This window comes from Kitasatospora setae KM-6054 (assembly GCF_000269985.1).
Taxonomy (GTDB): domain Bacteria; phylum Actinomycetota; class Actinomycetes; order Streptomycetales; family Streptomycetaceae; genus Kitasatospora; species Kitasatospora setae.
The window spans coordinates 6,597,568-6,654,462 of record NC_016109.1 but is presented as its reverse complement, the minus strand read 5'-3'; the positions used below and the strand labels follow the sequence as shown (position 1 = coordinate 6,654,462).

49 protein-coding genes (3 of these 49 running past the window's edge) are annotated in these 56,895 nt (G+C 74.1%); 19 read left to right on the top strand and 30 right to left on the bottom strand.

The window, feature by feature from the left end; genetic code table 11:
• Positions 1-665, bottom strand: partial view of a lytic polysaccharide monooxygenase auxiliary activity family 9 protein gene (locus KSE_RS29375; RefSeq protein WP_014139001.1) — the 5' portion only. 436 nt of this gene lie to the left of the window's left edge; the window shows 665 of its 1,101 coding nt (coding positions 1-665); the start codon lies at positions 663-665; the stop codon falls past the left edge of the window.
• 279 nt (positions 666-944) lie between these two features.
• Between KSE_RS29375 and dnaE the strand changes: the two genes are divergently transcribed.
• Positions 945-4,496 carry a DNA polymerase III subunit alpha gene (gene dnaE / locus KSE_RS29370; RefSeq protein WP_014139000.1) on the top strand — a complete coding sequence of 1,184 codons (3,552 nt, stop codon included), beginning with the start codon at positions 945-947 and terminating at the stop codon, positions 4,494-4,496.
• A 259-nt stretch (positions 4,497-4,755) separates the two neighbouring features.
• On the opposite strand, the gene KSE_RS29360 is transcribed toward dnaE, so the two are convergent.
• On the bottom strand, positions 4,756-5,097 hold the full coding sequence (locus KSE_RS29360; protein ID WP_051055417.1) for a hypothetical protein: 342 nt from the start codon (positions 5,095-5,097) through the stop codon (positions 4,756-4,758).
• Between the two features lie 329 nt (positions 5,098-5,426).
• On the opposite strand from KSE_RS29360, the gene KSE_RS29355 reads away from it, so the two are divergent.
• The 7 genes from KSE_RS29355 (at position 5,427) to KSE_RS29325 (ending at position 10,067) form a co-directional block, all read left to right on the top strand.
• Positions 5,427-5,669, top strand: a complete 243-nt coding sequence (locus KSE_RS29355) for a hypothetical protein (protein WP_014138997.1) — start codon at positions 5,427-5,429, stop codon at positions 5,667-5,669.
• Positions 5,641-6,162 carry a DUF6879 family protein gene (locus KSE_RS29350; RefSeq protein ID WP_014138996.1) on the top strand — a complete coding sequence of 174 codons (522 nt, stop codon included), beginning with the start codon at positions 5,641-5,643 and terminating at the stop codon, positions 6,160-6,162. Before KSE_RS29355 ends, KSE_RS29350 begins: the two co-directional genes overlap by 29 nt.
• Positions 6,163-6,198: 36 nt before the next feature.
• Positions 6,199-7,053 (top strand): helix-turn-helix domain-containing protein, encoded by an 855-nt coding sequence (locus KSE_RS29345; RefSeq protein ID WP_014138995.1) that lies wholly within the window; start codon positions 6,199-6,201, stop codon positions 7,051-7,053.
• A gap of 85 nt (positions 7,054-7,138) precedes the next feature.
• Entirely contained in the window at positions 7,139-8,323 is a 1,185-nt protein-coding gene (gene amcB, locus KSE_RS45955) for a cyclophane-forming radical SAM peptide maturase AmcB (protein ID WP_063747519.1), read from the top strand.
• Positions 8,320-8,550, top strand: coding sequence for a multiple cyclophane-containing RiPP AmcA (gene amcA / locus KSE_RS29335; protein WP_014138993.1), 231 nt, complete (start codon positions 8,320-8,322; stop codon positions 8,548-8,550). Before amcB ends, amcA begins: the two co-directional genes overlap by 4 nt.
• Positions 8,551-8,637: 87 nt before the next feature.
• A complete protein-coding gene (locus KSE_RS38855; RefSeq protein ID WP_014138992.1) occupies positions 8,638-9,315 on the top strand; it encodes a pentapeptide repeat-containing protein in 678 nt (225 codons plus the stop codon).
• Positions 9,316-9,329: 14 nt separating this feature from the next.
• Complete coding sequence (locus tag KSE_RS29325; protein ID WP_014138991.1) at positions 9,330-10,067, top strand: hypothetical protein; 738 nt, start codon at positions 9,330-9,332, stop codon at positions 10,065-10,067.
• Between the two features lie 87 nt (positions 10,068-10,154).
• On the opposite strand, the gene KSE_RS29320 is transcribed toward KSE_RS29325, so the two are convergent.
• From KSE_RS29320 to KSE_RS29275, 10 genes are all read right to left on the bottom strand, one after another.
• Complete coding sequence (locus KSE_RS29320; RefSeq protein WP_014138990.1) at positions 10,155-13,850, bottom strand: multifunctional oxoglutarate decarboxylase/oxoglutarate dehydrogenase thiamine pyrophosphate-binding subunit/dihydrolipoyllysine-residue succinyltransferase subunit; 3,696 nt, start codon at positions 13,848-13,850, stop codon at positions 10,155-10,157.
• A gap of 669 nt (positions 13,851-14,519) precedes the next feature.
• Complete coding sequence (locus KSE_RS41515) at positions 14,520-14,840, bottom strand: hypothetical protein (protein ID WP_014138989.1); 321 nt, start codon at positions 14,838-14,840, stop codon at positions 14,520-14,522.
• Positions 14,815-15,387 carry a serine O-acetyltransferase EpsC gene (gene epsC / locus KSE_RS29310; RefSeq protein ID WP_014138988.1) on the bottom strand — a complete coding sequence of 191 codons (573 nt, stop codon included), beginning with the start codon at positions 15,385-15,387 and terminating at the stop codon, positions 14,815-14,817. The genes KSE_RS41515 and epsC overlap by 26 nt, the downstream gene beginning before the upstream one ends.
• On the bottom strand, positions 15,384-16,328 hold the full coding sequence (locus KSE_RS29305) for an isopenicillin N synthase family dioxygenase (protein WP_014138987.1): 945 nt from the start codon (positions 16,326-16,328) through the stop codon (positions 15,384-15,386). The genes epsC and KSE_RS29305 overlap by 4 nt, the downstream gene beginning before the upstream one ends.
• Entirely contained in the window at positions 16,328-17,062 is a 735-nt protein-coding gene (locus KSE_RS38850; RefSeq protein ID WP_014138986.1) for a class I SAM-dependent methyltransferase, read from the bottom strand. Before KSE_RS38850 ends, KSE_RS29305 begins: the two co-directional genes overlap by 1 nt.
• Positions 17,046-18,140 (bottom strand): pyridoxal-phosphate dependent enzyme, encoded by a 1,095-nt coding sequence (locus KSE_RS29295; RefSeq protein ID WP_014138985.1) that lies wholly within the window; start codon positions 18,138-18,140, stop codon positions 17,046-17,048. The genes KSE_RS38850 and KSE_RS29295 overlap by 17 nt, the downstream gene beginning before the upstream one ends.
• Entirely contained in the window at positions 18,137-19,087 is a 951-nt protein-coding gene (locus KSE_RS29290) for a formylglycine-generating enzyme family protein (protein ID WP_014138984.1), read from the bottom strand. Before KSE_RS29290 ends, KSE_RS29295 begins: the two co-directional genes overlap by 4 nt.
• Positions 19,084-19,722: a GTP cyclohydrolase II gene (locus KSE_RS29285; protein WP_014138983.1), complete on the bottom strand. Its 639-nt coding sequence runs from the start codon at positions 19,720-19,722 to the stop codon at positions 19,084-19,086. The genes KSE_RS29290 and KSE_RS29285 overlap by 4 nt, the downstream gene beginning before the upstream one ends.
• Positions 19,719-21,635, bottom strand: coding sequence for a WD40 repeat domain-containing protein (locus KSE_RS29280; RefSeq protein ID WP_014138982.1), 1,917 nt, complete (start codon positions 21,633-21,635; stop codon positions 19,719-19,721). The genes KSE_RS29285 and KSE_RS29280 overlap by 4 nt, the downstream gene beginning before the upstream one ends.
• Positions 21,636-21,895: 260 nt before the next feature.
• On the bottom strand, positions 21,896-23,275 hold the full coding sequence (locus tag KSE_RS29275; RefSeq protein ID WP_202523348.1) for an IS701 family transposase: 1,380 nt from the start codon (positions 23,273-23,275) through the stop codon (positions 21,896-21,898).
• A 247-nt stretch (positions 23,276-23,522) separates the two neighbouring features.
• On the opposite strand from KSE_RS29275, the gene KSE_RS29270 reads away from it, so the two are divergent.
• Entirely contained in the window at positions 23,523-26,474 is a 2,952-nt protein-coding gene (locus KSE_RS29270) for an AfsR/SARP family transcriptional regulator (protein ID WP_014138980.1), read from the top strand.
• Between the two features lie 79 nt (positions 26,475-26,553).
• Here the strand turns inward: KSE_RS29270 and KSE_RS29265 are convergent, their stop codons facing one another.
• The 9 genes from KSE_RS29265 to KSE_RS29225 form a co-directional block, all read right to left on the bottom strand.
• Positions 26,554-26,790 carry a hypothetical protein gene (locus tag KSE_RS29265; protein ID WP_033258229.1) on the bottom strand — a complete coding sequence of 79 codons (237 nt, stop codon included), beginning with the start codon at positions 26,788-26,790 and terminating at the stop codon, positions 26,554-26,556.
• Positions 26,791-26,979: 189 nt separating this feature from the next.
• Positions 26,980-28,608, bottom strand: coding sequence for an FAD-dependent monooxygenase (locus KSE_RS29260; RefSeq protein ID WP_014138978.1), 1,629 nt, complete (start codon positions 28,606-28,608; stop codon positions 26,980-26,982).
• Positions 28,609-28,620: 12 nt separating this feature from the next.
• Positions 28,621-29,430 carry an arylamine N-acetyltransferase family protein gene (locus KSE_RS29255; protein WP_014138977.1) on the bottom strand — a complete coding sequence of 270 codons (810 nt, stop codon included), beginning with the start codon at positions 29,428-29,430 and terminating at the stop codon, positions 28,621-28,623.
• A 103-nt stretch (positions 29,431-29,533) separates the two neighbouring features.
• Positions 29,534-30,553, bottom strand: coding sequence for a 3-oxoacyl-ACP synthase III family protein (locus KSE_RS29250; protein WP_106437748.1), 1,020 nt, complete (start codon positions 30,551-30,553; stop codon positions 29,534-29,536).
• Positions 30,554-30,613: 60 nt separating this feature from the next.
• Entirely contained in the window at positions 30,614-32,593 is a 1,980-nt protein-coding gene (locus KSE_RS29245; RefSeq protein WP_051055996.1) for an anthranilate synthase family protein, read from the bottom strand.
• A 50-nt stretch (positions 32,594-32,643) separates the two neighbouring features.
• Complete coding sequence (locus KSE_RS29240) at positions 32,644-33,267, bottom strand: isochorismatase family protein (RefSeq protein WP_014138974.1); 624 nt, start codon at positions 33,265-33,267, stop codon at positions 32,644-32,646.
• 57 nt (positions 33,268-33,324) lie between these two features.
• On the bottom strand, positions 33,325-34,095 hold the full coding sequence (locus tag KSE_RS29235) for a 2,3-dihydro-2,3-dihydroxybenzoate dehydrogenase (RefSeq protein WP_014138973.1): 771 nt from the start codon (positions 34,093-34,095) through the stop codon (positions 33,325-33,327).
• Between the two features lie 53 nt (positions 34,096-34,148).
• The gene (locus tag KSE_RS29230; RefSeq protein ID WP_014138972.1) at positions 34,149-35,321 is read right to left on the bottom strand and encodes a 3-deoxy-7-phosphoheptulonate synthase; all 1,173 of its coding nucleotides are present in this window, start codon (positions 35,319-35,321) and stop codon (positions 34,149-34,151) included.
• Between the two features lie 132 nt (positions 35,322-35,453).
• Entirely contained in the window at positions 35,454-35,900 is a 447-nt protein-coding gene (locus KSE_RS29225; RefSeq protein ID WP_014138971.1) for a GNAT family N-acetyltransferase, read from the bottom strand.
• Between the two features lie 145 nt (positions 35,901-36,045).
• Here KSE_RS29225 and KSE_RS29220 point away from each other — a divergent pair, with 145 nt between their 5' ends.
• From KSE_RS29220 to KSE_RS29180, 9 genes are all read left to right on the top strand, one after another.
• On the top strand, positions 36,046-37,029 hold the full coding sequence (locus KSE_RS29220) for an NADPH:quinone reductase (RefSeq protein WP_014138970.1): 984 nt from the start codon (positions 36,046-36,048) through the stop codon (positions 37,027-37,029).
• A 143-nt stretch (positions 37,030-37,172) separates the two neighbouring features.
• The gene (locus tag KSE_RS29215; RefSeq protein ID WP_014138969.1) at positions 37,173-37,775 is read left to right on the top strand and encodes an SRPBCC family protein; all 603 of its coding nucleotides are present in this window, start codon (positions 37,173-37,175) and stop codon (positions 37,773-37,775) included.
• 85 nt (positions 37,776-37,860) lie between these two features.
• Complete coding sequence (locus tag KSE_RS29210; protein WP_014138968.1) at positions 37,861-39,501, top strand: class I adenylate-forming enzyme family protein; 1,641 nt, start codon at positions 37,861-37,863, stop codon at positions 39,499-39,501.
• 36 nt (positions 39,502-39,537) lie between these two features.
• Positions 39,538-41,520 carry an FAD/NAD(P)-binding protein gene (locus KSE_RS29205; RefSeq protein WP_014138967.1) on the top strand — a complete coding sequence of 661 codons (1,983 nt, stop codon included), beginning with the start codon at positions 39,538-39,540 and terminating at the stop codon, positions 41,518-41,520.
• Between the two features lie 155 nt (positions 41,521-41,675).
• The gene (locus KSE_RS29200) at positions 41,676-43,091 is read left to right on the top strand and encodes a nitrate/nitrite transporter (protein WP_014138966.1); all 1,416 of its coding nucleotides are present in this window, start codon (positions 41,676-41,678) and stop codon (positions 43,089-43,091) included.
• A complete protein-coding gene (locus KSE_RS29195; protein ID WP_014138965.1) occupies positions 43,084-45,288 on the top strand; it encodes a molybdopterin oxidoreductase family protein in 2,205 nt (734 codons plus the stop codon). The genes KSE_RS29200 and KSE_RS29195 overlap by 8 nt, the downstream gene beginning before the upstream one ends.
• The gene (locus KSE_RS29190) at positions 45,285-45,536 is read left to right on the top strand and encodes a hypothetical protein (protein WP_033258227.1); all 252 of its coding nucleotides are present in this window, start codon (positions 45,285-45,287) and stop codon (positions 45,534-45,536) included. The genes KSE_RS29195 and KSE_RS29190 overlap by 4 nt, the downstream gene beginning before the upstream one ends.
• Positions 45,533-46,969, top strand: a complete 1,437-nt coding sequence (locus KSE_RS29185) for an FAD-dependent oxidoreductase (protein WP_014138964.1) — start codon at positions 45,533-45,535, stop codon at positions 46,967-46,969. The genes KSE_RS29190 and KSE_RS29185 overlap by 4 nt, the downstream gene beginning before the upstream one ends.
• Before the next feature lie 38 nt (positions 46,970-47,007).
• Complete coding sequence (locus KSE_RS29180) at positions 47,008-48,231, top strand: NAD(P)/FAD-dependent oxidoreductase (protein WP_014138963.1); 1,224 nt, start codon at positions 47,008-47,010, stop codon at positions 48,229-48,231.
• Here the strand turns inward: KSE_RS29180 and KSE_RS29175 are convergent.
• From KSE_RS29175 to KSE_RS29165, 3 genes are all read right to left on the bottom strand, one after another.
• Positions 48,218-48,424 carry a hypothetical protein gene (locus KSE_RS29175; RefSeq protein ID WP_014138962.1) on the bottom strand — a complete coding sequence of 69 codons (207 nt, stop codon included), beginning with the start codon at positions 48,422-48,424 and terminating at the stop codon, positions 48,218-48,220. The two genes, KSE_RS29180 and KSE_RS29175, sit on opposite strands and share 14 nt — an antisense overlap.
• A 145-nt stretch (positions 48,425-48,569) precedes the next feature.
• Positions 48,570-49,265 (bottom strand): class I SAM-dependent methyltransferase, encoded by a 696-nt coding sequence (locus KSE_RS29170; protein WP_033258226.1) that lies wholly within the window; start codon positions 49,263-49,265, stop codon positions 48,570-48,572.
• Positions 49,266-49,362: 97 nt separating this feature from the next.
• The gene (locus tag KSE_RS29165) at positions 49,363-49,818 is read right to left on the bottom strand and encodes a glycine-rich domain-containing protein (protein WP_014138960.1); all 456 of its coding nucleotides are present in this window, start codon (positions 49,816-49,818) and stop codon (positions 49,363-49,365) included.
• Positions 49,819-49,957: 139 nt separating this feature from the next.
• Here KSE_RS29165 and KSE_RS29160 point away from each other — a divergent pair, with 139 nt between their 5' ends.
• Complete coding sequence (locus KSE_RS29160) at positions 49,958-51,292, top strand: helix-turn-helix transcriptional regulator (protein WP_081539683.1); 1,335 nt, start codon at positions 49,958-49,960, stop codon at positions 51,290-51,292.
• Between the two features lie 79 nt (positions 51,293-51,371).
• On the opposite strand, the gene KSE_RS29155 is transcribed toward KSE_RS29160, so the two are convergent.
• Entirely contained in the window at positions 51,372-52,844 is a 1,473-nt protein-coding gene (locus tag KSE_RS29155; protein ID WP_014138958.1) for an MFS transporter, read from the bottom strand.
• Positions 52,845-52,995: 151 nt separating this feature from the next.
• On the bottom strand, positions 52,996-54,585 hold the full coding sequence (locus KSE_RS29150; protein ID WP_014138957.1) for a class I adenylate-forming enzyme family protein: 1,590 nt from the start codon (positions 54,583-54,585) through the stop codon (positions 52,996-52,998).
• Between the two features lie 210 nt (positions 54,586-54,795).
• Positions 54,796-55,443 carry an NAD(P)H-dependent oxidoreductase gene (locus tag KSE_RS29145; RefSeq protein WP_014138956.1) on the bottom strand — a complete coding sequence of 216 codons (648 nt, stop codon included), beginning with the start codon at positions 55,441-55,443 and terminating at the stop codon, positions 54,796-54,798.
• 86 nt (positions 55,444-55,529) lie between these two features.
• Positions 55,530-56,003 carry a YybH family protein gene (locus tag KSE_RS29140; protein ID WP_014138955.1) on the bottom strand — a complete coding sequence of 158 codons (474 nt, stop codon included), beginning with the start codon at positions 56,001-56,003 and terminating at the stop codon, positions 55,530-55,532.
• 58 nt (positions 56,004-56,061) lie between these two features.
• Positions 56,062-56,895 carry the 3' portion of an arylamine N-acetyltransferase family protein gene (locus KSE_RS29135; RefSeq protein ID WP_014138954.1) on the bottom strand. Its footprint extends 3 nt past the window's final position, so the window shows 834 of its 837 coding nt (coding positions 4-837); its start codon lies off the right edge, out of view; its stop codon occupies positions 56,062-56,064.
• Position 56,895 carries a 1-nt sliver of a flavodoxin family protein gene (locus KSE_RS29130; RefSeq protein WP_014138953.1) on the bottom strand. 614 nt of this gene lie beyond the right edge of the window, so just 1 of its 615 coding nucleotides falls inside the window; its start codon lies off the right edge, out of view; only part of the stop codon is in view: it crosses the right edge, with 1 base visible at position 56,895. Before KSE_RS29130 ends, KSE_RS29135 begins: the two co-directional genes overlap by 4 nt.

The following is a 56,895-nucleotide window of genomic DNA, read 5'->3' as shown; positions in this document are numbered from 1 at the left end:
TCCGAGCAGGAGAAGAAGTTCTCCTGGCTGTCCGAACGGACCCACTGGATGAACACCAGGGCGTTCCCGCTGCGCCCGGACGGCAGGGTGAGGTTCCAGTAGTAGTGGCCGCCGTCCGCGCCGGGGCTGCCGACCTGGGGCGGGTTGGCGACGGTGGTGAGCAGGCCGAGGTCGGCCCAGGCGAGCGGGGTGGTCGGGGACCAGCCCTGCCGGGTGAGGTAGATCCGGAACTCGCCGGGGTGGGCGGCCCAGTTCGAGTAGTCGACCTCGATGGCCGCGCCGGCGGTGAGGTGGGTCCTGGGCCAGTCGTCGCGGGGCGCGTTGTAGGCGGAGAAGTCGTACGGCGACTTGTTCCCGGCGCTGCACAGGGTGCCGTCGGGGACGTAGCCCTGGCCGCGGCCGCCCGCGTTGGAGTCGAGGACGGCGAACCAGTTGTAGAGCGGCGTGGTGCCGCTCTGGGCGAGGGCGGCCCGGCAGGCCGGGTTGGTGGGGTCGAGCGCGCCGGTACTGGTGCGCCCGTCCTGGTAGCACAGGTAGGTGCGCGAGCCGGGGACCACGGCCACGCCGTGCGCCTGGGCGGGCGGCTGGCCGACCAGCAGCGCGCAGAGGGTGGCGACCGCGGTCGCGAGGGCGGCGAGGAGGGTGGGGGTCGTGCGTCGGGTCATGGGGTTTCACCACCTCGGTGGAGGGGGCCCGCCGGGGCCGTCCCGGCCGGGCGGGCCGTCTGACTGGGGAAAGCCATGCGCATGCCATACGCGGGGTCCCGGGCGCGCTCCGGAGACTCAAGGTAACCGGCTGGTCGGGGGGTGTAAACGGACCGCGTCCGCGACCGTGAAAGGTACACGCGCGCCGGGTGGCGATCCGCCGATCGGGCGCGGCGCGGGGGTCCGGCCGCATTAGGGTGGGGAGTCCCTTCCGCCCGTCCACCCGAGGAGCACAGCGCCGTGGCCGACAGCTTCGCCCACCTGCACGTCCACACCGAGTACTCGATGCTGGACGGCGCCGCGAAGAACGGGAAGCTCTTCGCAGAGGCGGAGAGACTGGGGATGCCCGCGATCGCGATGAGCGACCACGGCAACATGTTCGGCGCGTACGAGTTCTTCCACGCGGCCGCGAAGAGCGCGGTGAAGCCGATCATCGGCATCGAGGCGTACGTGGCGCCGTCCTCGCGGTTCCTGAAGAAGCAGGTGTTCTGGGCGCCGGGCGGCCAGCGCCCGACCGGCTCGGACGGCGAGGGCGGCAAGGACGTCTCCGGCGGCGGCCGGTACACCCACATGACGATGTGGGCGCAGAACGCGACCGGGCTGCGCAACCTGTTCAAGCTCTCCTCGCTGGCTTCGATGGAGGGCTACTACATGAAGCCCCGGATGGACCGGGAGCTGATCGCCGCCAACGCCACCGGCATCATCGCCACCACCGGCTGCCCGTCCGGCGAGGTGCAGACCCGGCTGCGGCTGGGCCAGTACGAGGAGGCGGTCAAGGCGGCGGGCGCCTACCAGGACATCTTCGGCAAGGAGAACTACTTCCTGGAGCTGATGGACCACGGCCTGTCCATCGAGCGGGACGTCCGCGCCGACCTGCTGCGGCTCGCCAAGGAGCTGGGCATCCCGCTGCTGGCCACCAACGACTCGCACTACGTCACGGCCGACCAGGCCGACGCGCACGACAGCCTGCTCTGCGTCGGCGTGGGCAAGAACAAGGACGACCCGAACCGGTTCAAGTTCAACGGCTCCGGCTACTACGTGAAGACCTCCGAGGAGATGCGCGAGCTGTTCCGCGACCTCCCGGAGGCGTGCGACAACACCCTCGCCATCGCCGAGCGGATCGAGTCGTACGAGGAGGTCTTCACCTACGTCGACCGGATGCCGCAGTTCGACGTGCCCGAGGGCGAGACCCAGGCGTCCTTCCTGCGCAAGAAGATCGCCGCCGGCCTGCAGCACCGCTACGGCGACAACCCGAGCCAGGAGGTGCTGGACCGGGTCGAGCTGGAGATGGGCGTGATCACCCCGATGGGGTTCGACGCCTACTTCCTCGTGGTCGCCGACATCTGCCAGTACGGCCGCGACAACGGCATCCCGGTCGGCCCGGGCCGAGGCTCGGCGGCCGGCTCGATGGTCTCCTACCTGACCGGCATCACCCAGCTCGACCCGCTGGAGCACGACCTGCTGTTCGAGCGGTTCCTCAACCCCGAGCGCATCAACCCGCCGGACGTCGACATCGACTTCGACGACCGCCAGCGCGACCAGATGGTGCGCTACGTCACCGACAAGTACGGCTCCGCGTACACCGCGCAGGTCAACACCTTCGGCACCATCAAGGCGAAGGCCGCCGTCAAGGACGCCAACCGGATCCTCGGCTACCCGTTCTCGATGGGCGACCGGATCACCAAGGCGATGCCGCCGGACGTGATGGGCAAGGGCGTCCCGCTCGCCGACCTGTTCAACGAGAAGCACCCCCGGTACAACGAGGGCACCGAGATCCGCTCGCTGTACGAGAACGAGCCGGACGTCAAGAAGATCATCGACACCGGCCTCGGCATCGAGGGCCTGATCCGCGGCACCGGCGTGCACGCGGCCGCGGTGATCCTCTCCTCCACGCCGCTGCTCGAACTGATCCCGCTGCACATGCGGGACAAGGACGGCACCATCATCACCGGCTTCGACTACCCGTCGTGCGAAGCCATGGGCCTGATCAAGATGGACTTCCTGGGTCTGCGGAACCTGGGCATCATCGACCACTGCATCAAGATCGTGAAGGCCAACCGGGGCGTCGACGTCGACATCGACAACATCCCGATCGACGACCCCACCACCTACCAGCTGCTCGCCCGCGGCGACACCCTCGGCGTCTTCCAGCTCGACGGCGGCCCGATGCGCGCCCTGCTGCGCCTGATGAAGCCCACCGAGTTCGCCGACATCTCCGCCGTCTCCGCGCTGTACCGGCCCGGCCCGATGGGCATGAACTCGCACACCAACTACGCGCTGCGCAAGAACGGCCAGCAGGAGATCATCCCGATCCACCCCGAGCTGGAGGAGCCCCTCAAGGAGGTCCTCGGCCCCACCTACGGCCTGATCGTCTACCAGGAGCAGGTGCAGCGCGCCGCCCAGGTGCTGGCCGGCTACTCGCTCGGCCAGGCCGACCTGCTGCGCCGCGCGATGGGCAAGAAGAAGAAGGAGGTGCTGGAGAAGGAGTTCGTGCCGTTCCACGCGGGCTGCAAGGAGCGCGGCTACTCGGACGAGGCGATCCAGGCGGTCTGGGACGTGCTGGTCCCGTTCGCCGGCTACGCCTTCAACAAGTCGCACTCCGCCGCGTACGGCCTGGTCTCCTACCAGACCGCCTACCTGAAGGCGAACTACCCCGCCGAGTACATGGCCGCCCTGCTCACCTCGGTCGCCGACGACAAGGACAAGATGGCGATCTACCTGGCCGAGTGCCGGGCGATGGGCATCCGGATCCTCTCCCCCGACGTCAACGAGTCCGTCGTCGACTTCACCGCCGTCGGCAGCGACGTCCGCTTCGGCCTGAAGGCGGTGCGCAACGTCGGCGTCCCGGTGATCGAGTCACTGGTCGCCACCCGGGAGGCCAAGGGCAAGTACACCTCCTTCGCCGACTTCCTCGACAAGGTCGAACTGGTCGTCTGCAACAAGCGCACCGTCGACTCCCTGGTCAAGGCCGGCGCCTTCGACTCCCTCGGCCACACCCGGCTCTCCCTCAGCACCGTCCACGAGAGCGCCATCGACGCCGTCACCGGCGTCAAGAAGCAGCAGGCCATCGGCCAGGACGACCTGTTCGCGATGCTCGGCGGCGACGACACCCCCGCCATCGGCCTCGACTTCCAACTCACCGACCGCGAATGGCCGCGCAAGCAACTCCTCGGCCTGGAACGCGAGATGCTCGGCCTCTACGTCTCCAGCCACCCGCTGGACGGCGCCGAGCACATCCTCACCAAGAACCGCGACGTCTCCCTCGTCGACCTCCTCAACTCCGGCCGCACCGAAGGCGAGGTCCGACTCTCCGGCCTGATCACCGGCGTCGACCGCCGGATCAACAAGGCCGGCAACGCCTGGGCGATCATCACCCTCGCCGACCGCGACGGCTCCATCGAGGTGCTCTTCTTCCCCGCCGCCTACCAGCTGATGTCCGCCCAGATGGTCGAGGACAACGTCATCGCCGTCCGCGGCCGCCTCAACGAACGCGACGGCTCCCTCAGCATCTTCGGCCAGGAGATCACCACCCTCGACATGTCCTCCGCCGAACTCGGCACCAAACCCCCCGTCCAGATCACCGCCCCCGTCGGCCGCCTCACCCCCGACGTCGTCGCCGAACTCAAAGCCACCCTCCAAGCCCACCCCGGCGACGTCCCGATCCGCCTCCTCACCACCGGCTGGGACAAGAACACCCTCTACGAACTCGGCTTCACCGTGAACCCCGACAACGGCCTCGCCTCCGACATCAAGACCTTCCTCGGCCCGCACTGCTGGCAGGGCACCGTCTGACCCCCGCCCGGCGTGGGCGGTGGCGTGATCACGGGCAGGTGATCGACGGGATTCCTCACCGTGCTCGGACCGGGGTTCACTGGCCGGATCCACCTGAGCGCGGACGGGTGCTGTCGCCCGCTGTCCGTGATCGTCACGCCGAGGCAGCGGGCCGACTGCACCCGGTTCGTGCCGGTGCTGAAGAACTCCCGTGCTGTCGCGAACCGTTACGGCAGGCGAGGTTACGTCTTCCTCGGCACCGTCACCGCGGCCGCCCTGGTCATCCGGCTTCGGACCTGACCGCGTGCCACGGGGGTTCGGGCACTGTGGCGCCCGGGGCCAGCACCAAGCCCGCTGCCGCGAGGAAGTCTTCAAGGCCGATGATGCCGCCGTCGGTGCCGTCGTCCCACTCGATCAGGAGTCCCGAGCGGCCCTCGTTCCAAGACTCCGGGCCGTCGTCGAAGTCAGGGCCGGGATGCCACTCGACGCTGCCCTCACCATGCCGGTATCGGAGATACAGGTACTGGCCGTCCGCCGTCCAGGCATCCCACTGTGACGGGTATGCGGAACACGTCTGCACAACCCGTGCCAGCTTCCGCCCCTCGTCCGTGTCCGTACTCATCCGACGATGGTCGCGCACTCTCAGGCACCCGGCAATCGACTTCAGGCCGTCGTCAAAGGCACCTCAAGCAGCAGCCAGACGCACGCCGTCGATGATCGGCGGCCGGGCGCTGTCGGGCCCGTCTACCGCGAGAAGGGAAGCCCCCGGCTCTGCCGGGAGTTTCGAGGAACGCCGATACGACCGGCTGCTGATCATCCGCCCAGCCGCGCCGCGCAGTCGTGGCGGGAGCCGGCAGAGTTGGCCCGAATCGCCCTGCTGTACGCGATCGGTCGCGGGCAGCATGGGAGGCCATCGCGAGATCTCGCAACCGACGATCGCAAGGGGAGCAGATGCGGCTAACGTTCATGGGGAAGGACCCGAACAGCCCGGATGGCGACTCGCCGACGATCTGGGTGGACGAGGAGACGAAGGACCTGGTGATCCAGGGGTGGAAGGCCGACGCGGAGACGGAGGCCGAGTGCCGGGTGACCGGCCCGATCCCCGAGCACGAGGCCGTCGTCCGCGTGCCGGCGCGGCTCGCGCAGGCGATCAGGGAGGCACTGGATGTCGCCGAGCGCGACGACGAGGATTGACGAACTGCTGCGGGGCACCGTCCGCTCCGCGCTCCATCTGGAGATGCGCGACGGGTACATGCAGGACGACCCCGCGCTGCGCGCCTGGCGGGACGGGCACCGGCTGGACCCTGCCGACCGGGCGTCGTGGTGGCGGCCCTGGCTGGACGTCATCGCCGAGACCGTCGGACGCGGCGTGGAGATCCGCCGGGCCCGGATCGTGTCCGAGCCGGTCAGCGAGTACATCCGCTATGAGTACGACGTGACGTTCCCCAACGTGGCGGCCGGGGAGCAGGTGCGGTGGCTGCCGCGGCGCAACGCCGGCGACATCCCCCTGCCGGGCAACGACTTCTGGCTGTTCGACGGTCGACTGGTGCGCTGGGGGCACTTCTCCGGCGACGGTGACTCCCTCGGCGGGGAGCTCACCGAGGACCCGGCGGCCGTCCGGCTCTGCGCCGACGCCTTCGAGCAGGTGTGGGACCGGGCGATCCCGCACGACAAGTACACGATCTGACCAACAGGAGCACGAGCGCACCGGACCGACAGCCCCATGCCGCCCTACACCCCGTCCTCCAGCGTCGTCGCCGCCCGCAGGGCCCTCGCCGAGCGGCTGCGCGATCTTCGCCGGGATGCCGGGATCACCGGTGACGAGCTGTCGGCCCGGTGCGGCTGGAACCCGGCCAAGACCTCCCGCCTCCAAGCGGGAAAGGCCGCGCCGTCGGAGGCGGACATTCGGGCCTGGTGCCGGGCGTGCGGGGCCGAGGAGCAGGTCCCGGAGCTGATCGCCGCCTCCCGCGCGGTGGAGTCGATGTACGTCGAGTGGCGCCGCCTGGAGGCCGGTGGGCTGCGCCAGGCCCAGGACTCCGTCCTCGACCTCTACCGCAGAACCCGCCGCTTCCGCGTCTACGCCTCCCGGACGATCCCCGGCATGGTGCAGACCCGCGCCTACACCGAGGCCGTGCTGCGCGCCGTCCAACGCTCCCGCGGCACCGTCGACGACGTGGACGCAGCGGTGGAGGCCCGGATGGCCCGCCAGAGGATGGTCTTCTCCGGCGGCGCGACGTTCGCGCTGCTGGTCGAGGAGTCGGTGCTGCGCGGCGCGGTGTGCGACGCGGAGACGATGGACGGACAGCTCGGCCACCTCATCGCGGTGAGCACCCTGCCGCAGGTCAGCCTCGGCGTGATCCCCCTGGCGACCGGCCGCACCCGCTCCCCGGCGGAGGACTTCTACCTGTTCGACGACGTCCAGACCTCCGTCGAACTGGTCAGCGGGCACCTGCGGTTGACGCAGCGCCACGAGCTGGAGATGTACGCGGGCGTCTTCACGGAGCTGTCCCGCATGGCCCGCTTCGGCGCCGAGGCGCGGGCGCTGATCGCCTCCGCCATCGACCGCCGCCGCCGTTAGGTGCGCAAGAACTCGCAAGATCGTGGTCCCCGGGAGGCGGCGCCTCCTAGCGTCGAGGCATCGCCACTTCACGGAGAGGCACCAGATGCGACCAGCACCGACGACACCGGTGGCCTGCCCGCCCACGTCCGACCCCAGGGCCCGCTACCTGCGGTGGATCAGCGACCGGCCCCGGCAGGTCGTCCTCCAGCCGACGACCTTCTGCAACCTGGACTGCTCCTACTGCTACCTGCCGGGGCGGGCGGTGAAGAACGCGATGCCCGTCGAGGTCGCCGCAGCCGTCGCCCGCTCGGTCACCGAACTGACCGACGCGAGCGGCCCGCCGGTGCGGATCATCTGGCACGCGGGCGAACCCCTCACCCTCGGCCGGGTGCGCTTCGCCGAGCTGCTGGCCCCGTTCGAATCACTGCGCGCCGAAGGCCGCGTCCAGCACGCCGTCCAGACCAACGCCACCTTGATCGACGACCGGTGGTGCGACCTGCTCGCCGTCCACGGCGTGCGCGTCGGGGTCAGCGTCGACGGTCCGCGCGTCCTCAACGCGCGCCGCGTCGACCGGGCCGGGCGGGCGGCGTTCGACCGGATCCTGCGCGGCATCGGCGCGTTGCGCGAGTACGGCCTGCCGTTCTCGGTGATCTCCGTGGTCAGCCGGGAGAGCCTGCACGCGCCCGAGGCGCTGCTCGACCACCTCACCGCCCTGGGCTGCCGGTCCATCGGGCTGAACATCGAGGAGTACGAGGGCGTCAACACCGGCCGGGCCGTACCCGACCTCGGCGACGCCGTCGACTTCTGGGCCCGGGTGCTCACCTGGAGCCACCACCGTCCCGACGCACCGCCCGTCCGCGAACTCGACCGGCTCGGCTCCTACCTGCGGATGACCCGCGACGGTACCCGCCCGCAGTGGGAGGACGCCCGGCACGACCCGATCCCCACCGTCACCGCGAACGGCGACGTCGTCCTGCTGAGCCCCGAACTCGCCGACACCCGAACCTCCGCCTACGACGACTTCCGCGCTGGCAACATCCTGCGGCAGCCGCTCGCCGCGATCCTCGCCGACGCCCACCGACTGCGCTACGTCACCGAGTTCCTCACTGGCCTGGACAACTGCCGTACCAGCTGCGACTTCTTCGACTTCTGCCGCGGCTCCCAGGCCGGCAACCGCTACTTCGAGCACGGCACCTTCACCGCCACCGAGACCGCGTACTGCCGCTCCACCGAACAGGCCCTCGTGATCGCCGCCGCCGACACCACCCGGAAGGACACCACCGCGTGAACGCCCTCGCCACCCTCACCGCGGCAGTCGGCTCCCCGGAACTCGACCACCTCCTCCAGCGCGCCGTACCCGCTGTGACCACCGAAGGCTGGGACAACCAGCCGACCTGGAGCAACAACCCCGGCACCCCCTGGAACAACACCCCGAGCTGGGACAACACCCCCGTCAACCCGTGGAGCGACTGGCACAACGGCCCGGCCTGGGCGGACTTCCCGAACAACCGGTAGCCGCCCGCGCCCCTGCCAGGATCAGCAGCACCTGCCGGGCCCGCACCGCCGCGGGCCCGGCACCGACCCGAATCCCGGAGCAGCACCGTGAAGAACCGCACCTACGGCACCGCCCGTGTCGCTCTGCCCGGCCTCGACGCGACCGACCGGCACCTGCGACCGGTCGGCCACCTCGGCGGCGACAGCGTCCGCGACTTCCTCTACGCCGACACCGACCTGCGCGACCTCGACCTCATCGACACCGCGCTCCTCGCCGGCCGGATCCGCAACCTCTCCGCCCAGCGCACCACCCTCGAAGGCGTCCGCCTGTCCTCCGTCGAGATCACCGCCAGCACCATCGCCTCGCTGGCCTGGTCCGGCAGCCGCGCCACCCAGGTCCACTGGTCCGGTAGCCGCCTCATGGGCGCCACCCTCAGCAACGTCACCCTGGGTGACGTCCTCTTCGAGGGCTGCCGCCTCGACTACGCCACCTTCGACAACGTCCGGGCGGCCGGCACCCTCGTCTTCGACCGCTGCATCCTCACCGAGGCCGTCTTCACCGGCTGCGACCTGACCGACGCCCTCTTCCGCGACTGCACGCTCGACAAGACCACCTTCAACCGCGGCAAGTACCGCGGCACCGACCTGCGCGGCAACGAGCTGAGCACCATCAGCGGCACAGCCCACCTCACCGGCGTCCTGCTCGACCCCGCCCAACCCGACCAGCTCACCCGCGCGCTGCTCACCGAACTCGACGCCACCGTCCTACCGCTCGACCAGACCTGATCAGGAGAGCCGTCGTGCCCATCGCCGTCCCGCCCTCCGGCCTGGCCGGGCTGACCGCCCGCGCCGAGCAGGGAACCCTGCGCATCGAGAACCACGACCCGGCCTACGAGCCCGGCGCCGTGGCCCCTGGCAGCCAGTGGGCGCCCCTCGCCCAGGCCGACGCCCACCGCCTGGCCGCCACCCCCGGCACCCCCGCCAACCTCCTCACCCAACTCGTCTCCCTGCCCGCCGCGTTCGACCTCGACCGGGCCCTTGCCGCCCCCGTCGGCGCCACCCTGCTGCCCGCAGTCGCCGACGGCCCGGTGCACTTCCTCGGGGCCGTCACCAGCCCGCCCGGCCAGGCCACCACCACGCTCAACCACCACACCGGCCGCCGACTCGGCATCCACCTCGACAACTTCGACCGCCTCCCGTACCCGCGCCGGCACCTCGCCCGCCGCCGGCTGTGCGTCAACCTCGGCCCCGGCCCCCGCTACCTGATCCTCGGCCACCACGACGCCCGGCACATCACCCGGGCCGTCCACCCCGACGACCACACCACCCGCGCCCCGCACACCGATGACCTGCGCCGATACGTCGCCACTGGCGGCGATCCGGCCTGCGTCCGGCTGCGCCTGGAGCCCGGCGACGCCTACCTCGCACCCACCGAACTCCTCCCGCACGACGGCTCCACAGCCGACCTCGACCGGCCCTCCACGGCGGCGTTCTGGCTGGGCTCCTTCCCGCCCGAAGCCTTCTCCTGCTTCCGCTGAGGCTCTCCGAGCGCCGGCCGGACGGGCGCGGCCCCCGGCTCCGCAGGGGGAGTCGGGGGCCGCGTCGGGGTGGTGGCCGGTCGGGGGTCAGAGGGTGAAGACCTCTTCGATGAGTGCCTGCTGTTCGGCGGTGTGGCGCTTGGCGGAGCCGACGGCGGGGGCGGAGGAGGCGGGGCGGGCGACGCGGCGCAGGCGGGCGTTGCCGCCGGTGGGGCCGATGACGACCTGGAGGTGGTCGACGAGGTTCATCGCGATGAAGGGCCAGGCGCCTTGGTTGGCGGGTTCTTCCTGGGCCCAGACGAACTGGACGTCGTCGCCGTAGCGGGCGAGTTCTTCCTGGAGTTCGGCGACCGGGAGGGGGTAGAGGCGCTCGACGCGGACGATGGCGGTGTCGGTGACGCCGCGGTCGGTGCGGGCGGCTTCCAGGTCGTAGTAGAACTTGCCGGAGGTGATGACGACCTTGCGGACCTTGGCGGGGTCGACGGTGCGGTCGCCGATGACGGGGCGGAAGGCGCCGGTGAGGAACTCGGAGGCGGCGGAGGCGGCGGCCTTGAGGCGGAGCATCGACTTCGGGGTGAAGACGATCAGCGGCTTGTGGTGCGGGTTGTGGGCCTGCCAGCGCAGCAGGTGGAAGTAGTTGGAGGGCAGGGTGGGCATGGCGACGGTCATGTTGTCCTGCGCGCACAGGGCCAGGAAGCGCTCGGGGCGGGCGGAGGAGTGGTCGGGGCCCTGGCCCTCCATGCCGTGCGGCAGGAGCAGGGTGACGCCGGAGTGCTGGCCCCACTTCTGCTCGGCGGAGGCGATGTACTCGTCGACCATGGTCTGGGCGCCGTTGACGAAGTCGCCGAACTGGGCCTCCCACATGACCAGGGCGTTGGGGCGGGTCAGCGAGTAGCCGTACTCGAAGCCCATCGCCGCGTACTCCGACAGGAGGGAGTCGTAGACGGTGAAGCGGGCCTGGTCCTCGGTGAGGTACATCAGCGGGGTGTAGTCCTCGCCGGTGTTGCGGTCGATGAGGACGGCGTGGCGCTGGCCGAAGGTGCCGCGGCGGGAGTCCTGGCCGGCCAGGCGCACGGGGTGGCCCTCCATGAGGAGGGAGCCGATGGCCAGGGCCTCGCCGGTGGCCCAGTCGATGGTGTCGTCCTCGATGGAGGCGGCGCGTCGCTGCAGCTGCGGGAGCAGGCGGGGGTGGACGGTGAGCCAGTCGGGGAGGTTGACCTGGGAGGCGGCGATCCGCTTGACGGTCTCGGCGGAGATGCCGGTCTGCAGGGAGACGGGGAAGTCGGCGACCGGCCGGCCCGGCTCGGCGGGAGCGGGGGCGGCGACGGCCTCGCGGACCTCGGCGAAGACCTTCTCCAGCTGGCCCTGGAAGTCCTGCAGGGCCTGTTCGGCCTCTTCCATGGTGATGTCGCCGCGGCCGATCAGCGCCTCGGTGTAGAGCTTGCGCACCGAGCGCTTCTTGTCGATCAGGTCGTACATCAACGGCTGGGTGAAGGACGGGTTGTCGGCCTCGTTGTGCCCGCGGCGGCGGTAGCAGATCAGGTCGATGACGACGTCCTTGTGGAACTGCTGGCGGAACTCGAAGGCCAGCCGGGCCACGCGCACGACGGCCTCGGGGTCGTCGCCGTTGACGTGGAAGATCGGCGCCTCGATCATCCGCGCCACGTCCGTGCAGTACATCGACGAACGCGAGGAGGCGGGGGCGGCGGTGAAGCCGACCTGGTTGTTGACGACCACGTGCACGGTGCCGCCGGTGCGGTAGCCGCGCAGCTGCGACATGTTCAGCGTCTCGGCGACCACGCCCTGCCCGGCGAACGCCGCGTCCCCGTGGATCTGGATCGGCAGGACCGGGAACGTGGTGCCCCCGAAGTCCAGGATGTCCTGCTTGGCCCGCGCGATGCCCTCCACCACGGGGTCCACCGTCTCCAGGTGCGACGGGTTCGCCGCCAGCGACACCTTGATCGTCTCGCCGTCCAGGCCGGTGAACGTGCCCTCCGAGCCCAGGTGGTACTTCACGTCACCCGAACCGTGCATCGACTTCGGGTCCAGGTTCCCCTCGAACTCCCCGAAGATCTTCCCGAACGGCTTGCCCACGATGTTCGCCAGCACGTTCAGCCGCCCGCGGTGCGCCATCCCGATCACGGCCTCGTCCAGGCGGTGCTCGGCCGCCGCGTCGATCGTCGCGTCCAACAGCGGGATCAACGACTCGCCGCCCTCCAGCGAGAACCGCTTCTGCCCGACGTACTTCGTCTGCAGGAACGTCTCGAACGCCTCCGCCGAGTTCAACCGGCGCAGGATCCGCAACTGCTCCTCGCGCTCCGGCTTCGTGTACGGCTTCTCCAACCGCTCCTGCAGCCAGCGGCGCTGCGCGGGGTCCTGGATGTGCATGTACTCGATGCCCACCGTGCGGCAGTAGGTGTTGCGCAGCAGGCCCAGGATGTCGCGGAGCTTCATCATCTTCTGGCCGCCGAAACCGCCGACCGCGAACTCCCGCTCCAGGTCCCACAGCGTCAGGCCGTGGGTGGTGACGTCCAGGTCGGGGTGCTTGCGCTGCATGTACTCCAGCGGGTCGGTGTCGGCCATCAGGTGGCCGCGGACCCGGTAGGAGTGGATCAGCTCGATCACCCGCGCGGTCTTGTTGACCTCGTCGTCGTGCGTGGTGGCCACGTCCGTGGCCCAGCGCACCGGCTCGTAGGGGATCCGCAGGGACTCGAACACCTCGTCGTAGAAGTTGTTCGCGCCCAGCAGCAGCTGGTGGATCGAACGCAGGAACTCACCCGACGCCGCGCCCTGGATGACGCGGTGGTCGTAGGTCGAGGTCAGCGTCATGATCTTGGAGATGCCCAGGCGGGCCAGGGTCTCCGGGGAGGAGCCCTGGAACTCGGCGGGGTACTCCATCGCGCCGACGCCGACGATGGTGCCCTGGTTCTGCATCAGGCGCGGCACCGAGTGGACGGTGCCGATGCCGCCGGGGTTGGTCAGCGAGACCGTCACGCCGGTGAAGTCGTCCATCGTCAGCTTGTTGGCGCGGGCCCGGCGCACGATGTCCTCGTACGCCTGCCAGAACCCGAAGAAGTCGAGGGTGTCGGCCTTCTTGATCGCCGCGACGACCAGCTGCCGGTCGCCGTTGGGCTTGACCAGGTCGATGGCCAGGCCCAGGTTCACGTGCTCGGGCTTGACCAGGTAGGACTTGCCGTCCTCCACCTTGTAGGAGTGGTTCATGCCCGGGTTGGCCTTCACGGCCTGGACCAGCGCGTAGCCGATCAGGTGGGTGAAGGACACCTTGCCGCCACGGGCGCGCTGCAGGTGGTTGTTGATCACGATCCGGTTGTCGATCAACAGCTTCGCCGGGACCGCGCGCACCGACGTCGCCGTCGGGACCTCCAACGACGCGTCCATGTTCGACGCCACCGCCTTCGCCGGACCACGCAGCTGCACCAGTTCGTCACCGGCCGGGCTCGGCGCGGCGGCCTTCGGAGCGGCGGCCTTCGGCGCGGCGGCGGCCTTCGCGGGGGCGGCGGGCGCCGGGGCGGCGGGCGCGGGGGCGACAGGCGCGGGGGCGGACGCGGCGGGCTCAGCCACGACGGCGGCCGGGGCGGCGGCAGCGGGAGCAGCCGGAGCGGGCTCGGTGACCGGGGCCGGGGCACTGGTCGGGCCGTCGCTGAAGAAGTCGCGCCAGGCCCGGTCGACCGAGGACGGGTCCTGGAGGTACTGCTGGCGGAGTTCCTCGACGAGCCATTCGTTAGTTCCGAAACCCGAACCCTGGCCTATTGCTTCGGACATGTCTTCAACTTCTCCCGGTGACGGCGGTCTTGACGGTCAGGTTATCCCGCGCAAACGGCGGTCGGCCGGGCACCTCGTCGGGGGCGCGGGCGGCGACAACCCGGTCCCGGCCGCAGCGGGGACCGGCGCGCAGCGGCGGGGAGGCGGGGGGCGGGTAGGGGGCGGCCGAGTCGGTACCCGACTCATCTGCCGCCATCTCCGGTCTTCCCCTCGATGCTGTCGCGACTGTCCGGCCCGCCGGTCGGCGGACGGGGTCGATTGTAGCTCTGATCTGCGGATTCGGAAGGGCCGGGGGTCGGCCCGGGGCGGCCTGCGGGGGTGCGCAACGGCCGCGCGGGGCAGGGGGGTTGGCGAGTCGTCCGGCGGGGCGGCGGCGTCCGGTCCGTTGCCCGGCCCGTTGCCCGTGCCGCTGGGCGGGCCGGTCGGCGGCGGCGCGCGGCCGGCCGGCGCCGTCCCGGCGGGTTCGGCGGGTTCGGCCGGCTCGGCCGGGTGGCATCGCACCACCGCCGGTCCCGGTTGTCCCCGCCCCCACCCGGGTGGGGGGACGACCGGGACCGGCGGTGGCGTGAATGGGTACCTGCCGGTGTGCGTCACGGAATTCGGCGCCCTTGTTTTCCGGCCTCCTCGCGGGTGTCGCGGATAATCCTTTTCCGGTGGGCCCGGGCGGGGTCAGCCGTTGGTCTCGGCCACGGCCGCCAGGACGGCCCGGGCGCCCGCGACGCCCTCGGGGTCGGGGCGGCCGGACTCCCGGGCGGCCTCCAGGCCGGTGGCGAGGTCGGCGAGCAGGGTGGCGAGGCGGGCGTCGTTGGTGCGGGTGAGCGGTTCGTGGCCCTGCCAGAGGGCTTCGCGGACGGCGGCCGGGTTGAGGGTGTCGTCGCCGGCCAGGCGGCGGGCGACGCTGCTCTCCAGCGCGCCGGGGGTCCAGTCGCCGCGGCCGAGTTCGGAGTTCAGCAGCAGGGCGCGGTCAGCAAGCAGGGTTCGAACGGACATGGGTGCTCCTGGTGATGGTGGGAGGGGTGGGTGCCGTGTCGCGCACGGCGGGGAGGTCCTGGGAGACCAGGGCGTGGGCCCGGATCCGCCGGTCGTCGCCGACGGTGACCGGGCCGAGTACGGAGGCGCCGGTGCCGATCAGCACCCGGTCGCCGAGCACGGGGTGCCGACGGGCGCCGCCGCGGCCGTCGCGGAGCCAGCCCCGGGAGCCGAGGGTGACCCCGTGGTAGAGGGTGACGTCGTCGCCGACGACGGCGGTCTCGCCGATCACGACGCCGAAGCCGTGGTCGATGAAGGCGCGCCGGCCGATCCGGGCGCCGGGGTGGATCTCCATGCCGGAGACGATCCGGCCGATCCAGGTGAGCAGGGCGGGGCGCAGCCGCCGTCCGCGCCGGTAGTGGTGGTGGGCGATCCGGTGGAGGGCGAGCCCCTGCCACGGCGCGTGCAGCAGGGCGTGGGCCCGGCCGGTGCACGAGGGGTCGCGCTCCAGGACCGTGTCGAGGTCCTCGCGGACCTGCCGGAGCAGCCGGAGCAGGGGCGCGGTCACGGCCGGGCCGCCGGTGCGCGCTGGGTGTCCAGCCGGTTGATCCGGTACATGGTGCGCTGGAACAGGTCGCCGGCGGTGAGCGTCGGGTAGCGCTGGGGGCGGCCCTCGGCGCCGGCGACGGCCAGCGGGGTGAGCACCGTCCAGGGGGTGGGGTGGCAGAACTGGACGATGGAGAGCCGGCCGCCGCGCTGTCCGGGGGCGGCGACGACCCGGTGCACGGCGGCCCGGGCGAGGCCGCCGGTGAGCCGGTCGAGCACCATGCCGACGTTGACCACGGCGTGTCCCTCGGGGACGTCGACGGCCAGCCACTCGCCGTCGACCAGGACCTCCAGGCCGGCGGCGGTGGCCCGGGGCAGCGCGGTGATCAGGTCGAAGTCCTGGTGCTCGACGGCCCAGACGTGCTGCCCGGTGGGGGCGAGGTCCATCGGCGGGTACCAGGTGGCGCGGTTGACGACCGGGCCGTCCTCCAGCATCTCGGTGAAGTAGTCGGGGTGGACGCCGAGCGGTTCGGCCAGTACCCGGACCACGTCGAGCTGGAACTCCCGCATCCTGGTGTGCAGTTCGGTGAGCGCCTTGCCGATGCCGGGCACCAGGTGGTCGGGGAAGTACGGTTCGCGGTAGCGGGCGGGGTAGCGCTCGCGCAGCGGGTGGGCGGCGGGCAGTGCGGCGCCCCAGTGGAAGAGCTCCTTCCAGTCGGGGGCGGCGCCCTTCTCGGCGGTCTCGACCAGCGGCGGCAGGTAGCCGGACTGGCCGTTGCTGCCGGGCACCTGGCAGGCGGCCTTCTGCTCGGCGGGCAGCCGGAAGAAGTCGCCGAGCAGGCCGTACGCCTCGTCCAGCAGGCCGTCCGGGACGGTGTTGCGGACCAGGAAGAAGCCGTCCCGGAGGGCGGCCCGCAGGTGGGCGTGGTCGCCGGGGGCGCGCAGGTCGATCTCGCGGAGCATCAGCGGGCCTCCCCGTCCAGCGGGGCCGCGAAGGACAGCGCCAGGTACTTGAGGTGCAGGCCCTGGTAGGCGAAGTCGCGGTCGATCTCCAGCCGGCCGGTCGGGGTGAGGCCCTGGGCGGCGAACAGCGCGGTCACCGAGTCCTCGGGCAGCCACCAGTTGTGCCGGCCGTCGGCGAGCAGGTGCTCGCTGACCTCGCCGTCGGGGCTGAGGAAGACGCTGACCACCAGGGAGCCGCCGGGGCGCAGCAGGGCGCGGGTGTGGGCGGCCCAGCCGGGCCAGTCCTCGCGGCGCTGGTGGTGCAGGCAGCCGTTGTCGACCAGCAGGTCGACGGCCGGGCCGCGGTAGTCGAGGAAGTCGCCCTGGTGGAAGCGGGCGGTTCCGGCGGCGGGCGGGACGGTGTCCCAGACGTCGAGCAGGTCGAGGCCGGTGGCGTCGGCGCCGAGCCGTTCGGCGAGGACGGCGGTCTGCCGGCCGCGGCCGCAGCCGACGTCGAGGACGCGGGGCGGGCGGTCGGGGTCGAGGCCGGTGGTGGGGGCGGCGGCGAGGGCGAAGTGGGTGACCCGCTCGTTGGTGACGTGGTGGGTCCAGGAGTCCCGGGAGTCGGCGTACCACTCCCGGAACGACGCTTCGACGGTCCGCCGGTAGGCGGCGTACTCGGCGTCGACGGCGTCGGCGGCGTACTCGGCGGGGTCCGCCGCGAGCTGCGCGGCGCGGTCAGAGAGCTGAGGCATGCTCCCACTCCTCGGGTGTCCCGCGGCCGGCGACGACCGCGACTGCGTTGCGGCCCTGCGGGCCCTGGTCGATGGCCGCCGAGGCGCGCAGCCAGGCGCCGGCGCCGCTGCCGGAGACGGCGATGCCGTGTTCGGCGCGGAGCGTGCGCATGGCGTAGAGCGCCTGCGGATAGGCGACGGTGGTGAACTCGATGCCGGTCGCGGCGGCGGCGAGCAGCGGCTGGCGCAGGCCGAGGCCGAGGCCGCCGGTGCCGGGCATCCGGCGGGCGGTGCCGGGTTCGCGCGGGTCGCCGTAGGGGGCTTCGGAGGGGAAGACGGCGAGGGCGCGCAGGGCGGGGTTGGCGGCGGCGAGGGCCTGGGCGGTGCCGAGCAGGCTGCCGCCGGAGCCGACCGCGGCGGCCAGCACGTCGGCCCGGACGCCGTGCGCGGCGAGCTGGGCGGTGATCTCCCGGCCGGTCCGCTCGCGGTGCACGGCGGCCGCCTCGGCGGCGCAGTGCTGGAGCAGCAGGTGGCGGCCGTCGCGTTCGGCGACCCGGACGGCCTCGTCCATGGCGCCGAGGAAGCCGGTGCCGGGGCGGCCGCGGCTGACCTCGGCGCCGTGCCGGGCGAGGGCGGTGGTGAGCCGGTCGGGCGAGCCGTGCGGGACGACCAGGTGCAGGTCGACGCCGAGTTCGCCGCAGAACTCGGCGAGGGCGAGGGCGAGGCTGCCGCCGGAGTACTCGACGAGCCGGACGTCGGGGCGGCCGGCCCGGGCGACGGCGGCGCAGAGCAGGGCGTACGCGGTGCGGGACTTGACGGTGCCGGAGGTGTTGGCGGCTTCGGTCTTCAGCCAGACCCGGCCGCGGCCCTCCTGGCTGGGGACGGGGACCAGCGGGGTGCCGCCGAGGCCGCGGCCGAGGGTGGCGAGGCCGGGCAGCAGCCGGTGCGCCTCGGCTTCCAGCGGGGCGAACGGGGCGTCGAGGTCGGCCGGGCCGGGGGCCCGGGCGGCGAGGGCGCGGGTGATGTCGGGGAAGGAGGCGGCGGCGTCGGGGTAGCGGGCGGTGGCGGGGGCGCGGGTGGTGTCGGGGAGCGCGGTCATGACGGCCGCTCGGAGGTGGCGAGCCGGAAGCCGACCGGGTAGAGCGGGCCGGGGAAGGCGCCGTGCCGGCGCCGGGTGCGGGTCAGGTCGCCGAAGCGGGAGAACGAGCCGCCGCGGGCGATCCGGTAGCCGCCCATCGACTGGACGAGGTGGTCGTCGACGTACGGGCCGCCGGGGTAGGGGGCGTAGTCGTCGGCGACGAACTCCTCGACGTTGCCGCCCATGTCGTGGGCGCCGAACGGGGAGCGGCCGGCCGGGAAGGCGCCGACGGGGGTGGTGGTGTGCACGCCGGTCTCCCGGGTGTTGGCGGCGTCCGGGTCGAAGCCGCCGGGCCACGGGAAGGGTCGGCCGTCGGGGCCCTTGGCGGCGTGCTCCCACTCGGCCTCGGTGGGCAGCCGCCAGGGGTGGCCGGTGCGGTCGGTGAGCCAGCGGGCGTAGGCGTCGGCGTCCTCGGGGCGGATCCCGGCCACCGGGTGGTTGGCGCGGTCCCACGGGTAGGCGCCCAGGTACCAGGTGGTGGGGCGGCCGGGGCGGCCGGTGTCGGCGAGGAACGCGCGGTACTCGCCGTTGGTGACGGGGTAGGCGGCGATCCAGTAGTCGGCGAGCTCGACGGTGTGCTCGGGCGTCTCCTTGGCGATCCAGGAGTCCTCGACGCCGACGTGCTCCCAGGCCCGGGTGACGTGGCCGACCTCGTCGGCGGGCAGGCCGATGGTGACGGTGGCGCCGGGGACGAAGCGGGCGGCGGGGGCGGGGCCGATCCGCGGGTCGCCGACCAGGGCGAGGACGGCGCCGGCGGCGAGCCGGTCGGCGAGCGGCAGCCGGGGGTCCTCGACGGCGGCGGCCAGCCGCTCGGGGGTGGGGTCGGCGGGCAGCGCGCCGGTCCTGGCGGGGGCCAGGTCGGCGTGCTCGGTGAAGTGCGGGGAGTCGGCGATCTCGTCGAGCCTCATACGGCGGCCTCCTGGAGCAGGGCGAGGGTGTGTCCGCCGAGTTCGGCCTTGGCGGCCAGGTAGCGGGCGTTCTCGGCGGTGAGGTGGGTGCCGGTCGGGACGACCTCGGCGACCTCGATGCCGTGGGCGCGCAGTTCGCGCACCTTGTCGGGGTTGTTGGTGAGCAGCCGGATCCGGGTCAGGCCGAGCGCCCGGAGCATCGCGGCGGCGGCCGTGTAGTCGCGCTCGTCGTCGCCGCGGCCGATCATCCGGTTGGCGGTGAAGGTGTCGACGTGCTCCTGCAGGACGTACGTGTCGAGCTTGTTGTAGAGGCCGATGCCGCGGCCCTCCTGGCGGAGGTAGAGGACGGCGCCGCCCTCGGCGGCGATCAGCCGCATCGCCTCGTCGAGCTGCGGGCCGCAGTCGCAGCGCTCCGAACCGAGGACGTCGCCGGTGAGGCACTCGCTGTGCAGCCGGACCAGCGGGGCGCGGTCGCCGGGGGCGGCCGGGACCAGGCAGGCGAGGTGCTCCTCGCCGTCGGGCAGGTCGTGGAAGGTGACCAGTTCGGCGCGGCGGCCGGCGGCCCGGGTGAGGGTGATCGGGACCCGGGCGCGGACGCTGGTGGGCACCGGGAGGGTGTGGATGGTGGCGTTCACGCGGCGGCCTCCACCGGCTCGGCGGTCAGGGCGGTCAGGGCGGTCTCGGTGCGGTCGGTGCGGTCGGCGGTCTCGGCGGTCGCGGCGAGTTCGCCGACGTGCAGGGTGCGTTCGATCCGGGCGGTGCCGTCGGCGTCCTGGCCGACCAGGACGATCCGGCCGTCCCAGCCGGCCACCGCGACCCGGCCGGCGTCGAGCGGGAGCATGCAGGACAGGCCCTGGGCGAACTCGGCGAGCACCCGGCCGGAGGCGAGGGTGCCGACCGAGTCGTCCCAGTCGACCTGCCAGGCGTAGAGGCCGAAGTCGTAGGAGCCGGCCAGCACGGTGGGGCGGTCCGCGTCGCCGAGCAGGCCGACGCACTTGACCGACTCGTCCGGGCCGAGCAGGGTCTGCACCTGCTCGCCGACCCAGGCGCCGTCCGGGGTCCGGGAGATCCGGCCGACCTTGACGGTGTGGTCGCGGGAGGCGCTGGCGGCGACCGCGCCGTGCAGTCCGGCGACGGCGTTGACCAGGTTGCCGTGCACCCAGAGCAGGTCGCGCTCGTGCGGCGGGCCGGCCGCGACGGTGCGGTCGGTGGCGGCGGAGAGGAAGCCGCCGCCGGGCAGCGGGGCGAGCGACTTGACCGAGCCGCCGTGCGCCTCGATCCGCTCGCGCAGGTCGAGGGTGTCCGGGTCGAGGAGCAGCAGTTCGCCGTTGTAGGTGCCGGCCACCAGGGCGCCGCCGTCCACCGCCAGCGAGGGCAGCGGGGCGCCGAGCTGGCCGCTGACGGTGCGGGTGGTGCCGTCGTGGCGGATCACGTGCCCGGAGTAGGTGCCGGCGTAGACGGTGTCGCCGTCGGTGGCCAGCGAGAGGATCGGTCCGTCGGTGAGGTCGAGCGCGCGCACCTCGGGGCGGTCGCCGGCGGTGTCGGTGCGGACGGCGAAGACGGTGCCGCTGTCGCAGCCGACCAGCAGTTCGCCGGCGCGGGCGGCCAGCGCGTTGGGGCCGTGGGTGGCCCGGTCGGGGCCGGAGAGTTCGCGGCCGTCGTCCAGCGCGTACAGGTGCGGGGCGTTGCGGAAGCTGCCGGCGGCGACCAGGCCGTGCGCGGCGGCGACCGAGCGCGGCCAGACCCGGCGGTCGTCGACCCGGTGCAGCCGGGTGCCGTCGCGGTCGAACCAGTGCAGCGAGCCGTCGTAGGCGCCGACCACGAAGACGCTGTCGTCCTCGGACCAGTCGACGGCGCGGGCGGCCGAGCTGGAGACCTCCACGGTGCGGACGTGGTCGAGCTCGCGGGTCAGCAGGTCGACCGCGCCGTCGTCGCGGGCCACCGCGAGCAGGTCGCCGGCCCGGGACCAGCCGCAGCCCTCGATCGAGGAGTCGTAGTGGCGGCGGCGCGGCTCGCCCGGGCGGTCCGGGTCGCCGACCGCGACCAGGCCGTCCTCGCCGACGGTGGCGACCAGGCCCTCGACGCTGATCGAGACCATCATGCAGTGCGCCTCGTGCGAGCCGACCTCGGCCAGGAAGCCGCCGTCCGGGACGGACCACATGGTGGCCCGGCCGTCCTCGGAGACGCAGATCAGCCGCTCGCCGTCGGGCAGCCACGCCACCGAGTTGATGTCGTCGGTGTGCCGGGCCAGCACCTGCAGCAGGACGGCCGGGCCGCGCTCGGGCACCCGCCAGACGGCGACGGTCTTGTCGGCCGAGGCGGTCGCCAGCAGGGTCGGCTCGGCCGGGTTCCAGGCGGAGGCGTTGACCAGTCGGCGGTGCCTCAGCGTGGCCAGCTCGGTGGGGCGGGCCGGGTCGGCGGTGTTCCAGACGATGACGGTGCCGTCGTAGGAGCAGGTGGCGAGGCGCTGCCCGTCGGGGCTGAACGCCACGTGGGTGATCGGCGCCGAGTGGCCGGTCCCGCTGCGCGGGATGTCGATGGTGCGCACGCTGTGTGGTTCCTTATCTGGAGGGTGTATTTCGGATCGCCCGCGGAATTCGTCCGGGGCGCTGGCGAGGGGATTTCGGCCGGCCCGCCGACCGTGTTCGGCCTGCTGGTCCGGCGGGTCGGCGGCTTTCCCCGGCCCGTTTCGGGTCCGGGGGATTTCGGTGCGCGGACGAATTTCGGCGGCGTGGTCACCGCTGCCGGGAACGTGCCGGGAACGGGGGCCGGGCCGGGTGGGGTCGACCCGGGTCGGGTCGGGTCGGGTCAGGCCGCGCCGCCGCGGGCCAGCGCGGCCGACATCGCGGCGGCGTGCGCGGCCGAGGCGAGCGTGAGGTGGCGGTGCCAGCCCTGGTAGGAGCGGCCGACGAAGTCCCGCAGGCCGACCTGCTCGCCGGTCTCGGCGGAGTCCCGCACCACCCGCCGGCTGAGCTTGGCCAGGCCGACCACGTTCTCCAGCGAGCGGTCGGTCAGGTCGGTGAGCCAGAGCTCGGTCGGCGGCCGGTCCGGGTGCTCCCACTCGCCGAACAGCAGCCACTGCTGGGCGGCGCCCCAGGCGGAGGAGGCGGTGGCGGCGGCGGTGGCGGCGGGCCGCTCCCGCCGGCCGGCCTGCGGGAGGGTGACCCGGATGCCGGCGACCAGCGCGGCCCGGTCGACCGAGCCGCCGGGGAAGTGGTCGGTCCACTCGACCGGGCGGCGCAGCCCGCGCACCGCCTGCAGCATCCGGGCGGCCTGCACCGGCCCGGCGCCGTAGCCGGGCATCGCCGGGTCGGCGACCAGCAGCGGGTCACCGGGCTGGAGCCGGGCCACCACCGGGAGGTTGGCGCCGCGCAGGGTGCTGAGCACCGAGCCGGCCACGCAGTCCCGGGAGGGCAGCACGACCGGTCTGGGCCGGACGTTCCAGCGGAGCGTCTCCAGCACGGCGGAGGCGCCGCACTGGGCCATCGACTCCTGGTCGACGGTGTCGGGGATGTCGGCCTGGTGGCGGCGGTGCTCGTCCTCCAGCCAGGCGTCGGACAGGAACAGCCGCCAGTTGACCGGGGCGCTCATCTCCTCGCCGGCGAACCAGACCCCGAAGGAGTGCTGGCCGCGCACGGAGTGGCCGAGGTCGGAGACGAACCGCCGGTCGACGCCGACCGAGTGGTCGCCGGACTTGGCGATCGGCATCGACTGCAGCACCCAGGCCCGCGGCTGCTGGGTGCGCTCCAGGTGGGCGGCCAGCGCGCGGCGCATCGGCACCCAGTCCCAGGTGGAGGAGGAGACGAAGTGGTGCAGGGACTGCTCGGTGCCGGCCCCGCCGACCGCGCTGGCCAGGTTGCGGATCGACTTGCGCCCCTCGGCCCGCAGCAGGCCCTGGATGTACTGCTCGCCGCGGGCGCGCTGGTCGCTGCGGCGCAGCGAGGCGAACAGGGTCGAGGTCAGTTCGCCGAAGACGCCGTCGACGTCCGCCTGGTCGGCGGCGTCCGTCCGGCCGGCACCCGTACGCCTGGCGGCGGCCGCCCGGGCCGCCGGGGAGTCCGTCGCGGGGTCCGCCGAGGAGTCCGGGCCGGCCGGGCGGCGGTCGTGGGGGACCGCCCGTCGTGCTGCCGCGAGTCCGGTCCCGTCACCGGAGGGCCTTGCCACCACCCCGAGGGGAGAAGTCGTCATCAGTGCTCCATGTGTCCTGGGTCCTGATTGCAGACTGGGACGGGGCGTTCCCGTGTCCTTCCTTTTCCGTTACCGACCGGTTGGGCGATCGAATAGGATCGCGGGACCGAACTGGCCTCACGCGGGGGAAGTGCGACCTTTGGGCAGTAACGCCGCACATGTGGACGGTTCCGGACAGATCCGCTTCGGAATCCTCGGCCCGCTGGAAATCCGGGTCGACGGTGCACGGATCCGTCCGGGGGGGGCGGTGCACGAACGGGTCATCGCGACGATGCTGCTCCAGCCGGGCAAGGTGCTCCCGGTGTCGCGGCTGGTGGAGGCGGTCTGGGCCGAGGACCCGCCGGCCACCGCCTCGCACCAGGTCCGCAAGGCGGTCGCCGACCTGCGGCGGCGGATCCCGGGCGGCAGCGCCCTGATCGTCACCGAGGGCCCCGGCTACGCGGTGGTGCTGGCCGACGGGCAGTCGGACCTCAACGACTTCAACGAGCTGCTGCGGCGCTCCCGCGAGCACACCGCCGAGGGCCGCCCGGCCGAGGCGGCCGAGGCGCTGCGCGCCGCGCTGGCGCTGTGGCGCGGCCCGGTGCTGTCCGGCGCGGGCGGCGCGGTGGTCGAGGCGGCCGCGACGGTGCTGGAGGAGACCCGGCTGGCCGCCGCCGAGCAGCTGTTCGACCTGCGGCTGGCGCTGGGCGAGTCGGTCGAGCTGGTGGTGGAGCTGCGCGGCCTGATGGCCGAGCACCCGCTGCGGGAGACCCTGCGGGCCCAGCTGATGCTGGCGCTGTACCGCTCGGGCCGGCAGGCCGAGGCGCTGCAGGAGTACGCCAGGGCGCGCGAGCTGCTGGTCGAGGAGCTGGGCATCGACCCGGGCGCGCAGCTCACCCGGATGTACGAGGACATCCTGCGGGCCAACCCGGAGCTGGGCGGCCCGGAGAGCGCGATACCCGCCGCGCTCCCGGCGCAGCCCGCCGCCCCGCCGCCGCCCGCGCCGGTGCCGTGCACGCTGCCGCACGGCCTGCCCGACTTCACCGGCCGCGAGCGGGAGCTGCGCAAGGTGCTGGAGGCCGCCGGCCGGGAGAGCCGGGGCCCGCGGATCATCGCGATCGACGGCATGGGCGGCGCGGGCAAGACCGCGCTCGCGGTGCACGCCGCGCACCAGCTCTCCGGGGAGTACCCGGACGGGCAGATCTTCCTCGACCTGCGGGGCTTCTCCCCCGACCAGGAGCCGCTGCGGCCGTGGGCGGCGCTGGACGTCCTGCTGCGCCTGCTCGGCGTGCCCGCCGAGGAGATCCCGACCGACGGCCCGGGCCGGATCGCGCTCTGGCGGGCCCGGCTGACCGGCCGGGTGCTGCTGCTGTTCGACAACGCGGGCGACGCCGGCCAGGTGCTGCCGCTGCTGCCGCCCTCCCCCGACTGCCTGGTGCTGGTCACCAGCCGGGCCCGGCTGGTCGACCTGGACGGCGCCCGCTGGGTCTCGCTCGGCCTGCTGCCGCCCGAGGAGAGCGACGCGATGATCCGCGAGGTGCTCGGCACCGAGCGGGTGGAGCGCGAGCCGGAGGCCGCCGAGGAGCTCGCCGCCCTCTGCGGCCACCTGCCGCTGGCCCTGCGGCTGGCGCTGGCCCGGCTGCGCAAGCGGCCGAGCTGGTCGATCTGGTACCTGGTGGAGCGGCTGCAGGACGAGACCCACCTGCTGGACGAGCTGTCGGCGGGCGAGCGCAGCGTCGCCGCCAACCTCAACCTGTCCTACCGGGCGCTGGACGAGGAGCAGCGCACCGCGTTCCGGCTGCTGGCCCAGCACCCGGGCCCGGAGATCGACCTGCACGCCTCGGCGGCGCTGCTGGCCACCGCCCCGCGCAACGCCGAGGACCTGCTGGAGGACCTGCTCGACAAGCACCTGCTCCAGCAGCACGACTCGACCCGGTACGCCTTCCACGACCTGGTGCGGGCGTTCGCCCTGTCGGTGGGCGACGGGGTGACGGGGCCGCAGGAGCTGGCGGCGGTCCGGCGGATGGTCGGCTACTACGTGGCGGCCACCGACCGGGCCTGCGAGGTGCTGTTCCCGCACCGCGGCGCGCTGCTGCTGGCCGCGCCCGAGCCGGGCCCGGCGGCGGAGCCGGCGCTGCCCCGGCTGACCGACCCGGAGCGGAGCCTGGAGTGGTTCGACCGGGAGATCGGCTGCGTGCTGGTGCTGCTGGAGCGGCACGCGGACCGCTGCCCGCCGGTGCACGTCTTCCGGCTGGCCCGGAACGCCTCGTTCCTGCTGAACCTGCGCACCCGGACGGGCGAGTTCGTCGAGGTGTCGACGGCGGCGGTGGCGGCGGCCCGGCAGATCGGCGACTCGCACCTGGTGGCCCGCGGGCTGGCCAACCTCGGGGTGGCGCACTGGAAGCTGGGCCGGTTCGAGGCGGGCCTGCCGGCGGCGGAGGAGGCGCTGAGCCTGGCCCAGCAGGGCGAGGACCCGCGCGACGTGCCGTTCGTGCTGGGCCTGCTGGCGGTGCTGCACTACGCGCTGGGCAACCTGGCGAAGGCCCTCGACTACGGGAACCGGGCGATCGCGCTGCACCAGAGCCTGGGCTCCAAGCGGCCGCAGGCCGAGGACTGGGCGACGGTGTGCAGCGTGCTGACCGCGCTCGGCCTGCACCAGGAGGCGGTCGAGGCGGCGCGCAACGCGATCGAGCTGAGCCAGGAGCTCGGCTACAGCGACAACGAGGTGGTCGCCTGGACCTGCCTGGCGCTGGCGCTGCTCGGACTGGGCGACGTGGCGGGCGCCCGGGAGGCGGTGGACCGGGCGCTGGCGCTGAACGACGCGTCGAAGAAGCCGGAGAACCACGGCCTGGCGCTGGCCGTGTCGGCCGACCTCTACCACCGCCTCGGCCTGGCCGAGCGCTCCCGCGAGCACGAGCGGCAGGCGCTGGAGCAGCTCGGCGTGCGCTCGACCCGGCAGCGCGCGGCGACCGCGCACAACCTGCTGGGCCTGGCCCGGCTGCGCGGCGGCGAGCCGCAGCGGGCGCTGGAGCTGCACGGCGCGGCGTACGAGCACGCGGACGGGATCGGCCACCGGGTGGAGACCGCCCACGCGCTGGACGGGCTGGCCGCCGCCTACCGGGAGCTCGGCCGGACCGCGGAGGCCGAGGCGTACGCGGCGCGGGCGGGCGAGCTGTTCGCGGCGATGGGCCTGCCCGAGGCGGGCCGCCGCCGGCCCTGAGTGAGGCCGGGGCGGCGGGAACGGCGGCGCGCCCCGTCCGGGAGTCCCGGGCGGGGCGCGCCGCGTGGTGCGGGGAGGTTCACGGGGTGGCGGTGGGGCTGGGGGTGGGGTTGGCCGGCGGGGCGTAGGGGTCCTTGTTGTCGCCGAGGACGACCGGGGTGGTGTAGGGGTCCTTGTTGTCGGCCAGCACGACCACCGGCGCCAGGTAGGGGCCCTTGTTGTCAGCGACGCTGCTGCCCGTCTGGCCGGCGACGCCGAGCACCGCGGTGGTCGCGATCGTGAGGGTACCCACCAGAGCAGCGATCTTGCCGATCATGTTCCCCAACCCCTTTGTCCCGGTTCTCGGTTTCCGTCGCTTTCGACATCACTGATGTTCGAAGACGCCGGTACCGCGCCGTTCCCCTTCGGTTCCCCGCCGCGGGGCCCGCGCGGGAACGGGCCGGTGCGGGGGTCCGCGGCGGGGGCGGGCACGGCCCCCGGGCGGCTGGTCCGCGCGCGCTGGACCTCATCCGAAGGCGTGCCGCAGTTCGGCCTCCAGGCGGTCGAGGTCGCGTGCGTGGCCGTGCGCGGCGATGTGGCCGTCGGGCCGGACCAGGTAGTAGCCGCCGGCCCGGCAGCCGGTCTGGTCGGCGGCCTCGGCGCGGCGCAGCAGGACGGTGCGCAGCAGCGGGTGGCGCCCGGTGATCAGGTCGAGTTCCCGTTCCCAGCCCCGGTCGCCGTTCGGGACCACGGCCAGGTGCCACTGGCTGGGGTCGACTCCCGGGCCGGCGACGCCGTAGCCGAGGGCGAGCCGGCGCGGGAGGACGGCGCCGATCTCCAGGGCGCCGGGCAGGGCCCGGCGGGCCCGGCAGCCGGTCCAGCCGGAGGGCCGCTGGGTGTCGCGGACGGGCGGGTAGGAGAGCCGCCGGCCGGCCATCACGGGGGCGTAGAGCCGGGAGACGGCGCCGCTGCGGTCGAGCAGCCGGAAGGCGGCGTCCCGGGCGGCGACCTTGGCGGGGTGGCCGGCCACCCAGGCGCGGGTCTGCAGGTCGGTGTCGCGGACCAGCTGCCGGGTGACCTCGGCGCGCTCGGTCCCGTACGAGTCGAGCAGGGCGGCGGGCGAGTCGCCGGCGATCACGGCGGCGAGCTTCCAGGCCAGGTTGTGGGCGTCCTGGAGGCCGTTGTTCATGCCCTGGCCGCCGGCCGGGCTGTGCACGTGGGCGGCGTCGCCGACCAGGAAGACCCGGCCGCGCTGGAAGGCGGTGGCCCGGCGGGCGTGCACCCGGAAGACGGCCGTCCAGACCGCCTCCTTGATCCGGACGCCGCGCGGCCCGCGCTCGTCGATGATCGCCTGCATGGCGACCGGGTCGGCCTGGCCGGCGCCGTTCGGCATGACGGACAGGAAGCGGAAGATGCCGCCGGGGATCGGCACGATGATCAGGGCGCCGCTCGGCGACTGGTAGAACATGCAGGCGTCGGGCGGGAGTTCGCCCTCGATCCGGGCGTCGATCAGGGCGAAGGCCATCTCGTAGGTGGAGCCCTCGAAGCCGATGCCGAGCTGGCCGCGGACGGCACTGCCCGCGCCGTCCGCGCCGACCACGAAGGGGGCGCGGAGCCGCTCGACCCGGCCGGTGCCGGCGTGTTCGAGGACGGCGGTGACGCCGTCGGTGGCATCGATCCGGCCGGAGTAGTCGACGCCGTCCAGGGCGAGCAGCCGCACGCCGCGCTCGATCTTGCCGCCGAGCCGCTCCAGCCGCTCGGTCAGCAGGCGCTCGGTGACGTGCTGCGGGAGGGTGCGGCAGGCCAGGTCGTCGGTGAACCCGAAGGAGGCCAGCGGCTGCCGGTCGGAGAAGTAGCTCAGGGTGTTGATCCGCACCGACTCGCGGGCGACGCCGTCCCCGAGGCCGCTGTCCTCCAGGATGTCGAGGGCGCGCGGCCAGACGGACAGCGCCTTGGGGGTGAGCGACTGCTCGGCGGCCCGGTCGATCACCCGGACCCGGACGCCGCGGCGCAGCAGTTCGACCGCGGTCAGCAGGCCGGAGGGTCCGGCGCCGACCACCAGCACGTCGAGGTCGCCGCCCGGGGCGGGGGCGGGGGCGGCGGAGGTGGGGGCGGCGGGGGCGGGGCGGCCCTCGCCGGTCATCAGTTCGGCCACGGCTTCGGCTCCTCAGTCGGTGCGGACGCCGGTGGTGACGGCGTTCGTCGGCTCGGTGGGCAGGACGTCCAGGCTGATCCCGAAGTGGGTCTTGTAGGCGGCGAGCAGGTCGGCGTCGTCGGTCAGCACGGTCTTGGTGCGGGAGTCGCCGTCGACCACGTTGAGGTGGCGGCCCTTGAGGGTGACCAGGCCGGTCTCGGTGCGCACCGAGCAGAACAGGCCCTGGAGGAAGGAGGAGTCGGGCGAGGTGCGGTACCACCACAGGGTGGGCGCGTAGTCCTCGATCCGGACCGGGGTGTCCTGGACCTGGTAGAGCGGGCGGCCGTCCAGCAGGACGTCGACGGTGCCGGGGCGGCCCTCGGTGTCGACCAGCTGGTAGGCGCCGTGCGGGTCCTGCTGGACCTCGCGGCTGGTGAAGTCCAGCGGGCGGCGGCTGTTGCGGCCGAAGCCGGTGTCGACCAGGTAGACCCGCTCGCCGATGGTGACCCGCAGGGCGAGGTGGCCGAGCAGCGGGCCGAGGCCGTCGGGGCGGTGCACCCGGCCGGGGATGATCTCGACCTGGTAGCCGAGCGCGGTGAGCACGAAGCCCAGCGCCGGGTTGACCTCGTAGCAGCCGCCGCCGCGGTGCTGGAGGGCGATCTTGTCGAGGACGCGTTCGTCCATGACGATCTCGCGCCCCTCCAGGTGGTAGTCGAGGTTCTCGAACGGGACGGACAGCACGGCCCGCTCCTGGAGGTGCGCCAGCGCCTCGGCGTCGGGGCGGGCCGGGCGGGTGGCGCCGATTCGGGTCAGGTACGCGTCAACGAGGGTGTCGGACGGCATGGTGGCTCTCCTTGGGTGGACGGGGAGGGGGTGAGGGTTCCCCCGCTCGGGCTCGGTTGCCCCCGCTCGGGCTCGGGGCCGGCGGGCGGACGCGGCGGGTCCGCTACCAGCGGAGCAGCGACAGGCCCATCGCCATGCCGCCGCCGAAGGCCGCCAGCAGGACGAGGTCGCCGGGGCGCAGGTCGCCGTTGCGGGCGGCGCGGTCGAGGGTGATCGGGACGGAGGCGGAACCGGTGTTCCCGTACTCCCGGTAGGTGGTCGGGATCCGCTCCGGGCCGATGCCCAGGGACTCCCCCAGGGCCTCGATCATCCGGCCGTTGGCCTGGTGCGGGATGAAGCGGTCGAGGTCGGCGGTGCTCAGCCCGGCCTCGGCGAGGAACTCGTGCACGGCCGGGCCGACGTGCTCGGCGACGAAGTCGCGCACGCCGCGCCCGTTCATGGTGAAGTACTGCAGGCCGGCCTCCAGGGTCTCCGGCGTGGTGGGGATCCGGCTGCCGCCGGCCCGGACCTCGATCAGGTCGCGGTCGGCCGCGAAGCCGGCCAGCCGGCTGGCGACGATGCCGCGGTCCGGCCCCGGGGCGGGGCCGAGCACCACGGCGCCCGCGCCGTCGCCGAACAGGATCACCGAGCGCTTGTCGGCCGGGTTGAGGATCCGCGAGTACACGTCGGCGCCGACCACCAGCGCGTACCCGCCGCCCGCCGCCTTCAGGACGCTCTCGGCGGCGGTCTGCGCGAACAGGAACCCGCTGCACACCGTGTTCACGTCGAACGCGGCGGTGCCGCGGTCGGCGCCCAGCTCGCCGGCCACCACGCTGGCGGTCGGCGGCTGCGGCTGGTCGGGGGTCGAGGTGGCCACCACGACCAGCGAGAGCTCGGCCGCGCCGATCCCGGCCGCCTCCAGGGCGGCCCGGCCGGCCCTCACCCCGAAGTCGGACGTGGCCTCGTCCGGCTTCGCCCAGCGCCGCTCGCGGATGCCGGTCTTGCCCAGGATCCACTCGTGGTCGACGCCGGCCGGGCCGCCGACCTCGTCGTTGGTGACGACACGAGACGGAACGCTCGAACCCGTGCCGAGCACACCCACCGGTACAGCGTCCCGCCCACCGCTCATCCCCGTCGTAGTCATCCGCACGGCTCCTTCATCTCCTTCGTGTCTCATGCTTCCGGCCGCCCGTGGGGCGGACAATCAGCGCGCCAGGACCCTGTCAGGTGCCACGGCGCGGAGCCCGGCGGGCATCGGCGCCCGCTCCGGGAGGGCCGCCAGCAGGGCGGCGACGATGCCCGGGCCGTTCTGGGTGAGCACCGACTCGGGGTGGAACTGGGTGGACGCGAAGTGCGGTCCGCGCAGCGCGTGCACCTCGCCGGTCTCCGGGTCGCGGCTGACCTCCACCCGGCCGAGGTCCGGGATCTCCAGCGCGTCCACGGCGCTGCGGGAGGCGAACGTGTTGTAGAAGCCGACGAGTTCGGGGCGGCCGAACAGGTCGATCCGGCGCTGGGTGCCCTGGTTGGGCTCGGCCCGGCGGACCAGCTCCAGGCCGAGCAGGGTGCTCAGCACCTGGTGGCTGAGGCAGACCGCGAGGAACGGCCGCCGCTGGTCGAGCAGCGTGCCCACGGCGCCCCGCAGGTGGGCGATCTTGGCGTCGCCGACCTCGCGCGGGTCGCCGGGCCCGGGGCCCATCACCACCAGGTCGTGCCCGTCGAAGGAGTACGGCTCGTCGAACCGGCGGACCGTCACCTCCAGCCCGAGCGCGGCGAGCTGGCCGGCGATCATCGAGGTGAAGGTGTCCTCGGCGTCGACCACCAGCACCCGGCGGCCGGCCAGCGCCGGGTCCGCGGCGGCCCGCCGCGGCGTCGGCTGCCCGTCGGCCAGCCAGAACCCGGCGATCGTCCGGTTGCGCTCCGCCAGCGCCGCCAGCACCCGGGGGTGGGCGGCGAACCGGGCGGCGTCGTCGGCCCGCAGCGCGGAGAGCAGGCCCTCCGCCTTGGCCCGGGTCTCGGCGACCTCGGAGAGCGGGTCGGAGTGCCGCACCAGGGTCGCGCCGACGCCGATCCGGACCCGGCCGGTCCGGTCGATGTCGGCGGTCCGGATCAGGATCGAGGAGTCCAGGCTGCGCCCGCCCCGCTCGTCCCGGCCGAACAGCGCCAGCACGCCGCTGTAGTAGCCGCGGCCGCCCGGCTCGTACTTGGCGACCACCCGGCAGGCGCTCTCCAGCGGGCTGCCGGTGACGGTCGGCGCGAACATCGTCTCGCGCAGGATCTCCCTGGGGTCGAGGTCGGTGCGGCCCTCGATGACGTACTCGGTGTGCGCGAGCCGGGCCATCTCCTTCAGGAACGGGCCGACCACCCGGCCGCCGGACGGGCAGATCCGGGACATCATCTTCAGTTCCTCGTCGACGACCATGTACAGCTCGTCGATCTCCTTGCGGTCCGCGAGGAAGTCCATCACCCCGGCCAGCGACGGCCCCTGCGCCGGGTACCGGTAGGTGCCGCTGATCGGGTTCATCACCGCGGTGCCGCCGTGCAGGCTGACGTGCCGCTCCGGGCTGGCGCCGACCAGCGTCCGCCCGCCGGTGTACACGATGAACGTCCAGTACGCGCCGGACTCGCGCTGGAGCAGCCGGCGGAAGAACGCCAGCGCGTGCGCGGTCGAGTAGTCGCTGACGTCCGCCTGGAACGAGCGCTTGATCACGAAGTTGGCGCCCGCGCCGGTGCCGATCTCCTCGGCGACCACCCGGCGGACGATCTCGGCGTACTCCTCGTCGGAGACGTCGAAGCCGCCCTCGCCCAGCCGGATCGGCACGTCCCGGATCCGGCCGAGCGCCTCGGCCAGGCCGATCCGCTGCTCCTCCCGCACCCGCAGCGCCACCAGCGGCGTGCCGTCGTCCGGGGCGGCGAAGCCGCGCTCGGCGATCTGCCGGTACGGGACGAGGGCGAGCAGCTCCTGGTGCGCGCCCCGGCCGGGGTCGGCGGCGGACAGCTCCAGCGCGTCCAGCGTCGCGGCGTGCGCGACCTCGCCGACCAGCACCTCCAGCACGCCGGGGCCGTTGGCCTCCGGCCGGTGCAGCAGCGCGAACGGCGGCGGGTCGGCGCCCAGCACCCGGCCCAGCGGGTCCAGGCCCAGCAGGTCGGGGCCCAGCGCGTCGAGGCCCAGCGCGTCGAGGCCCAGCGGGTCGGGGCCCAGCGGGTCGCGGTCCGGCCCGGCCGCGGCGGGGGGCGTCACCGGAGCACCTCGTCGGCCAGCGCGACGACGGCGCAGCGGCGCGCCGCGTAGTCGATCGCCATCCGGTGCTCGGCGCCGGAGAAGTCGGCGACCGCGTCGGCCACCAGGAAGGTCTCCAGGTCGTTGCTGAACGCCTCGACGGCGGTGGCGAGCACCCCGACGTGGGCGTACACGCCGCAGACCACCAGCTGGTCGCGGCCGGCGGCGCGCATCCGGGCCAGCAGCTCGGTGTTGAAGAACGCGCTGTAGCGCCACTTGGTGAACACCCAGTCGCCGTCCGCCGGGGCCAGCTCGGGCACCACCTGGCGGTCCTCCTCGGTGGTGCGCATGCCGGGGCCCCAGATGTCCTTCAGCAGGCCGCGCTGCTCGGGCGTCATCCCGCCGGGCTGCGCGGTGTAGGCGACCGGCACGCCCAGCGCGTCGGCTCTGCGGCGCAGCGCGGCCACGTTGCCGACCACCTCGCGGCGCAGCGGCTCCGGGAAGGGCTGGAGGAAGTAGCGCTGCATGTCGTGGACCAGCAGGACGGCCCGGTCCGGGTCGACGCTCCAGCGCGGGATCGCGGTGGGCAGGTCCGCTCCGGTCGGCAGCGGGTAGTGCTCGATGGTCGGAAGGCCGGCCATGGTGGTCCTCTCGGTGAGTGGTGGGTGGGGCCCGCCGGCGGCGGGCGGCGCCCGGCGTCAGGCGCCGAGCGTCGCTCCGCCGTCGACGGTGAGCACGTGCAGGGTGATGTGCGAGGCGCGGTCGGACAGCAGGAACACGACGGCCTCGGCGACGTCCACGGGGGCGGCCAGCTTCCCGAGCGGGATGCCGAGCTTGTACGAGGCCGGGTTGCCCGCGATGGTCCGCTCGCGACCGTGCTCGTCCTCCCACATCGAGGCGAGCATCGCGGTGTCGGTCGAGCCGGGCGCCACCACGTTGCAGCGGATGTTGTACTTGGCGACCTCCAGCCCGAGGCTGCGGGTGAGCATCGTCGCCGCCGCCTTCGACGCCCCGTACGCGGCCATCTCGGTGCGCGGGGTGCCGGCCGCGTTGGACGCCACCGTGACGATGGCGCCCCGGCTGCGCGGGACCATCCGGTTGACCACCGCGCGGGAGAGCCGGAAGACGCCGCTGACGTTCACCTCGAAGGTGCTGTTCCAGTCCTCGTCGCTGAACTTCCTGACCTCGCCGAGGCGCAGCACCCCGGCGGTGTTGACCAGGTAGTCGATCGGGCCGAGGGTCCGCTCGACCTCGGCGACGACCGCCTCGACGTCCTCGGTGCTGGTGACGTCCGCGCGGAACGCCTCGACCCGCAGCCCGTCGGCGGCCATCCGCGCGACGCTCTCGGCGAGCCGTTCGGCGTCGCGGTCGACGGCGGCGACGATCGCGCCCTCCTCGCCGAGGCGGCGGGCGACGGCGGCGCCGATGCCCCCCGCCGCGCCGGTGACCAGGGCGACCTTGTACTCCATTCTCGGACCTCCTGATGTTCCGTCCCGCCGCGGTGGGGTGCCGCGGCGGGTCCTCAGCCCTGCCAGGCCCGGACCACGGCGAGGGCCTGGTCCGGGTTGAGGCGGGGGTCGCAGAAGCTGGTGTAGTGCTCCCCGACCCGGTCGAGATCGTCCGGGCGGGACGCGCACTCGGTGACGGCGTCCGGCGTGGTCTCCAGGTGGAGGCCGCCGGCCACCCCGCCCGCCAGGGCCACCGCGGCCTGGAAGTCCTGGACCTCCTGGACGACGGTGTCCAGCAGCCGGGTCTTCAGGCCGGACGCGGTGGAGACGGTGTTGCCGTGCATCGGGTCGGTCAGCCAGACCACCGGGTGCCCGGCCTTGCGGACCGCCTCGACCAGGACCGGCAGCCGGCCCGCCGCGTGCTGCGCGCCCATCCGGGCGATCAGCGTCAGCCGGCCCGGCTCGCGCCACGGGTCGAGCCGCTCGCACAGGTCGAGCAGCTCGTCGGGGGCCATCGCCGGGCCGACCTTGCAGGCGACCGGGTTGACCACCCCGGCCAGCAGGCCGACGTGGGCGCCGTCCACCTGGCGGGTGCGCTCGCCGATCCACGGGAAGTGCGTCGAGGCGAGCAGCGTGCGGCCCTCCCCGTCCTGCCGGAGCATCGGCAGCTCGTAGTCGAGCAGCAGCGCCTCGTGGCTGGTCCACACCGTCGGGGTGAGGTCGGCGCCCCAGGTGGGGCCGCCCCAGCCGAGCCGGCGGACCGTCTCGGCGGCGGCGTCGTAGCCGGCCAGCAGGCGCAGCGGGTCGGGGCGGCGGCTGTCCGGGTCGGGGGCCGGGTCGTTGACCATGTGGCCGCGGTAGACCGGCAGTTCGACGCCGTCGACCAGTTCGGTGGCGCTGGAGCGGGGCTTGCCGAACTGTCCGGCGATCCGGCCGATCCGCAGCACCGGGCGGCGGGTGGTCAGCCGGAGCGCGCCGGCCAGCAGGTCCAGCAGCGCGGCCCGGCCGGCCACCCGGTCGGCGGTGCGGTCGGCCGGGTCCTCCGCGCAGTCACCGGTCTGGATGACGTGCGCCCGGCCGGCCGCGACCTCGGCGAGGTGCGCCCGGAGCCGGCGGACGTCGCCCGGGGCGACCAGGGCGGGGCGGGTGGCGAGTTCGTCTCTGACGTAGGGCAGTGCGGGCGAATCGGCCCAGTCCGGCTGCTGGAGCGCGGTCTCGGTGCCGACGGCGAGTAGGACGTTGTTCACGGGCTCTCCCCGGTACACAGAAGCGGACCCTTGGATCCTGTGGCCCCGGCCGACCGCTCTCCACGCTCCCCCGCCCACTGCGTCAGGTGCCGGGCCCGTCCATCAGGTACCGACCGCCCGGGTCAGGGCCGGTCAGGGCCGCTCCGGGTGCAGGTCGAGGGTGAAGTGGAAGGCGGCGACCGCCATCCGGCGGGCGTGGTAGAAGCGGTGCGCGCCGTGGTTCTGCACGCCGGAGTCGAGTTCGATCCGGACGCAGCCGGCCGCCCGGCCGCGCTCGGCCAGCGCGGCCAGCAGCCGGGCGCCGACGCCGGTGGAGCGGGCGGCGGGCGAGGTGACCAGGTCGTCCACGAAGAGCACCCGGCCCCGGCTGGTGGCCAGCACCCGGTGCGCGGCCACGCCCAGGCAGCGGCCGGCCGGGTCGAGGGCGGCGGTGAAGACCAGGCCCTGCCCGGCGGCCTCGGCGGCGAACCGGGCGAAGCCGTCGGCGTCCAGGGCCGGGCGCAGCACCCGGATCAGCGGTTCGACGTGCGCGGTCAGCAGTTCGCCGGGGACGGGCACGTCGGTCAGGGTGAGTTCCATGGGCCCGGGATCCTAGGAGCCGGCGGGCCCGGCGGGCAGCGGCCGGGCGGGGGTCCGTCAGACCCGGGGGGCGGCGCCGGGGCACCTGACAGACACCCGGCAGCGCGGTCCCGGCGGCCCCGGCGGCCCGCCCAGAATCCGGCTCATGCTTGCCGCCTACATAGATGAGCTGGGCTCCCCGGACGCCATCCGGCACGGCGAACTCCCCGACCCCGTACCGGGGCCGAACGAGGTGCTGGTCGCCGTCGAGGTGGTCTCCGTCAACCACGTGGACACCTTCGTGCGCTCCGGAGCCTGGCGCACCCCCCTGGAGTTCCCCTTCGTCATCGGCCGGGACCTGGTCGGCACCGTGCTCGGCACCGGCCCGGCCGCCGCGCACCGCTTCCGCCCCGGCGACCGCGTGTGGTGCAACAGCCTGGGCCACGACGGCCGGCAGGGCGCCGCCGCCGAACGCGCGGTGGTGCCGGTCGACCGGCTCTACCGGCTGCCCGACGGCGTCGACCCGGTCGACGCGGTGGCGCTGGCCCACCCGGCCGTCACCGCCTACCTGGCGCTGTTCGAGCAGGCCCGGCTGCGGGCCGGCGAGAGCGTGCTGGTGCTCGGCGCGGCGGGCAACGTGGGCAGCGCCGCGGTGGTGATGGCCGCGCACGCCGGCGCCCGGGTGCTGGCCACCGCCTCGGCCCGGGACGCCGGGTACGTCCGGAGCCTGGGCGCCGCCGAGGTGCTGGACTACCGCGACCCCGACCTGGTCGGGAGGATCCGCGCGCTGTGCCCGGACGGGGTGGACGTGCACGTCGACACCTCGGGCCGCAACGACCTGGACACCGGCGTCGACCTGCTGGCGAGCCGGGGCCGGCTGGTGCTGCTGGCCGGGCTGCGGACCAGGCCGGTGCTGCCGGTCGGACCGCTCTACCTGAAGGACCGCTCGATCCTCGGCTTCGCCATCTCGCACGCCGACGGCGCCCAGCTGGCCGCCGCCGCCGCGCACGTCAACCACCTCACCGCGGCCGGCCTGCTGCGCCCGCGCGCCACCGAGGTGCTGCCGCTGGCGCGGGCCGCCGAGGCGCACCGGCGGCTGGACGACGGCGCGGTCAGCGGGAAGCTCGTGCTGCGCGCCGCCGGGAATTGACCCGCGCGCATTTCCCGGAAGCCCTTCCGGCCTCCCCTTCCCGGAACTCCTTCCGGAAACTCCGGGGAATCCGCCGCGACAAACCTGACGGACCCCCGGCACCGAAATTGCCACTCCCCCGCCGAATGGACAGGATTTCCACCATGACGAATTCCACCATCGAGAACCCGGCCGTCGAGATCCCCGCCGTCGAGACCCCGGCCGCCGGCGCCTCGGTCATCGACACCTCGCCGCTCTTCGAGCTCCGGGCGCAGATCGCGGTCGCGGCCGCCCCGCTGGACGTCTACGCGGTCGTCAGCGACCTGCCGCGCAGCGCCGAGTGGAGCCCGGAGTGCATGGGCGGCGAGTGGATCTCCGGCGAGCCGTCCGCCGTCGGCTCGATCTTCCGCGGCGAGAACCTGCGCGCCGAGGACGTGGTCGGCTGGGCCCCGCTGATCCGCGGCACCTGGTACACCGAGGCCCGGATCACCGCGGCCGAGCCGGGCCGCACCTTCCGCTGGATGATGCTCACCCACGCCCGCGAGGACCAGGAGTCGATCTGGGGCTTCGACGTCGAGCCGGCCGGCGCGGGCTCGGTGCTGACGCACCACTTCCGGATGGGCAAGGCCACCGCCGGCATCCACAAGATCGTGGCCGACCTGGACGAGGACCAGCGCGCGCAGTTCATCACGGACTGGACGGCCAAGCTGGAGCAGGACCTGGCCGACACCCTCTCCCGGATCCGGGACGTCATCGAGGGGAACTGACCCCGGCCGGGAAATCCCGTCGAGAACCCCTCGCCGAGCATTTCCGTACGGAATTCCCGAACCGCCCGCACGAGAGAGTGAGAATATGTTTCTCCAGCGCATCCGCAACAAGGGCATCCGCCTGGGCACGCTGTTCGACCGGGCGGCCGCCCGCCACCCCGCGAACTTCGTGGTCCTCGACCACGACCTGGACATCGCCCCGCAGCTGGGCCGGCGCGCGACGCTGACCGAGATCGCCGACCTGGTCGACGACTTCGCCTCCCGGCTGTGGTCGGTGAAGGTCCGGGTCGGCGACCACGTGGTGGTGCACAAGGGCGACGGCTTCGACATCACGCTGCTGGCCTGCGCGATCGCCCGGATCGGCGCGATCCCGGTGCTGCTGTCGCCGAAGCTGGACGGCGCGACCGTCGCCGAGCTGCTGCGCCGGGTCAACCGGCCGTACCTGATCACCGACCAGGAGAAGCTGGAGCACCACCTGCCGGCCGAGGTGTTCGACCTGTCGGCCGAGGTGCTGCTGGCGAGCGGCGGCTTCGACGGCGCGGTGGAGCTGGCCGCGCTGGCCGGCGCGCCGCGGGTCGCCCCGGTGCCGGTGCCGCCGAGCCACCCGACGCTGATCACCCACACCTCGGGCACCACCGGCACCCCGAAGCTGGCGGTGCACACCGGCCACACCTTCGAGTCCCGCTACCGCCCGCAGGCCACCGTCTTCTCGGTCGTCCCCAAGCGCGAGCCGGTCGCCGTGCACGTGTCCTTCGTGCACTCGCGGATGTTCACCGCGATGCCGATCTCGATCCTCCAGGGCCACCCGCTGATCGTGCTGCGGGACGACGAGCCGGAGACCGTCGGCGAGATCTTCGCCCAGGTCCCGCCCGGGTTCATCGAGGCCCACCCGAACACCTTCCTGCGCTGGGAGGTGCTGGCCGACGACCCGCGCGCCCCGCTGGCCAACGTCAAGTACTTCAGCTCGACCTTCGACGCGATCCACCCGCGGACCGTGAACATCCTGCTGAACGCGACCCGCCGCAAGCACGCGCTGTTCGCCCAGGCGTACGGCCAGAGCGAGGTCGGCCCGATCGCCGCCCGCACCTACACCCGGCAGGGCGGCGCGGACTTCGACGGCCGCTGCGTCGGCTCGCCGTTCCCCGGCATGACCGGCGTGCGGGTGGTCAGCCGGGACGGCAACCCGGTCTCCAAGCAGAACCCCGGCTTCATCGAGGTCCGCACCGACGGCCGGATCGTCACCTACCTGGGCGAGCACCCGCGCTGGGAGAAGCAGGTCAACGACGGCTGGTGGCGGATGGGCGACCTCGGCTACCGGACCAAGCTGGGCTGCCTGCACCTGCTGGACCGCGAGGTGGACGAGATCCCCGGCATCGAGTCGACCCTGGAGGTCGAGGACAAGCTGCTGACCCGGATCCGCTCGCTGATCGAGGTCGTCATCATCCCCGGCCCGGACGGCGTCCCGGTGCCCGTCGTGTGCACCCGCGACGACGTGCCGCTGGACGCCGCCGAGTGGAAGCGCGCCGTGGTCGGCCTGCCCCCGCTGGCCGAGCCGGTGCAGTGGCGGCTGGAGGACGTCCCGCAGACCGCCACCACCAAGATCAAGCGCCTCGAACTGGCCCGCCGGGTCGCGGCCGGCGCCGCCTCCGCCACCCACCCGGACGCCGACGCCCCCGCCGGCACCGCCGCGACCGTCACCACCGCCAGCGTCACCACCGCCGCCTGACCCCATCCGTCGCACGTCCCCGAAGGGAGCACCGCCGTGAGCAACCCCAACGCCGAGATCTGCGTGGTCGGAGCGGGCCCGCGCGGCCTGTCCGTGGTCGAACGCCTGGTCGCCAACGAGCGCCACCGGCCCGCCCACGACTCGGTCACCATCCACGTCGTGGACCCGAGCGCCCCGGGCTCCGGCGAGGTGTGGCGCTCGGAGCAGTCCCGGCACCTGCTGATGAACACCGTCGCCTGCCAGATCACCGTCCACACCGACGAGAGCTGCCGGATCGACGGCCCGATCGAGCCCGGCCCGACGCTGTACGAGTGGGCGAAGTCGCTGGCCGCGCTGGGCTCCTTCGGCGACTACGACGAGCCGACGCTGGCCGAGGCCGAGCGGCTCGGGCCGGACACCTACCCGACCCGGGCGTTCTACGGCCGCTACCTGCGGGACGCCTTCCAGCGGGTGATCGTCAACGCGCCCAAGCACGTCACCGTGCACGTGCACCGCTCCCGGGCGGTCGCCATCGCCGACACCCTGGGCATCCCCGGCGGCCCGCAGGGCGTCCGGCTGGAGGACGGCACCCGGCTCAACTGCCTGGACGCGATCGTCCTCGCCCAGGGCCACGTGCCGGCCCGGCTGACCCCGCGCGAGGCCCGCACCGCCTCGCTGGCCCGGATCCACCACCTCGCCTACCTGACCCCCGGCAACCCGGCCAACGCCGACCTGAGCGGGATCAAGCCCGGCAGCTCGGTGCTGCTGCGCGGCCTCGGCCTGAACTTCTTCGACTACATGTCGCTGTTCAGCCACGGCCGCGGCGGCACCTTCGTCCGCCGCGAGGACGGCACCCTGGCCTACCGCCCGTCCGGCCAGGAGCCGAAGCTGTACGCCTTCTCCCGGCGCGGCGTCCCCTACCACGCCCGCGGCGACAACGAGAAGGGCGCGCACGGCCGCTACTACCCGAAGCTGCTCACCCCGGCGTACGTCGCCGGGCTGCGCGAGCGCGCCGCGAACGGGCAGCCGGTCAACTTCGGCGCCGACCTGTGGCCGCTGATCTCCCGCGAGGTGGAGAACTACTACTACGGCGCGCTGCTGGAGGCGCTGGGCCGCGGCGACGAGCGCGAGGAGTTCAGCGCGCACTACCTGGCGGCGGCCGAGGGCCCCGAGCTGGACACCCTGCTCGCCGTGTACGGCTTCACCGCCGAGCAGCTGTGGAGCTGGCCGCGGCTCTCCAAGCCGTACGGCGACCGGAAGTTCGCCGACCGCGCGGAGTTCCAGGGCTGGCTGCTGGAGTACCTGGCGGCGGACGTCGCGGCGGCCCGGCTGGGCAACGTCAGCGGGCCGGTGAAGGCCGCCCTGGACGTGCTGCGCGACCTGCGCAACGAGATCCGGCTCGCCGTCGACCACGGCGGCCTGGACGGCGACTCGCACCGCGACGACCTGGAGGGCTGGTACACCCCGCTCAACGGCTTCCTGTCGATCGGCCCGCCGGCCTCCCGGATCGAGGAGATGACCGCGCTGATCGAGGCGGGCATCCTCACCCTCACCGGCCCCGGCACCGAGGTGCGGATCGACCCGGCGGCCCGCTGCTACGTCGCCGAGTCCGCCGCCGTGCCCGGCACCCCGGTCCGCGCGGACGTGCTGATCGAGGCCCGGCTGCCCGAGCCCGACCTGCGCCGCACCTCCGACCCGCTGCTCCAGCACCTGCTGGACACCGACCAGGCGCAGCCCTACTCGATCCCCAGCGCCAGCGGCGGCGGCTACCAGACCGGCGGCCTCGCCGTCACCGAGCGCCCCTACCGGCTGATCGACGGCCGCGGCAACGCCCACCCCCGGCGCTTCGCCTACGGCGTGCCGACCGAGTCCGTGCACTGGGTCACCGCGGCCGGCATCCGCCCGGGCGTCGACTCGGTCACCCTGGGCGACTCGGACGCCATCGCCCGCGCCGTCCTCGCCCTGCCCGCGCCCTCGGGCGTGCCGTCGGGCGTCGCCGAGCTCACCGAGGCCAACCCCTCGCAGGGCGTGATCGTGTGACGGAGGGCGCCACCACGGCCCGGGCGCTCGCCGCCCGGGCCCGCCCCCGCCCGTAGCCCTTCACTCCCCCTGCTCCCCCTCTTGTTCTGTCACTCCCCCTCTTGCTCACTCCCCCTCACGGAACCGCCCGGCCCACACCCCCAGGAGGCACAGCGATGACGACGGCAGCGCCCGGCAGAAGGCGGTGGATCGAGGACTGGGACCCGGAGGACGAGGCGGCCTGGCACCGGGGCAACCGGCGGGTCGCCCACCGGAACCTGGTGCTCTCGGTGGTCTCCGAACACCTCGGCTTCTCGGTCTGGAGCATGTGGTCGGTCCTGGTCCTGTTCATGTCCCCGAGGATCGGGCTCGGCTTCAGCCCCGGCCAGAAGTTCCTGCTGGTGGTGACCCCGACCCTGGTCGGGGCCCTGCTCCGGCTGCCCTACAGCTGGGCGGTCACCCGGTTCGGCGGCCGCAACTGGACGGTGTTCGCCTCCGCCGTGCTGCTCGTCCCGGCCGGCCTGGCGGCCTGGTTCGTCCGCCAACCCGGCACCCCGCTCTGGGTGTTCCTGCTGATCAGCGCACTGGCCGGGGTCGGCGGCGGCAACTTCGCCTCCTCGATGACCAACATCACCGCGTTCTTCCCGCAGCGCCGGCAGGGCTGGGCGCTCGGCCTGAACGCGGGCGGCGGCAACCTCGGCGTCGCCGCCGTGCAACTGCTCGGCCTGCTGGTGATCGCCACCGCCGGCGACACCCACCCCGCCTACGTGGTCGCCGCCTACCTGCCGCTGATCGCCGTCGTCTCCCTGCTGTGCGCGCTGCGGATGGACAACCTCGCGGTGGTCCGGGCCCGGCCCGGCGCGCTGCGCGAGGCCGCCCGGCACCGGCACACCTGGTGGATCTCGCTGCTGTACGTCGGCACCTTCGGCTCGTTCATCGGCTACGGCTTCGCCTTCGGCCTGGTCCTGCAGAGCCAGTTCGGCTCCACCCCGCTGCAAGCCGCCTCGTACACCTTCCTCGGCCCGCTGATCGGCTCCTTCGCCCGCCCGCTGGGCGGCCGGCTGGCCGACCGCTTCGGCGGCCCCCGGGTCACCCTGGCCGCCTTCGGCGCGCTGGCCGCCGGCACCGGCGTGCTGCTGCTCGCCTCCGCCCGGAACTCCTTCGGCCTGTTCATCGGCGGCTTCACCGCGCTGTTCGTGCTCAGCGGCCTCGGCAACGGCTCGACGTACAAGATGATCCCGTGGATCTTCGCCCGCGGTGCCGGACGGCAGGTCCTCGCCGGGCACGACGCCACCGAGGCGTTCGCCGCCGCCCGCCGGCTCTCCGGCGCGGCCATCGCGATCGCCGGCGCGGTCGGCGCGCTCGGCGGCGTCGCCGTCAACCTGGCCTTCCGCGCCGCCTACACCGGGCACGGCCCGGGGCACGGCGACGGCACCCCCGCCTACCTGTGCTTCCTCGCCTTCTACGCGCTGTGCGCCTGGGTCACCCGGGCCGTCTACCTGCGGGCCGAACGCGCCGAGCGCACCGAGCGCACCGAGCAGGCCGCCGCCCCGGCCGTCCGGACCGCCCCCGCGGAGCCCAGCCGTGTCTGACCCGGCCGCGCCCGCACGGGACCGCTCCGCCGGACCGTCCTCGGTCGCCACCCACTGCCCGTACTGCGCGCTCCAGTGCGGCACCCGGCTCGACCGCGGCGACGCCACGACGGACGCCACGACGGACACCACGACGAACGCCGCCGCCCCCGTGACCACGACCGCCGCCGTGACCGTGACCGCCGCCGTGACCGTCCGGCCCGACCCCGGCTTCCCGGTGAACCGGGGCGGCCTGTGCCAGAAGGGCTGGACCGCCCCCGCCCTGCTGGACACCGCCGACCGGCTGCGCACCCCGCTGCTGCGCGGCGCCGACGGCGAGCTGCGCCCCGTCGACTGGGACACCGCGCTGGACGCGGTCGCCGCCGCGCTGCTGCGGCTGCGCGCCGCGCACGGGCCCGACGCGGTCGCGGTGTTCGGCGGCGGCGGGCTGACCAACGAGAAGGCGTACCTGCTCGGCAAGTTCGCCCGGGTCACGCTCGGCACCAGCCAGATCGACTACAACGGCCGGTTCTGCATGTCCTCCGCCGCCGCGGCCGGCAACGCCGCCTTCGGCCTGGACCGCGGCCTGCCCTTCCCGGTCACCGACCTCGGCGCGGCCGACACCGTGCTGCTGGCCGGCGCCAACCCCGCCGAGACCATGCCCCCGCTGATGCGGCACCTCGACCGGGCCGACCTGATCGTCATCGACCCGCGCCGCACCCGCACCGCCGAACTCGCCGCCCTGCACCTGCAACCCGAACCCGGCACCGACCTGGCCCTCGCCCTCGGCCTGCTGCACCTCACCGTCGCCGGGGGCCACGCCGACAAGGAGTACCTGGCCGCCCGCACCAGCGGCTTCGACGACGCCTGGCGGCACGCCGCCGCCTGGTGGCCCGAACGGGTCGAACAGGTCACCGGCGTGCCGGTCGCCGCCCAGCGCGAGGCCGTCGCCCTGCTCGCCCGGGCCAGCCGCGCGTACGTGCTGACCGGGCGCGGCGCCGAACAGCACAGCAAGGGCACCGACACCGCCGCCGCGTTCGTCAACCTCGCGCTCGCCCTCGGCCTGCCCGGCCGGGAGGGCAGCGGCTACGGCTGCCTGACCGGGCAGGGCAACGGCCAGGGCGGCCGCGAACACGGCCAGAAGGCCGACCAGCTGCCCGGCTACCGGCAGATCACCGACCCGGCCGCCCGCGCCCACGTCGCCGCCGTCTGGGGCGTCGACCCCGACGCGCTGCCCGGCCCCGGCCGCAGCGCCTACGAGCTGCTGGACGCGCTGGGCACCGACGGCGGGCCGCGCGCCCTGCTGGTCTTCGGCGCCAACCCGGTGGTCTCCGCCCCCAACGCCGGACACGTCACCCGCCGGCTCGGCGCCCTCGACCTGCTGGTGGTCGCCGACTTCGTGCCCTCCGAGACCGCCCGGATCGCCGACGTCGTGCTGCCCGTCGCCCAGTGGGCCGAGGAGGACGGCACCCTCACCAACCTGGAGGGCCGGATCCTGCGCCGGCGCCGGCTGCTCGACCCGCCACCCGGCGTCCGCGACGACCTGTGGGTGCTGCGCGCCCTCGCCGCACGCCTCGGCGACGACCCCGCACGCTACCCCGTCGACGCCGAACGGGCCTTCGACGAACTGCGCCGCGCCTCCCGCGGCGGCCCCGCCGACTACTCCGGCGTCAGCTACCGGCGGCTGGACGCGGGCGAGGCCCTGCACTGGCCCTGCCCCGAGACCCCCGGCCGCCGACCCGCGCACCCCGGCACGCCCCGGCTGTTCCTGGACCGCTTCGCCCACCCCGACGGCCGGGCCAGGTTCGCCGCCGTCGAGCACCGCCCGCCCGCCGAACGCCCCGACGAGCGGTGGCCGCTGTACGCCACCACCGGCCGGGTACTGGCCCAGTACCAGTCCGGCGCGCAGACCCGCCGGGTCGCCGAACTGAACGCCGCCGCGCCCGAGGCGCACGTCGAGATCCACCCCGACACCGCCCGCCGGGCCGGCCTCGAGGACGGCGACCTCGCCCGGATCACCTCCGCCCGCGGCTCCACCCGGGCCCGCGTCCGCCTCGACCCCGCACTGCGCACCGACACCGTCTTCCTGCCGTTCCACTTCCCGGGCACCGGCCGGGCCAACCTGCTCACCGGAGACGCCCTCGACCCGCGCAGCCGGATGCCCGAATTCAAGGTCTCCGCCGTGCGCGTCGACCGCTGGGAGGAACCCGCCCCATGACCGGCAGACCACCGTCCCGCCGCGCACCCCGCCCGCCGTCCCGCCGCCGGGCCCGCCCGCGCCGCCGCGCCTACGACTCGCTCGCCGCCCGCCGCCGCGCCGCCGGCCTCCCCGCCGGGCACCGCCGCGCCGCCGTTCCCCCCGCCCCGCACCGCCGCGCCCCCCTTCCCCCCGCCCCGCACCGCCGCACGCCCGAGTCCGCGGTCTCCGCCGTGCGCGACGACCGCCGGGAGGAGCACACCCCATGACCGGCACCGGCATCCTCGTCGTCGGCAACGGCCCCGTCGCCCACCGCTTCGTCGAACGGCTGCGCCACCACGGCCGGACCGACCGGGTCACCGTCCTGGACGCGGCCGACTCCCCCGCCTGCCACCGGCCGCTGCTCACCTCGGTGCTGGACGGGTCACTGCCCGCCACCGCCGTCACCCTCGCCCCGCCGCCCGGCGACACCCTGCTCGCCGCCGGCACCCGCGCCGTCCGGATCGACCGCGCCCGCCGCCTGGTGCACACCGAGCACGGCGACGCCCACCGCTACGACCGGCTGGTCCTGGCCACCGGCGCGACCCCGCACGTCCCCGACCTGCCCGGCCTGCGCGGCCCCGACGGCCGCCCCGCCCCCGGCGTCTCGACGCTGCGCACCCTGGCCGACGCGGTCCGGCCGCGCGGCGAGCGGGTCACCGTGCTCGGCGGCGGCGTGCTCGGCGTCGAGGCCGCGCTGGCGCTGCGCCGGGCCGGGCACCTGGTCACCCTGGTGCACCGGCACGCCTGGCCGCTGAACCGCCGCCTCGACCGGGCCGCCGGCGAACTGCTGGCCGCCCGACTCGCCGCCGCCGGAGTCGAGTTGCGGCTCTCCACGACCGCCACCGGCTACTCCCCCGGCCGGCTCGCGCTCACCCGCCCGGACGGCGGCCGCGGCGCCGTCGAGGGCGACGCGCTGCTGCTGTGCACCGGCGCCGAGCCCGCCACCGCGCTGGCCCGGGCCGCCGGACTGCCGGTGCGCGCGGGCGTGCTGGTCGACGCGGACACCCGCACCGGCGACCCCCGGGTGCACGCGATCGGCGACTGCGCCGAACACCCGGACGAACCCCCGGGCACGCTGCGCTCCGGCTGGGCCCAGGCCGAGACCGCGGCCCGGCTGCTCGCCACCGGCACCGCCCGGCACCGGCCGTCCCGCCCGGTGCTGCGCCCGCGCACCCCGGGCCTGGACCTCGCCGTCCTGGGCGAACCCGAACCCGCCACTCCCCCGGACGAGACGATCCAGCTCACCGACGCCGCCCGCGGCCGCTACGCCCGGCTGCACCTGACCGGCGGCCGGCTCACCGGCGCCGTCCTGCTCGGCTGGGAACGCGCCATCGCCGACCTCGTCCAGCTCCACCAGCGCGACCTGCCCGTCCCGCGCGACCGCCTCGCCCTGCTGCTCGGCCGGCCCACCCGGCCCGCCACCGGACCGGTCGAACTCCCGGACCACGCCGTGGTCTGCCACTGCAACAACGTCACCGCCGGCACCCTCGCCCACGCCTGGCACGCCGGCGCCCGCAGCACCCCCGAACTCGCCGCCGCCACCCGCGCCACCACCGGCTGCGGCGGCTGCGCCCGCGGCGTGGAAGCGCTCCGCGCCGTCCTCGCGGCCCGCGCCGACACCACCGCGCCGACTCGGCAGCCCGCCGGCAGCGGGCGCTGACCGGCCGCCCGGCCGGCCCCCACCCGGAGGACACCCCCATGACCCGAACCCTCGTCGTCGTCGGACACGGCATGACCGGGCAGCGCCTGGTCGAGGACCTGCGCGCCAGGGACCGCACCGCGGCCTGGCGGGTCGTCGTCCTCGGCGAGGAGCGGCACCCGGCGTACGACCGGGTCGCGCTCTCCTCCTACCTGGACGGCCGCAGCGCCGCCGATCTCAGCCTGGTCCGCCCCGGGCTGCGGCACGACGCCCTGGTCGAGTTCCGGCACTCCACCAGGGCGGTCGCCGTGGACCGCACCGCCCGCACCGTCCGCTGCGCCGACGGCGGCACGGTCCGCTACGACGCGCTGGTCCTCGCCACCGGCTCCCGCCCCTTCGTCCCGCCCGTGCCCGGCCACGACCTGCCCGGCTGCTTCGTCTACCGCACCCTGGACGACCTCGACGCGATCCGGGACGCCGCGGCCGGCGCCCACTCCGGCGTGGTCATCGGCGGCGGCCTGCTCGGCCTGGAAGCCGCCAACGCGCTGCGACTGCTCGGCCTGCGCCCGCACGTCGTCGAGATGGCCCCCCGGCTGATGCCCGTCCAGGTCGACGACGGCGGCGGCCGGGTGCTCGCCCGGCTGGTCTCCGCGCTCGGCGTCCGCCTCCACCTCGCCGCCGCCACCCGGGCCGTCGAAGCGGGCCCCGACGGCCGCGCCGCCCGGGTCCGGCTCGCCGACGGCACCGCCGTCGACACCGGCCTGGTCGTCTTCTCGGCCGGCGTCCGCCCGCAGGACGCCCTCGCCGCCGACGCCGGCCTGCCCCGCGCCGAACGCGGCGGCTTCCTGGTCGACGACCACTGCCGCACCGCGGACGAGCGGATCTGGGCGATCGGCGAGTGCGCCGCCGTCGAGGGCCGCTGCTACGGCCTGGTCGCCCCCGGCTACCGGATGGCCGAAGCCGTCGTCGGCCAACTCCTCGGCGAGGGCCCCACCCGCTTCCCCGGCGCCGACCTCTCCACCAGGCTCAAGCTGCTGGGCGTCGACGTCGCCTCCTTCGGCGACGCCCACGCCCAGACCCCCGGCGCCCTCGAATACACCCGCCACCTCGGCGACACCCGCTACGCCAAACTCGTCCTCGACGAGGACGGCACCGTCCTCCTCGGCGGCGTCCTGGCCGGCGACACCCGCGCCTACCCCGTCCTGCACGGCCTCCTCGGCCGCGAACTCCCCGCCCCCGCCGACGAACTGCTCGGCACGGCGACCGGTCTCAGGGATAGCTGACGCAGCCGGCGGTGCAGCCCCCGCTCGCCGTGCTCAGGACCAGCCCCAGCACGAGGACCGCCAGGATGATCCAGGCCACGTGCAGGAACGGCCGCTCCCGCCCCTCCGGCGGCACCCGCGGAGCCCCGCGCGGCGGCACCCCGCCGTCCTCCCCGGGCTCGCCACCGGGCCCGTCGGATCCTTCCGCCGCCATCGCGCCACCCCCGTCCCGCCGTCTCCCTCCCCCATCGCACGGCGCCGGCCCCCGCCCGTCAAGCCCCACCGCACGCTCCCCCGGGGAAATTCACCTGACGCACCATCACCAACGGACGGAGCACGCCCCCGCACCGGCCACCGGACTACCGGCGGGCCCGGAGCAGCAGCGTGTCGGCCGACCGCGGGCCCAAGGCGGCGGGCGGGAGCCGGTCGACGCCGATCCGGGTGAAGCCCGCCCCGTCCAGCAGCTCGGTCCAGACGGCCTCCTGGAGCACCCAGCGGCGCATCGTCGCGGCGGTGCCGTCCGGGGTCCGGACCGGCACTTCGGCGTGCCGGACATCCGTCTCGGCGGGTGCCCCGCCGAGGTAGTGCCCCAGAGTGGAAGCCACCAGCAGCCCGCCCGGCCGAAGGGCCCGGGCAGCGGCGGGGAGCAGTCGGCGGGGATCGGTGAAGTCCAGACTCCCGAACACCGAGCAGAGGACGTCGTACGAGCCGGGGTGGGCGTCCAAGTGGTCGACCGCGTCGGCGTGCACGGCGCGCAACCGCGGCGCGAGGTGGCCGTACAGGTCACGCGCCCTCGCGTGCTGGGCGGCGGAGGAGTCGACGGCGTCGACCCGGGCCGGGGCGTGGCGGGCGACGAGGTGGGCGGCGTGGCGGGCGACACCGGCGCCGAGGTCGGCGACGACGAGGCCGGTGACGTCGCCCAGGACCTCGGCCCCGGGGCCCGCGTCCTGGGCCCAGACCCAGGAGAAAACCGGAGGAACGGCGCGGTCGCTGTCGGAGCGGGCGCGGCCGTAGTGGTGCCAGAGGTCCGGCGGGGTGGTCGTCACCCGTGCCATCCTCGCGCCCGCCGCGTACCGGCGGAGGACTTCGGGGGAACTCCACCCTCCCGGGCGGAAGGCGGCCCCGGGGGTCCCGGGGCCGCCCGATGACCGGTCAGTGCGAGTCGTTGCCGGGGTGGCAGGGGCTGCAGCCGGCGGCGTCCGCCCACAAGGGCAGGTCCACCTCCCAGCCCTCGGCGGCGATCAGCTGGGCGGTGCGCGGCACGGTGCCGTCCTGCTTGAACTCGACGGCCGGCACGTGGTGCAGGAAGCGGCCGCCGTTGTGGACACGGCACAGCTCGGCGTAGGCGACGGTGTCCAGGACGATCGTGTGGACGCCGATGTCCACCAGCGAGCTGGGGCCCAGACCCAGGTGCTCGTCGCGGTGGGCCATCGCGGTGAGCAGGTAGGCGTAGCCCTGCCCCAGGACGCGGGCGGCCATGACGGAGTCGTAGGGGTGGTCGCGCATCAGCAGGCCGATCTGCTTGTCCCACAGGTCGGCGGGGACGTGGTCACGCACGTTCCGGAACAGGCCGGTGATCTGGTCGGCGGGAGCGGTCGAGGTTGCCATGGTTCCTCCGACTTCGGGTCCGGGATGGCCCCGGACGGTGCGAACAGCACACCACCACCCGGATAGCCGGAGTGGTCAACTTGCTTACCCTGGAACTGTTTTGCACGGCATGCAAGCATCGTCGACGGACTGTCGGATCATGTGTACCGTTGGTGAGCCCCGGTTGTGTCGCCTGGGAGGTCCCGTGCCGGACTCACTGTGGAGCACCCCGAAAGCCCGGTCGCTGGCGGAGCAGCACCGCCCAGGTGAACTGGTGCGCCTGGGACGCCAGCACCGCGACTGGACACTGGAAGCCCTCGAGCGCCGCCTGGGAGTCTCGCCCTCCACGGTCAGCCGTCTCGAACGCGCCAACCGAATCGTGGACCTGGCACTCCTTCGGCAGGCCGCGATCGAAGTCGGAATGCCGCGCCACGTACTGGTGACTTCCCTTGCGCTGGGCCCGTCGACCGGCCACCACACGGATAGAGTGGCCGGCAGTTTCCGCCAGGCCGAGGAGAGTCCTATGCGCCGCCGAACGCTTGTCGCCGCCGCCACCGTGGCCGGGCCGGCGGCCTTACTCCTAGGGCTGGACGACGCGCTCGCCGACACACCCGGGCCGACCCGCAACGCCGCGCAGCTCGACCAGGTCCTGAACCGCGCCCGCGACCTGTTCGACACCGGAGCGCACGCCCGACTCCTTGAGGTTCTGCCCGGCCTGATCGCCGACGCCCACGCCGCCGCCGACTCCCGGCGCGACCTCGACCAGGCCCGGCTGTCCACGGTCTACAGCCTCGCCACCGCAGTCCTGATCAAGACCGGCCACTACGACCGGGCCCGGTTGACCGCGGACCGCGCCCGTACCTGGGCAGAGGTGTCCGGCTCGCCGCTGGCCCAGGCCGCCGCCACCCGCGAGGCGGCCGTCGTGCTGAGGCACCAGGACCGGGCCCCCGCCGCGCAGCGGCTGATGCTCACCGCCGTCGACCGCCTGGAGAACACCGGACTCACCACCCAGCCCCAGACGGCGGCCTACGCCCAACTGCTGTGCACCCTCGCCTACACCGCGGCGGTCGCCGGCCAGCGCACGGAAGCCGTCGCCATGATGGCCGAAGCCCGGAACGCCGCCCGCCGACTGCCCGCCACCCCCGGCACCGGGAGCCTGTTCACCATCACCCCGGCAGCGGCCGACCTCTACGCCGTCAGCGTCCACTGGGCCCTCGGCGACGCAGGGGCCGCCCTCGAAGCCGGCCGCAACCTGCGGCCGGAGCAGTTCCCCACCGCCGAACGGCGCGCCCGACTGCACACCGACCTGGCACGCGCCTGGTGGCAGTGGGGGCGCCCAGAGCAGACGGCGAACGAACTTCTCTCGGCACTCCGAGCGAGCCCGGCCGAGATCCGCGACCGATCCTCCATCCGAGCGGTCGTCAGCGACCTCGTGACCCGCCACCCGCGAGCCGCAGGGGTTCGGGAGCTCGCCGCCGCCGTCCCCCTCTCCTGAACGGCCCGGCCGCGCGCGTGCGAGAGCCCCCCGCCGGGTGGCGGGGGGCTCTCGCAGGGGTGGGGCGGGAGGGGGCGGGTCAGACGCCGGCCTTCTCCAGGGTGTCGGCGGCCGCGTCGGCGGTGGAGCCGGTGGTGGCGCGGGGTTCGGGCTTGCGGAGGCCGAGGGCGATGACGGCGGTGATGAGGATGCCGACGGCGGCGAGGTAGAAGGCGTTGCGGGTGCCGTCGGAGGTGGCGACGCGCAGGGCCTCGCCGGTCTTGCCGGACAGGCCGGAGTTGGCGACGGCGACCAGGACGGCGAGGCCGACGGCGCCGCCGACCTGCTGGGTGGTGGAGGCGGCGCCGGAGGCGATGCCCTGGTCCTGGGGTTCGATGCCGACCGCGGCGGCGCCGAACATCAGGGTGTAGCCGGCGCCCTGGCCGACGCCCAGCACGATCAGGCCGGGGACGAGGACCAGGTAGGAGGCGTCGGCGGCCATGGTGACGCCGACGATGCCGGCGCCGACGACGCCGATCAGCAGCGAGGCGATCATGATGGCGCGGATGCCGTAGCGGGTGGCCAGGCGGCCCGCGGTCTGGGCGCCGAAGGCGATGGCGACCATCGGGACGAGGAACGCCAGGCCGGTGTCGAGGGCGTTGTAGCCGTGCACGCCCTGGAAGTAGACGGTGAGGAAGTACAGCAGGGTGCCGAAGGTGCCCATGTAGGCGAAGGTGACGGCGGTGGCGGTGGTGAGGTTGCGGTTGGCGAACAGGCGCAGCGGGAGCAGCGGGTCCGCGGAGCGCTTCTCGATCGCGAAGAACAGCGCGAGGAGCACGGCGCCGGCGACGAAGGCGCCGACGACCGGCAGCGAGCCCCAGCCGGAGACCGGGCCCTGGCCGAGGGCGAAGACCACGGCGGTGATGCCGATGGTGGAGGTGAGCGCGCCGGCCAGGTCGAAGCCGCGGCCGCTCTTGCGGGTGGCGTCGGGGCTGATCAGCGGGAAGGCGAGCAGCGCGGCGACGCCGGCCAGCAGCACGTTGATGTAGAAGACCGAGCTCCAGCCGAACGCCTGGGTGAGGACGCCGCCGAGCAGCGAGCCGACGATCATGCCGCTGCCGCCGGCGGTGCCCCAGACGGCGAAGGCGCGGTTGCGCTCCTTGCCCTCGGCGAAGCTGGTGGAGACCAGGGTGAGGGTGGCGGGGAAGAGGAACGCGCCGCCGATGCCCTGCACGGCGCGGGAGGCGATCAGCAGGCCGGGCTCCTGGGCGAGGGCGCCGAGCAGCGAGGAGCCGGCGTACAGGCTGAGGCCGAGGACGAACATCCGGCGCGGGCCGAACAGGTCGCAGGCGCGGCCGCCGAGCATCAGGAACCCGCCGAAGGCGACGGCGTAGGCGCTGACCACCCACTGGAGGTTCTGCGCGGTGAAGCCGAGGGCCGAGCCGATCTCGGGAAGGGCGACGTACACGATGTTGTAGTCGATGGAGATGATGAGCTGGGCGAAGGCCAGCAGGGCCAGGGTCAGCCCGAGCCGGCGGCGGCGGGCCGTCTCGTTCTCGGCGAGCTGTGACATCGGGGTCTTCCTTCGGGTCAGGGGTGGGGTTCGCGGGTCGGTGGGGTGACGCTTCGTCACTCGGTGGTTCTTCGGGAGGTCAGGGAGGTCAGGGAGGTCGGGGAGGTCAGGGAAGTCAGGCGGCCGGTGAGGGCCGGTGGGGCAGGGCGGGTCAGCAGAGCTGTCCGGCGGGCTGCGGTTCCCGGGCGGCCGTCAGGCGGGAGGCCAGCTCCAGGCGCTTGATCTTCGCGGTGGCGGTGCGCGGCAGTTCGTCGAGCCGCAGCTGGACCGGGTCCGCCATGGCGGCCTGGTCGGCGACGGCGGCGCGCCAGCGGTCGAGGTCGATCGGGGCGTCGCCACGGGTGCAGACGACCGGCAGCGGTTCCTTGTTCCGGCCGGGGACGATGACCAGTTCGGTGAGTTCCGGCAGCCGGTGCAGCAGGACGTCCTCGACCTCGAGGGTGGAGTGGATGGTGGGGATGACGTCGACCTCGCGGTCCAGCAGGTGCAGGCAGCCCCACTTGGTGCGGTAGCCGACGTCGCCGCCGCGCCACCACTCGCCGTGCACCTGCTGCTGGAAGCGCTCCTCCTCGCCGTAGTAGCCGAGGGCGCGGCCGGCGGTGGAGACGTCGATGTAGCCGGGGGTCTCGCGGGTGGCCGGCTGCCCGTTGCGCGGGACCAGGCGGTAGCGGGTGATGCCGGGGGCCGGGTAGCCCTGGCAGCGGCCGTCGGCGTGCAGGACGTTGCCGCGGGTGTAGGGGCGGGCGATCAGCGGACCGCACTCGCTCTGGCCGTACACCTGGAGGAAGACCGGGCTGCGGCGCTCGGACGCCTGGAGGAACTTGTGCATGGTGCCGGGGTGGATGGCGTCGAAGGTGCTGTTGAAGAAGCGGACGCTGGAGATCGGCCTGCGCGGGTCGTCGAGGATGGACTCGCACTCCAGGAACGAGTTCGGGTGGGTCTCCAGGACGCCGGGGCGGTGCTCGACCAGCGCGTCGGCCAGCCGCTCCGGGGAGGCGTCGTTCAGGAACACCATCGGCTTGTTGCGCTTCAGCAGCACGCCGATCCCGGGGTACAGCCGGGAGTGCACGTACGAGATGTGCATCAGCACGGCCTCGCGCTTGCGCAGCAGCCGCACCACCCGGTCCTGCCAGAGGTAGCGGGCGCCGATCGAGCGGGACGAGTGGACGACCAGCTTGGGGATGCCGGTGGTGCCGGAGGTGTGGGTCATCATCGCGGGCTCGTCCGGGTCGAGCACGACGGCCGGGCGGACCGGGGCGCCGGCCAGGTCGGCGAGCGCGGTCGCGCCGGGCCGCGCACCGGTCGCGGAGAGCACCAGCGAGGTGAGTTCGGCCAGCGGCGCGCCGGCCAGCTCGCCGTCGAGCTTGGCGGCGTCGGTGAGCAGCGCCGGGCGCTTGAGCCGCCGCAGCAGCGCTTCGACGGTCGGGCCGTCGAGGTGCGCGGAGAGCATCACGGGCACGGCGCCGATCCGGGCGGCGGCGCAGGCGAACAGCGTGATGTCGAAGCTGTTGGTCTTGTGGATGACGACGTGGTCGCGGGTGCGGACGCCCGCCGCCCACAGCCGGTTGGCGGTCTCGGCGACCAGGTCGGCGAACCGGGCCACGGTGAACCGGCGCCCCGCCTCCGGCAGGGCGTCCATGGCCTCGTCGAGGGTGATGGTGTTGGCGCCGTATCGAACAGCAGCCTCCTCGGCCATCAGGCCGAGATTCAGGATTGTCTTGTTCTTGGGGATCCGGAGCATGCTTCCACGCTCGCAGAGGCGGCCGCAGGCCGACAGGACGGCCGATTGACTGTGTCACATCAGCGAGTTGACCCCCACTGACCGCCGCTGACCTGCGCCGATCCTTGCCGTCGAGAGGCCGGCCGAACGCGACAGGTCCGCCGCGGCCGGAGCCGCGGCGGACCTGTGGATGCGCCGGATGTGCGTGTTGCTCGGGGGGGGAATACGGGGTCAGCCGTTGTCGAGACCTCGCTTCAGGGCCGCGGCGATCTCCAGGGTGCGGACGGTCTGGTAGCCGACCGCCTTCAGGTTGTCCTCGGTGACGTTCTGCGCCAGCTGGCCGGGGATCGCCTGCAGGCCGGAGGTGGCGCTCACGCCGTACGGGTTGCCGTTGCTGGGGGCGAGCAGGATCGGGTCGGTGACGCCGGGCGGCACGATGATCGCGCCCCAGTGGTAGAAGACGTTGGAGAGCGACAGCAGGGTCGACTCCTGGCCGCCGTGCGGGGTGCCGGTGGAGGTGAAGGCGGACATCGCCTTGTTCTTCAGGCCGTGCCGGGCGTGCAGTTCGAAGGTCTGGTCGATGAAGTGCTTGAGCGGGCCGGCCATCGCGCCGTAGCGGCCCGGGGTGCCCCAGACGACGGCGTCCGCCCAGTCCAGGTCGTCGATGGTGGCGACCTCGACCTCGCGGCTGCCCGAGACGTGCTCCTCGTAGGCGGCGGTCCACTCGGTGTAGTTCGGGGCCAGGGTGCTCTCCTGGATCTCGGCGACGCGGCGCAGCCGGACCTGGGCGCCGGCCTTCTCGGCGGCCTCGGCGGCGGCGACCGCGAGCTTGTGGATGTTCCCGGTCGCCGAGTAGTAGACGATCGCTACGTTGGTCATGGGGTGAGAGCTCTCTCTTCTCCGCCGCCGCGACTGTGCTGCCGCGCGGCGAGTGGCTGCGGTTCTTCGTACGGGAGGCGCGGACGTCAGGAGCCGTCGGCGGCGCGGTCGGTGCCGGGCGGGTTGTCGATCGCGTAGCGCCAGTGGCCGTCCGCGCCGCGGCGGCAGACGTCGGTGGCGGTGCCCTGGTGGAGCACGTGCGTGCCGTCCGGCTTGGTTCCCTCGATCAGGTAGTCGCCGATGATCAGGGCCAGGTCGTCGTACACGTAGGTGTGCCGGACGCTCAGCCGCATCGGGATGCCGAGCGCCATGAAACTGCTGGTCGCGGCCCGGCGGCCGTCGCCGGACACCACGTTCCCGGGGGTCAGGACGCGGACGCAGCCGGGCTCGAAGAGGTGGTCGATCGCCTGCAGGTCACGGGCGTTGAACGCGCGCATGAAGCGTCCGGGCAGGTCGGCGGGGTCGTCGACCGGGGCGAAGAGCGCGGCCCGGTCGGCGGCGTCCGCCGCGCTCTCGGCCCCGGCCTCGGTCTCGGCCCCGGTCTCGGTCTGGGTCGTCATCGGAACTCCTCGGCGGGCTTGCGGGTGGGCAGTTGCTCGACCTGGGCTTGCTCGGCGCTCACTCGACCTGGATGCCGGACGAGCCGGCCGGGAGCACGGGGATCCTCGGGAGCCGCGCGAGCGCGATCCCGAAGTGGGTCAGGTAGGCGTCCCGTACCGCCTCGTCGCCGTCCAACTCCTCGACCGTACGCTGCCCGTCGGCCGTCCGCAGGGTCAGCCGGGTGCCCTTGAGGGTCACCCGCCCGTCGGCGGTGGGCAGCGAGCAGAACAGGTCGTGCAGGAACGGTGAGTCCGGCGAGGTGCGGAACCACCAGAGCGAGGGCCGGAACTGGCCCAGGTCGCGCTCGCGCAGGTCGACCCGGTAGAGCGGGGCGCCGTCCAGCAGCAGGTCCTGTTCGCCGTCGAACGGTTCGGTGACGGCGAAGACGCCCTCGGCGTCGGGCTGCGGCGCGGTGGTGTCCAGCGGCAGCGGCCGGCGGCTGACCCGGCGGAAGCCGACGTCCACCAGGTGACCGACGCCGTCGACGTCCACCCGGAGCAGCAGGTGCCCCAGCGGCGCGCCCAGGCCGTCCGGGCGGCGGACCCGGGCGGCGAGGATCCGGACCCGGTAGCCGAGCGCCTCCAGCAGCAGGCCGAACGCCGGGTTCACCTCGTAGCAGGCGCCGCCCCGGCCGTCCCGGACGATCTTGTCGACGACCCGGGCGTCCAGGTGGATCTCCCGGTCGAGGTGGTAGTCCAGGTTCTCGAACGGGACCGACAGCACGTGCCGTTCCTGCAGCTCGGCCAGCGCGCGCAGGTCCGGCCGGGCCGGGCGCTCGGCGCCGATCCGCTCCAGGTACGCGTCGACCAGGGCCTCGTCCAGGCGGGCGGCGGGGGCCGCGAGCACGGCGGT

Excerpts from the sequence above, each read along its gene's own strand:
- KSE_RS29180 (WP_014138963.1), top strand. The coding sequence starts at position 47,008 with ATGACCCGAACCCTCGTCGTCGTCGGACACGGCATGACCGGGCAGCGC.
- KSE_RS29155 (WP_014138958.1), bottom strand. The coding sequence starts at position 52,844 with ATGTCACAGCTCGCCGAGAACGAGACGGCCCGCCGCCGCCGGCTCGGG.
- KSE_RS29295 (WP_014138985.1), bottom strand. The coding sequence starts at position 18,140 with ATGACCGCGCTCCCCGACACCACCCGCGCCCCCGCCACCGCCCGCTAC.
- KSE_RS29215 (WP_014138969.1), top strand. The coding sequence starts at position 37,173 with ATGACGAATTCCACCATCGAGAACCCGGCCGTCGAGATCCCCGCCGTC.
- KSE_RS29165 (WP_014138960.1), bottom strand. The coding sequence starts at position 49,818 with ATGGCAACCTCGACCGCTCCCGCCGACCAGATCACCGGCCTGTTCCGG.
- KSE_RS29305 (WP_014138987.1), bottom strand. The coding sequence starts at position 16,328 with ATGCTCCGCGAGATCGACCTGCGCGCCCCCGGCGACCACGCCCACCTG.
- KSE_RS29240 (WP_014138974.1), bottom strand. The coding sequence starts at position 33,267 with ATGGCCGGCCTTCCGACCATCGAGCACTACCCGCTGCCGACCGGAGCG.
- KSE_RS29175 (WP_014138962.1), bottom strand. The coding sequence starts at position 48,424 with ATGGCGGCGGAAGGATCCGACGGGCCCGGTGGCGAGCCCGGGGAGGAC.
- KSE_RS29255 (WP_014138977.1), bottom strand. The coding sequence starts at position 29,430 with ATGCCGTCCGACACCCTCGTTGACGCGTACCTGACCCGAATCGGCGCC.
- KSE_RS29320 (WP_014138990.1), bottom strand. The coding sequence starts at position 13,850 with ATGTCCGAAGCAATAGGCCAGGGTTCGGGTTTCGGAACTAACGAATGG.
- KSE_RS41515 (WP_014138989.1), bottom strand. The coding sequence starts at position 14,840 with ATGTCCGTTCGAACCCTGCTTGCTGACCGCGCCCTGCTGCTGAACTCC.
- KSE_RS29140 (WP_014138955.1), bottom strand. The coding sequence starts at position 56,003 with ATGACGACCCAGACCGAGACCGGGGCCGAGACCGAGGCCGGGGCCGAG.
- KSE_RS38850 (WP_014138986.1), bottom strand. The coding sequence starts at position 17,062 with ATGCCTCAGCTCTCTGACCGCGCCGCGCAGCTCGCGGCGGACCCCGCC.
- KSE_RS29210 (WP_014138968.1), top strand. The coding sequence starts at position 37,861 with ATGTTTCTCCAGCGCATCCGCAACAAGGGCATCCGCCTGGGCACGCTG.
- KSE_RS29250 (WP_106437748.1), bottom strand. The coding sequence starts at position 30,553 with ATGACTACGACGGGGATGAGCGGTGGGCGGGACGCTGTACCGGTGGGT.
- KSE_RS29190 (WP_033258227.1), top strand. The coding sequence starts at position 45,285 with ATGACCGGCAGACCACCGTCCCGCCGCGCACCCCGCCCGCCGTCCCGC.
- KSE_RS29265 (WP_033258229.1), bottom strand. The coding sequence starts at position 26,790 with ATGATCGGCAAGATCGCTGCTCTGGTGGGTACCCTCACGATCGCGACC.
- KSE_RS29150 (WP_014138957.1), bottom strand. The coding sequence starts at position 54,585 with ATGCTCCGGATCCCCAAGAACAAGACAATCCTGAATCTCGGCCTGATG.
- KSE_RS29360 (WP_051055417.1), bottom strand. The coding sequence starts at position 5,097 with ATGAGTACGGACACGGACGAGGGGCGGAAGCTGGCACGGGTTGTGCAG.
- KSE_RS29275 (WP_202523348.1), bottom strand. The coding sequence starts at position 23,275 with ATGACGACTTCTCCCCTCGGGGTGGTGGCAAGGCCCTCCGGTGACGGG.
- KSE_RS29350 (WP_014138996.1), top strand. The coding sequence starts at position 5,641 with ATGTCGCCGAGCGCGACGACGAGGATTGACGAACTGCTGCGGGGCACC.
- KSE_RS29145 (WP_014138956.1), bottom strand. The coding sequence starts at position 55,443 with ATGACCAACGTAGCGATCGTCTACTACTCGGCGACCGGGAACATCCAC.
- KSE_RS29225 (WP_014138971.1), bottom strand. The coding sequence starts at position 35,900 with ATGGAACTCACCCTGACCGACGTGCCCGTCCCCGGCGAACTGCTGACC.
- KSE_RS29200 (WP_014138966.1), top strand. The coding sequence starts at position 41,676 with ATGACGACGGCAGCGCCCGGCAGAAGGCGGTGGATCGAGGACTGGGAC.
- amcB (WP_063747519.1), top strand. The coding sequence starts at position 7,139 with ATGCGACCAGCACCGACGACACCGGTGGCCTGCCCGCCCACGTCCGAC.
- KSE_RS29170 (WP_033258226.1), bottom strand. The coding sequence starts at position 49,265 with ATGGCACGGGTGACGACCACCCCGCCGGACCTCTGGCACCACTACGGC.
- KSE_RS29345 (WP_014138995.1), top strand. The coding sequence starts at position 6,199 with ATGCCGCCCTACACCCCGTCCTCCAGCGTCGTCGCCGCCCGCAGGGCC.
- KSE_RS29160 (WP_081539683.1), top strand. The coding sequence starts at position 49,958 with ATGTGTACCGTTGGTGAGCCCCGGTTGTGTCGCCTGGGAGGTCCCGTG.
- KSE_RS29185 (WP_014138964.1), top strand. The coding sequence starts at position 45,533 with ATGACCGGCACCGGCATCCTCGTCGTCGGCAACGGCCCCGTCGCCCAC.
- KSE_RS29220 (WP_014138970.1), top strand. The coding sequence starts at position 36,046 with ATGCTTGCCGCCTACATAGATGAGCTGGGCTCCCCGGACGCCATCCGG.
- KSE_RS29290 (WP_014138984.1), bottom strand. The coding sequence starts at position 19,087 with ATGAGGCTCGACGAGATCGCCGACTCCCCGCACTTCACCGAGCACGCC.
- KSE_RS29235 (WP_014138973.1), bottom strand. The coding sequence starts at position 34,095 with ATGGAGTACAAGGTCGCCCTGGTCACCGGCGCGGCGGGGGGCATCGGC.
- KSE_RS29355 (WP_014138997.1), top strand. The coding sequence starts at position 5,427 with ATGCGGCTAACGTTCATGGGGAAGGACCCGAACAGCCCGGATGGCGAC.